Annotated in this window: 48 protein-coding genes and 1 pseudogene (1 of these 49 running past the window's edge); 20 read left to right on the top strand and 29 right to left on the bottom strand. The window is 36.6% G+C overall.

The window, feature by feature from the left end; all coding sequences use genetic code 11:
* The 3 genes from Q0039_RS06920 to Q0039_RS06910 all read right to left on the bottom strand — a co-directional run.
* Positions 1-776, bottom strand: partial view of an OmpA family protein gene (locus tag Q0039_RS06920; protein ID WP_297511073.1) — the 5' portion only. Its footprint begins 58 nt before the window's first position; 776 of the gene's 834 nt are visible here — the first part of the coding sequence; it begins with the start codon at positions 774-776; its stop codon lies beyond the left edge, outside the window.
* 76 nt (positions 777-852) lie between these two features.
* The gene (locus Q0039_RS06915; RefSeq protein WP_297511072.1) at positions 853-1,842 is read right to left on the bottom strand and encodes a glycosyltransferase family 2 protein; all 990 of its coding nucleotides are present in this window, start codon (positions 1,840-1,842) and stop codon (positions 853-855) included.
* 4 nt (positions 1,843-1,846) lie between these two features.
* The gene (locus Q0039_RS06910) at positions 1,847-2,296 is read right to left on the bottom strand and encodes a type I restriction enzyme HsdR N-terminal domain-containing protein (protein ID WP_297511070.1); all 450 of its coding nucleotides are present in this window, start codon (positions 2,294-2,296) and stop codon (positions 1,847-1,849) included.
* Positions 2,297-2,343: 47 nt separating this feature from the next.
* Here Q0039_RS06910 and holA point away from each other — a divergent pair, with 47 nt between their 5' ends.
* From holA to Q0039_RS06890, 4 genes are all read left to right on the top strand, one after another.
* Complete coding sequence (gene holA, locus Q0039_RS06905; RefSeq protein ID WP_297511068.1) at positions 2,344-3,348, top strand: DNA polymerase III subunit delta; 1,005 nt, start codon at positions 2,344-2,346, stop codon at positions 3,346-3,348.
* A gap of 47 nt (positions 3,349-3,395) precedes the next feature.
* A complete protein-coding gene (locus tag Q0039_RS06900; protein ID WP_297511066.1) occupies positions 3,396-3,572 on the top strand; it encodes a CAL67264 family membrane protein in 177 nt (58 codons plus the stop codon).
* 114 nt (positions 3,573-3,686) lie between these two features.
* The gene (gene ettA, locus Q0039_RS06895) at positions 3,687-5,381 is read left to right on the top strand and encodes an energy-dependent translational throttle protein EttA (protein WP_297511064.1); all 1,695 of its coding nucleotides are present in this window, start codon (positions 3,687-3,689) and stop codon (positions 5,379-5,381) included.
* Positions 5,382-5,437: 56 nt separating this feature from the next.
* Positions 5,438-7,615: an ATP-binding protein gene (locus tag Q0039_RS06890; RefSeq protein ID WP_297511062.1), complete on the top strand. Its 2,178-nt coding sequence runs from the start codon at positions 5,438-5,440 to the stop codon at positions 7,613-7,615.
* Between the two features lie 2 nt (positions 7,616-7,617).
* On the opposite strand, the gene Q0039_RS06885 is transcribed toward Q0039_RS06890, so the two are convergent.
* Positions 7,618-8,877 (bottom strand): DEAD/DEAH box helicase, encoded by a 1,260-nt coding sequence (locus tag Q0039_RS06885; RefSeq protein WP_297511060.1) that lies wholly within the window; start codon positions 8,875-8,877, stop codon positions 7,618-7,620.
* A gap of 50 nt (positions 8,878-8,927) precedes the next feature.
* Positions 8,928-9,965, bottom strand: coding sequence for a formimidoylglutamase (locus Q0039_RS06880; protein WP_297511058.1), 1,038 nt, complete (start codon positions 9,963-9,965; stop codon positions 8,928-8,930).
* 95 nt (positions 9,966-10,060) lie between these two features.
* On the opposite strand from Q0039_RS06880, the gene Q0039_RS06875 reads away from it, so the two are divergent.
* On the top strand, positions 10,061-10,942 hold the full coding sequence (locus Q0039_RS06875) for a hypothetical protein (RefSeq protein ID WP_297511056.1): 882 nt from the start codon (positions 10,061-10,063) through the stop codon (positions 10,940-10,942).
* Between the two features lie 48 nt (positions 10,943-10,990).
* On the opposite strand, the gene hutI is transcribed toward Q0039_RS06875, so the two are convergent.
* Positions 10,991-12,229 carry an imidazolonepropionase gene (hutI, locus tag Q0039_RS06870; protein ID WP_297511054.1) on the bottom strand — a complete coding sequence of 413 codons (1,239 nt, stop codon included), beginning with the start codon at positions 12,227-12,229 and terminating at the stop codon, positions 10,991-10,993.
* Between the two features lie 69 nt (positions 12,230-12,298).
* Here hutI and corA point away from each other — a divergent pair, with 69 nt between their 5' ends.
* Entirely contained in the window at positions 12,299-13,369 is a 1,071-nt protein-coding gene (gene corA / locus Q0039_RS06865) for a magnesium/cobalt transporter CorA (protein WP_297511052.1), read from the top strand.
* Positions 13,370-13,465: 96 nt separating this feature from the next.
* Entirely contained in the window at positions 13,466-13,633 is a 168-nt protein-coding gene (locus Q0039_RS06860; RefSeq protein ID WP_297511050.1) for a hypothetical protein, read from the top strand.
* 66 nt (positions 13,634-13,699) lie between these two features.
* Here the strand turns inward: Q0039_RS06860 and Q0039_RS06855 are convergent, their stop codons facing one another.
* Entirely contained in the window at positions 13,700-16,147 is a 2,448-nt protein-coding gene (locus Q0039_RS06855; protein ID WP_297511048.1) for an outer membrane beta-barrel family protein, read from the bottom strand.
* 79 nt (positions 16,148-16,226) lie between these two features.
* On the bottom strand, positions 16,227-16,568 hold the full coding sequence (arsC, locus tag Q0039_RS06850; RefSeq protein WP_297511046.1) for an arsenate reductase (glutaredoxin): 342 nt from the start codon (positions 16,566-16,568) through the stop codon (positions 16,227-16,229).
* A 52-nt stretch (positions 16,569-16,620) separates the two neighbouring features.
* Here arsC and Q0039_RS06845 point away from each other — a divergent pair, with 52 nt between their 5' ends.
* Both Q0039_RS06845 and Q0039_RS06840 read left to right on the top strand, forming a co-directional pair.
* Positions 16,621-17,562: a CPBP family intramembrane glutamic endopeptidase gene (locus Q0039_RS06845; protein ID WP_297511044.1), complete on the top strand. Its 942-nt coding sequence runs from the start codon at positions 16,621-16,623 to the stop codon at positions 17,560-17,562.
* Positions 17,563-17,569: 7 nt separating this feature from the next.
* Positions 17,570-18,619 carry an AMP-binding protein gene (locus tag Q0039_RS06840; RefSeq protein ID WP_297511042.1) on the top strand — a complete coding sequence of 350 codons (1,050 nt, stop codon included), beginning with the start codon at positions 17,570-17,572 and terminating at the stop codon, positions 18,617-18,619.
* A 28-nt stretch (positions 18,620-18,647) separates the two neighbouring features.
* Here the strand turns inward: Q0039_RS06840 and Q0039_RS06835 are convergent, their stop codons facing one another.
* The 3 genes from Q0039_RS06835 to Q0039_RS06825 all read right to left on the bottom strand — a co-directional run bounded on the left by Q0039_RS06835 (position 18,648) and on the right by Q0039_RS06825 (position 23,724).
* Positions 18,648-20,267, bottom strand: coding sequence for a M1 family metallopeptidase (locus Q0039_RS06835; RefSeq protein ID WP_297511040.1), 1,620 nt, complete (start codon positions 20,265-20,267; stop codon positions 18,648-18,650).
* A gap of 33 nt (positions 20,268-20,300) precedes the next feature.
* A complete protein-coding gene (locus Q0039_RS06830) occupies positions 20,301-21,965 on the bottom strand; it encodes an RluA family pseudouridine synthase (protein WP_297511038.1) in 1,665 nt (554 codons plus the stop codon).
* A gap of 130 nt (positions 21,966-22,095) precedes the next feature.
* The gene (locus tag Q0039_RS06825; protein WP_297511036.1) at positions 22,096-23,724 is read right to left on the bottom strand and encodes a carboxyl transferase domain-containing protein; all 1,629 of its coding nucleotides are present in this window, start codon (positions 23,722-23,724) and stop codon (positions 22,096-22,098) included.
* A 168-nt stretch (positions 23,725-23,892) separates the two neighbouring features.
* On the opposite strand from Q0039_RS06825, the gene Q0039_RS06820 reads away from it, so the two are divergent.
* From Q0039_RS06820 to Q0039_RS06810, 3 genes are all read left to right on the top strand, one after another.
* Positions 23,893-24,537 (top strand): DUF47 family protein, encoded by a 645-nt coding sequence (locus Q0039_RS06820; protein ID WP_297511034.1) that lies wholly within the window; start codon positions 23,893-23,895, stop codon positions 24,535-24,537.
* Positions 24,538-24,548: 11 nt separating this feature from the next.
* Positions 24,549-25,874: an inorganic phosphate transporter gene (locus Q0039_RS06815; RefSeq protein WP_297511032.1), complete on the top strand. Its 1,326-nt coding sequence runs from the start codon at positions 24,549-24,551 to the stop codon at positions 25,872-25,874.
* A 98-nt stretch (positions 25,875-25,972) separates the two neighbouring features.
* On the top strand, positions 25,973-27,202 hold the full coding sequence (locus Q0039_RS06810) for a porin (protein ID WP_297511031.1): 1,230 nt from the start codon (positions 25,973-25,975) through the stop codon (positions 27,200-27,202).
* Between the two features lie 48 nt (positions 27,203-27,250).
* Here Q0039_RS06810 and prfB read toward each other — a convergent pair.
* A protein-coding gene (gene prfB, locus Q0039_RS06805; protein ID WP_297511029.1) for a peptide chain release factor 2 occupies positions 27,251-28,349 on the bottom strand; the annotation gives its coding sequence in 2 pieces (ribosomal slippage) (positions 27,251-28,285 and positions 28,287-28,349; 1,098 coding nt in all).
* Positions 28,350-28,397: 48 nt separating this feature from the next.
* Here prfB and Q0039_RS06800 point away from each other — a divergent pair.
* Positions 28,398-29,423, top strand: a complete 1,026-nt coding sequence (locus Q0039_RS06800; RefSeq protein WP_297511027.1) for a GntG family PLP-dependent aldolase — start codon at positions 28,398-28,400, stop codon at positions 29,421-29,423.
* A 12-nt stretch (positions 29,424-29,435) separates the two neighbouring features.
* On the opposite strand, the gene Q0039_RS06795 is transcribed toward Q0039_RS06800, so the two are convergent.
* On the bottom strand, positions 29,436-29,759 hold the full coding sequence (locus Q0039_RS06795) for a YbaB/EbfC family nucleoid-associated protein (RefSeq protein WP_297511025.1): 324 nt from the start codon (positions 29,757-29,759) through the stop codon (positions 29,436-29,438).
* Positions 29,760-29,888: 129 nt separating this feature from the next.
* Between Q0039_RS06795 and Q0039_RS06790 the strand changes: the two genes are divergently transcribed.
* Both Q0039_RS06790 and Q0039_RS06785 read left to right on the top strand, forming a co-directional pair.
* On the top strand, positions 29,889-31,946 hold the full coding sequence (locus Q0039_RS06790) for a S9 family peptidase (RefSeq protein ID WP_297511023.1): 2,058 nt from the start codon (positions 29,889-29,891) through the stop codon (positions 31,944-31,946).
* Between the two features lie 82 nt (positions 31,947-32,028).
* On the top strand, positions 32,029-33,069 hold the full coding sequence (locus Q0039_RS06785; RefSeq protein ID WP_297511020.1) for a cysteine synthase family protein: 1,041 nt from the start codon (positions 32,029-32,031) through the stop codon (positions 33,067-33,069).
* Positions 33,070-33,099: 30 nt separating this feature from the next.
* Here the strand turns inward: Q0039_RS06785 and Q0039_RS06780 are convergent, their stop codons facing one another.
* The 4 genes from Q0039_RS06780 to Q0039_RS06765 are packed head-to-tail and all read right to left on the bottom strand — an operon-like array spanning position 33,100 to position 36,761.
* Positions 33,100-33,495, bottom strand: coding sequence for a DUF4258 domain-containing protein (locus Q0039_RS06780; RefSeq protein ID WP_297511018.1), 396 nt, complete (start codon positions 33,493-33,495; stop codon positions 33,100-33,102).
* A gap of 40 nt (positions 33,496-33,535) precedes the next feature.
* A complete protein-coding gene (locus Q0039_RS06775) occupies positions 33,536-34,729 on the bottom strand; it encodes an alanine dehydrogenase (RefSeq protein WP_297511016.1) in 1,194 nt (397 codons plus the stop codon).
* Positions 34,730-34,766: 37 nt separating this feature from the next.
* Positions 34,767-35,177: a tRNA (adenosine(37)-N6)-threonylcarbamoyltransferase complex ATPase subunit type 1 TsaE gene (tsaE, locus tag Q0039_RS06770; protein ID WP_297511015.1), complete on the bottom strand. Its 411-nt coding sequence runs from the start codon at positions 35,175-35,177 to the stop codon at positions 34,767-34,769.
* Between the two features lie 6 nt (positions 35,178-35,183).
* Complete coding sequence (locus Q0039_RS06765; protein ID WP_297511013.1) at positions 35,184-36,761, bottom strand: bifunctional response regulator/alkaline phosphatase family protein; 1,578 nt, start codon at positions 36,759-36,761, stop codon at positions 35,184-35,186.
* A 212-nt stretch (positions 36,762-36,973) separates the two neighbouring features.
* Between Q0039_RS06765 and Q0039_RS06760 the strand changes: the two genes are divergently transcribed.
* A complete protein-coding gene (locus tag Q0039_RS06760) occupies positions 36,974-37,987 on the top strand; it encodes a serine hydrolase (RefSeq protein WP_297511011.1) in 1,014 nt (337 codons plus the stop codon).
* An 11-nt stretch (positions 37,988-37,998) separates the two neighbouring features.
* A complete protein-coding gene (locus Q0039_RS06755; protein ID WP_297511009.1) occupies positions 37,999-40,008 on the top strand; it encodes a M13 family metallopeptidase in 2,010 nt (669 codons plus the stop codon).
* A 42-nt stretch (positions 40,009-40,050) separates the two neighbouring features.
* Here the strand turns inward: Q0039_RS06755 and Q0039_RS06750 are convergent, their stop codons facing one another.
* The 9 genes from Q0039_RS06750 to Q0039_RS06710 form a co-directional block, all read right to left on the bottom strand.
* On the bottom strand, positions 40,051-40,803 hold the full coding sequence (locus Q0039_RS06750) for an Asp/Glu racemase (protein ID WP_297511007.1): 753 nt from the start codon (positions 40,801-40,803) through the stop codon (positions 40,051-40,053).
* 74 nt (positions 40,804-40,877) lie between these two features.
* The gene (locus Q0039_RS06745; RefSeq protein WP_297511005.1) at positions 40,878-41,786 is read right to left on the bottom strand and encodes a fumarylacetoacetate hydrolase family protein; all 909 of its coding nucleotides are present in this window, start codon (positions 41,784-41,786) and stop codon (positions 40,878-40,880) included.
* A complete protein-coding gene (locus Q0039_RS06740) occupies positions 41,786-42,967 on the bottom strand; it encodes a retropepsin-like aspartic protease (RefSeq protein WP_297511003.1) in 1,182 nt (393 codons plus the stop codon). Before Q0039_RS06740 ends, Q0039_RS06745 begins: the two co-directional genes overlap by 1 nt.
* A gap of 14 nt (positions 42,968-42,981) precedes the next feature.
* Entirely contained in the window at positions 42,982-44,103 is a 1,122-nt protein-coding gene (locus Q0039_RS06735; RefSeq protein ID WP_297511001.1) for a cupin domain-containing protein, read from the bottom strand.
* Between the two features lie 45 nt (positions 44,104-44,148).
* The gene (locus Q0039_RS06730) at positions 44,149-45,123 is read right to left on the bottom strand and encodes a carbon-nitrogen hydrolase family protein (RefSeq protein ID WP_297510999.1); all 975 of its coding nucleotides are present in this window, start codon (positions 45,121-45,123) and stop codon (positions 44,149-44,151) included.
* Between the two features lie 45 nt (positions 45,124-45,168).
* Positions 45,169-45,588, bottom strand: coding sequence for an acyl-CoA thioesterase (locus Q0039_RS06725; protein ID WP_297510997.1), 420 nt, complete (start codon positions 45,586-45,588; stop codon positions 45,169-45,171).
* Between the two features lie 108 nt (positions 45,589-45,696).
* Positions 45,697-47,295, bottom strand: coding sequence for an AMP-binding protein (locus Q0039_RS06720; RefSeq protein WP_297510995.1), 1,599 nt, complete (start codon positions 47,293-47,295; stop codon positions 45,697-45,699).
* A 12-nt stretch (positions 47,296-47,307) separates the two neighbouring features.
* Positions 47,308-49,599, bottom strand: coding sequence for a bifunctional salicylyl-CoA 5-hydroxylase/oxidoreductase (locus Q0039_RS06715; protein ID WP_297510992.1), 2,292 nt, complete (start codon positions 49,597-49,599; stop codon positions 47,308-47,310).
* Between the two features lies 1 nt (position 49,600).
* Positions 49,601-50,212, bottom strand: a complete 612-nt coding sequence (locus tag Q0039_RS06710; RefSeq protein WP_297510989.1) for a flavin reductase family protein — start codon at positions 50,210-50,212, stop codon at positions 49,601-49,603.
* A 349-nt stretch (positions 50,213-50,561) separates the two neighbouring features.
* On the opposite strand from Q0039_RS06710, the gene acs reads away from it, so the two are divergent.
* Positions 50,562-52,472 (top strand): acetate--CoA ligase, encoded by a 1,911-nt coding sequence (acs, locus tag Q0039_RS06705; RefSeq protein ID WP_297510986.1) that lies wholly within the window; start codon positions 50,562-50,564, stop codon positions 52,470-52,472.
* Between the two features lie 121 nt (positions 52,473-52,593).
* Here acs and Q0039_RS06700 read toward each other — a convergent pair whose 3' ends face one another.
* The 3 genes from Q0039_RS06700 to Q0039_RS06690 all read right to left on the bottom strand — a co-directional run bounded on the left by Q0039_RS06700 (position 52,594) and on the right by Q0039_RS06690 (position 56,853).
* Positions 52,594-53,187 carry a 3'-5' exonuclease gene (locus Q0039_RS06700; RefSeq protein ID WP_297510983.1) on the bottom strand — a complete coding sequence of 198 codons (594 nt, stop codon included), beginning with the start codon at positions 53,185-53,187 and terminating at the stop codon, positions 52,594-52,596.
* Between the two features lies 1 nt (position 53,188).
* Complete coding sequence (locus Q0039_RS06695) at positions 53,189-55,102, bottom strand: DUF294 nucleotidyltransferase-like domain-containing protein (protein WP_297510980.1); 1,914 nt, start codon at positions 55,100-55,102, stop codon at positions 53,189-53,191.
* 209 nt (positions 55,103-55,311) lie between these two features.
* The gene (locus tag Q0039_RS06690) at positions 55,312-56,853 is read right to left on the bottom strand and encodes a DEAD/DEAH box helicase family protein (protein WP_297510978.1); all 1,542 of its coding nucleotides are present in this window, start codon (positions 56,851-56,853) and stop codon (positions 55,312-55,314) included.
* A gap of 149 nt (positions 56,854-57,002) precedes the next feature.
* Here Q0039_RS06690 and Q0039_RS06685 point away from each other — a divergent pair, with 149 nt between their 5' ends.
* Both Q0039_RS06685 and Q0039_RS06680 read left to right on the top strand, forming a co-directional pair.
* Positions 57,003-57,278, top strand: coding sequence for a DUF3817 domain-containing protein (locus tag Q0039_RS06685; protein ID WP_297510975.1), 276 nt, complete (start codon positions 57,003-57,005; stop codon positions 57,276-57,278).
* Between the two features lies 1 nt (position 57,279).
* Positions 57,280-57,671, top strand: a pseudogene (locus tag Q0039_RS06680) (mechanosensitive ion channel family protein); the annotation flags it as partial.

Genomic DNA, 57,671 nt, shown 5'->3' with positions numbered 1-57,671 from the left:
GGGAGAATCACTATCCGTGTACGACGGTTAGTAGCTCTATTTTCTGCCGTTTTGTTTTCTACCAACGGAATATATTCGCTACGACCAGCAGCAATTAGTTGTTTTGGGTTAACCCCCAATTCTTTAGTTAATACCCGTGTAATTGCAGTCGCACGTTTCACACTTAAGTCCCAATTATCCAATAAAATAGCATTTCCAGTAAAAGGAACATTATCGGTATGCCCTTCAACCATACATTCAAAATCGGGTTTGTCGTTTATTACTTTAGCTACCTTTTCTAAAACTACTTTTGCTTTATCCGTAACGACATAACTTCCGCTTTTGAATAACATTTTATCTGAAATATTAATAAAAACAACCCCTTTTTCAACATTGATATTGATATCTTGGTCGTCTAACCCAACATTTTTCTTAAGACTGCTTACCAATGCTAGAGTCATCGAATCTTTTTTTGTGATGGCGTCTTGAAGACGACTAATTTTAAGATCTTTTTCTTTTAAACTTTCCAATGATCGTTCTAAGTTTTCGGCTCCTTTTGTTGTTAAAACCGCGAGTTCTTTTGAATTATTGATTAAATCGGTATTTGATTTCTTTAAATAATCATTTTGTTGCGTAAGCGCCTCTTTTTCAGTTAAACACAAATTCAATTTTACGGTCGTTGAATTTAATAATTCTTGGCATTCTTTGTTTTTTTGTTCAAGTTCAGCAATTTTTTTCTTTGCTCCGCATGAAGCTAAGCCCAGGGCTACGAAGGAAATTAATAGTACTCTTTTCATGATTTTCACTAAATAATGCTACAAAAATACAATATGTTAAAATGTAAATACCTTTAAAAAGGTTAAGAATTGTTAATTAGTGCTTAAAATATATTTTTTTACGAACAAAATAGTTCCACACAATACTTTTTACTTGATAATAATCGTTTCGCTGTGCGGTATTTCGTTTACGAAGGGTAGGCCCTATTTGCGCATAAAACGAAAAGTGAGCCTTTAGAATGGCTAAGGTATGCTTGAAATCTCCCTTGACAAAAAAATGGATACCTGCTATTCCGTCAATACATAAGCGAATCAAAAGTAACGGAATTAATTGGTGCTTGGGTAAATTTTTTAATAACATGAAAAGCGAATTCCGAAAATTAAGGAATGTTTTTTGAGGAGTGCCCGTTTTAAGGGTTGCACCACCTACATGAAAAACCGTAGCATCGGGTAAATAATAGCAATCGTAATTTTTATTAAAAACCCGCCAGCACAGATCGATTTCTTCCTGATGTGCAAAAAAATCAGGATCGAGTCCCCCCACTTCCCAAAACACTTCCTTTCGAATAAAAAAACAAGCGCCAGTAGCCCAAAATATTTTTTCAGGCGTATTGTATTGTCCATAATCCCGCTCAAGCGTTTCAAATACGCGTCCACGGCAATACGGAAATCCGTACTGATCTATAAATCCACCGGCGGCTCCTGCATATTCAAAATAGGATTTGTTTTTGAAATCCATTAATTTGGGTTGAGCAATGGCTGTGTTAGGATGATTTTCAAAATGGGACATAAACGGTTGTAACCAATTTTCTGTAACCTCAATATCTGAATTAACCAATGCATAAATTGGCTCTTCAACCTGTTTTAAAGCTTCGTTATACCCTTTTGCAAATCCATAATTCCCTTTGTTTTGTATTAATTTTATTTGGGGATATTGCGTTTGAACAAAGACTATCGAATCATCGGTTGACGCATTATCGGCTAGATAAATTTGTGCTGCATCAGAATGGGCAACTATTGAGGGTAAAAATTGCTCCAACAACTTCTTTCCATTCCAATTGAGTATTACGACGGCAATTTTTTTCAAAGGTTTATAGCGTTTTTAGTTCGGGTAAATCGGTTAGAAATCGATAGGTTTTTTGATTAAAATCCATCTGACAAAAATAATGTTGCAATCCATTGGTAACCATTAAATAATCGGCCTTGAGTTCGAGATTGTAGCGTGCAATTTGATCAAAAACGGCTTGAGTGATTTTGACTTCAGGGGCTTTGCATTCTACTAAAAGTTTGATGCCACCGTCCCTTTGAAACACCACAATATCATAGCGTTTAGTTAATCCGTTTTGTTGAATTGCTTTTTCAATATTTAAAAATGATTTGGAGGCTTTTTTGGTTTCAGTCAAGAATTTAACCGTATGTTGTCGAACCCACTCTTCGGGAGTTAGGACCACAAATTTTTTCCGTATTTCATCGAAAATAGCCGTTTTATTTTCACTATTTTTGAAGCGGAAGGAAAACCGTGGAAAATTAAGTTCTTGCATGATGCAAAAATAGTTATTTTTTAACAGCTTCCAATTTGGAATACAATATGGATCAAGCAGTCAAAATCATCAACGATATCAAGTCGGGAATTATTCAACCCATTTATTTTTTAATGGGGGAGGAGACGTATTATATTGATATTATTACGGCATATATTGAAGAGAATTTGTTGTCTGATGATGAAAAAGGGTTTAACCAAATGGTCATTTATGGCCGCGACACTACTGTTGAAGAAGTGATTGCACATGCAAAGCGCTATCCGATGATGGCCGAACGGCAAGTTGTCATTGTTCGTGAAGCACAAGAATTGTCGCGCACTATTGATAAGTTGGAGACCTATGCAGATAATCCTCAAGCCTCTACGGTTTTGGTGTTGGCCTATAAATACAAAACCCTGGATAAGCGTAAAAAAGTAACCAAGTTGCTCGAAAAAAACGGATTAGTTTTTGAAAGTAAAAAACTCTATGAGAATCAGGTGGCAACATGGATTACCCGAGTTATTCAAGGAAAAGGATTGGCAATAGAACCTAAGGCTGCAGCCATTTTAGTCGAGTTTTTAGGCAACGATTTAAGTCGCATTAGTAATGAATTGGAGAAACTGAAAATTATTTTTCCGAAAGGACATACAGTTACCCCAAAAGATATTGAAGTCAATATTGGATTTAGTAAAGATTATAATAATTTCGAATTACGCGCGGCTATTGGCGAACGCAATCAGTTAAAGGCTTATCGAATTGCACATTATTTTACACAAAATCCGAAAGAAAACCCACTTGTAGTAACGACCTCGATGGTGTTTGCATTTTTCACCCAATTGTTGCAGTACCATGGTTTAAAGGACAAAAGCCAAGGGAATGTATCTAAAGTATTACGCGTAAGTCCTTTTTATGTGAAAGATTACGAATTGGCGGCACGTAATTTCCCTATGAAAAAAGTTGCGGCTGTAGTGGCCAAAATAAGGGATATAGATTCTAAAAGTAAAGGTGTTGGCGCAAGTAATTTGACACATGGTGATTTACTGAAAGAACTTTTGGTGACTATTTTTAATTGATTTTATCGATATTTGCATTCGAAATCAAACAACTCTAAACAATAGCAATGAATAAAAATACAGTATTGGCTTGGGCCACCACAATAATGATTGTAATGGGATTATTGTTAATTGGGTTGGGAGCCTTCCGCTACAACGAAGTTGCCGGTTGGGGATTTGCAGCTGTTGGTGTTGGTTTTTTAGCCAACGCCTGGGTGTTTAGCTCGCTTAAGGGAAGAGTGTAGTGTGCTTTTTTTTAAATTTTGAATTTTAAATTATAAATTTTAAGTTAGAGGGTATTCTTTTAACTATTCAGTTATATGTATTCCGTTTCTTATTAATATTAAATCATCAACCCTATGTCAGACGATAAGAAAGTCATCTTTTCGATGTCTCGTGTAAATAAAGTTTATTCGAGTACTAATAAACAAGTTTTAAAAGATATCTACCTAAGCTTTTTTTATGGAGCTAAAATTGGTATTCTTGGTCTTAACGGTTCGGGTAAGTCGACCTTATTGAAAATCATTGCTGGAGTTGAAAAAAATTACCAAGGAGATGTGGTTTTTGCACCAGGGTATACCGTAGGATATTTAGAGCAAGAGCCCCAATTGGATGAAACCAAAACGGTAATAGAAGTTGTTCGTGAAGGTGTTGCAGAAATTGTAGCGGTATTGGATGAATTCAATAAAATTAACGATATGTTTGGGTTGCCTGAAGTTTATGAGGATGCTGATAAAATGCAAAAACTCATGGACCGTCAAGCCGAATTACAAGACAAAATCGATGCAGTAGGGGCTTGGGAATTGGATACCAAACTAGAAATTGCGATGGATGCCCTGCGTACACCTGAGGCAGATACCCCAATTAGTGTTTTGTCTGGTGGAGAAAAACGTCGTGTAGCACTTTGCCGCTTGTTGTTGCAACAACCCGATGTTTTGTTATTGGATGAGCCCACCAACCACTTAGATGCCGAGTCGGTATTATGGTTGGAGCAACATTTACAAAACTATGCGGGCACCGTAATTGCGGTAACACACGACCGATATTTCTTAGATAACGTAGCGGGTTGGATTCTTGAATTAGATCGGGGCGAAGGTATTCCGTGGAAAGGGAATTATTCTTCTTGGTTGGACCAAAAAGGAAAACGATTAGATCAAGAGGAAAAAGTAGCATCGAAGCGTCGCAAAACACTCGAACGTGAGTTGGATTGGGTACGACAAGGTGCAAAAGGACGACAAACCAAACAGAAAGCACGTTTGCAGAACTACGATAAGTTATTGAATGAAGACCAAAAGGCTTTGGAAGAAAAATTGGAAATCTATATTCCCAATGGTCCGCGTTTGGGAACCAATGTAATCAATGCCAATCATGTGGCTAAAGCCTTTGGGGATAAAATATTGTATGAAGATTTGAATTTCACCCTACCTCAAGCAGGAATTGTGGGGATTATCGGTCCTAATGGTGCTGGGAAATCGACAATTTTCAAAATGATAATGAACGAGCAACTGCCCGATGGTGGCGAATTTTCGATTGGTGAAACCGTTAAAATTGCTTATGTTGATCAAACGCATTCCAATATCGATCCCAATAAATCGATTTGGGAAAACTTTTGTGACGGCCAAGAATTAATTATGATGGGCGGACGTCAAGTCAATTCAAGAGCTTATTTGTCGCGATTTAATTTTGGAGGTAGTGATCAAAATAAAAAAGTCAATACATTATCAGGAGGTGAACGTAACCGTTTGCATTTAGCAATGACCTTAAAAGAAGAGGGTAACGTTTTGTTGTTGGATGAGCCTACAAATGACTTGGATATCAATACACTACGCGCCTTAGAAGAAGGTTTGGAAAATTTTGCGGGTTGTGCAGTAATCATTTCCCACGACCGATGGTTTTTAGACCGTGTATGTACACATATATTAGCTTTTGAAGGCGATTCTCAGGTTTATTTCTTTGAAGGTGGTTTCTCAGAATACGAGGAAAACCGTAGAAAACGATTAGGTAACGAAATTACGCCTACCCGAATTAAATATAAAAAGTTAATTAGAAATTAAATACCTTTGAAGAGTCCTGATGTAAATTGGGACTCTTTTTTTAGTACTTATTTCTTTTGCGAACGTATTTTATTTTAGTCATTTATTTATTGCCTGTATTTACTCTGGCACAGTATTCTGTTCGGTCTATTGAGAAAACATTGGATCAAGCTGGAAAGGCATTTTATGATTTGAATGGAGAAAAATCGTTACGTCTTTCGCAAAAGGCATTAGACCAAGCTCACAAAATAAATAGCGATGTATTAATGGCAAAAGCCTATAATCTGATTGGGCTAAATTTAGAGGAGTTTTATAGTGCCGATAAGGGATTAAAGTATTACAAAAAAGCTTTGGTGTATGCCCAAAAAGGGCAAAATGATTCGGTATTGATTTGGGTTAATAATAATCTTGGTAATTATTATTCGTATCGTAAAAATGATTTTAATTCGAGTATAATTTACTACGAAGAAGGACTTCGATTTGCAGAAAAAATCAAAGACTCAATAGAGATAATGTATGCAAAATTGAGTATTTCTGGCGCTTTTTTTGAAGCGAAAAAATTCAAAGAAGGCTATGCGTATGTGCAATCCATTCAATCTTATATTACGCGTTCAAAAGATGTAGAAGCCGCGTTACATTTTCATTCGTTACTAGGAACATATTACGGCGCATTAGGTCAAAATGACCGAGCTGAAGCGCATTTAAAAAAAGCATTGCTTTTGGGGAAAAGTCAAAAAGGAAACTTGTTTGATGTTTATATCATTGATGTTTACAACGACTTATCGAATCATTATAAAAAAAATGGCGCTACCGAACAGGCATTATACTTCGAGAATCTTTATAAAAATTTAAAAGAAAAAATTTATAACGAAGAACGGCGTAAAAAAGTAAAATTAGCCAGTAGTCAAATCGAAATCGATGAATACCAGCGTCAAATTGATAAAATAGAAGGAGAAAAAAACCAACAAGATAAGTACCTCAAAGAGTCCAAATTGATCGTGCTTTTGTTTGTAATTATTCTTATTATACTATTATTGCTATTATTCTCGCTGTACCGAAATAATTTATTTCGAGAAAAAACCTATGCCGAATTACAAAAAGCCTATGCCGAATTGCAAATTGCTAAAGATCGTGCAGAAGAAGCTTCTCGACTAAAAAGCCAATTTGTATCAACCATCAGTCATGAATTGCGAACACCCTTATATGGCGTTGTTGGGATTGCGACAATTATTTTGGACGAACATAAAGAATTGGCGAATAGTCCCCATTTGAATTCATTGAAATTTTCAGCACGTTATTTACTCTCATTAGTGAACGATTTATTGCAAATCAATAAAATTGAAGAAAATAAAATTGCCCTTGAACGCATGATATTTAATGTATCGGATGAGCTCAATACTATTGCCGATTCGCTTGAATTTATTGCACTGAAAAACAATAACCAACTAGTTACGGTTATCGATCCGAATATTCCAGAGTTTTTAATTGGGGATAAATTGCGATTATCTCAAGTTTTTATGAATTTGGTTAGCAACGCCTTGAAGTTTACCAAAGATGGTGTTGTACATGTTGCTGCAACACTTGACCATGTCGAGGATACCCAACACTATATTCATTTTTCAGTATCCGATACCGGGGTAGGGATTGCTCCAGAGGACCAACAAAAAATATTTGAAAAGTTTGTTCAAATCGAACGTAAAGAAGGGGATTATCAAGGTACTGGATTGGGTTTGTCTATTGTTCAGCGGTTGGTTGAATTATTTGGAAGTTCGATAACATTAGAGAGTGAAGTAGGTAAGGGGACGACATTTTCGTTTACCATTTCTTTTGAGGCCGATGAAAGTCAAAAGAACGCAATTATTAATAATATAGAGGTTGATTTATCGACCAATCAAATGTATCGAATACTAGTAGTTGAAGACAACAAAATCAATCAAGTAGTAACCAAAAAAATCTTGGAAAGCAATCATTTTAAATGTACCGTTTTAGATAATGGTTATGCTGCAATTGATGCGCTTGAAAATGAGCATTACGATATTGTATTAATGGATATCAATATGCCCATTATCAACGGTTTTGAAACCACTAAACTCATTCGAAAAAAAGGAATACAAACTCCGGTAATTGCATTAACGGCTTTTGATAAACAAGAAATTACCGAACAAGCACTCGCTGTAGGGATTAATGATATTATAATTAAACCTTTCGAATCTACTAAGCTTTTTCAAGTTATCGGCAATTTAATTGAGCAATAAGCTTACTTTTTCTTCGATCGATTACCAAAAAAATGCTTTCCTCCATTTCCTTTTTTCTTGTTTCGAAAATCTTTTTTTTGGGGTACACCTTTTTCCGTAATTGGTAATGTATTTACTTTTGTTTCGTTCCAAACCCATTCATGGTTTTCAACAACTTTAATTTTTAAACGAATTAATTTTTCGATTGCCAGCCAGTAGGTCCATTCATCCTTGCCGCATAAAGAAATGGCCAATCCCTCATTGCCAGCACGTCCGGTTCGACCGATGCGGTGCACATAAGTATCGGGAATATTGGGAATGTCAAAATTGATCACAAAGGGTAAGCTTTCAATATCAATACCGCGTGCAGCGATATCGGTCGCGGCTAGTAACTGGATTTCTTTACTTTTAAAATGATCCAAAGCTCGTTGGCGGGCTCCTTGCGATTTATCACCATGTATGGCTTCAGCGGTAAAGTTTTGCTTTTTTAAAAATTTCACCACATTATCCGCACCGTGCTTAGTGCGCGTAAAAATTAAAATTTGTGCGCCCGAATATTCATTTAAAATCTGAAGTAATAATTTGCGTTTGTCTTCTTTTTCGACTTTGTAGACATACTGCTTTATTTTTTCGGCAGTTGAAGCTACGGGTGTTACGGTAACATATTTGGGTTGGGTTAAAAATGTTTCTGCCAATTCGCGAATTGGTAGAGGCATGGTTGCAGAAAAAAGTAACGTTTGACGGTTTGTGGGCGTAAGTTTGATGATTTTTTTTACATCGTTTATAAAGCCCATATCCAACATTAAATCGGCTTCATCTAATACCAAATGATGCAAATGATCCAGATTAACGTGTCCTTGTTTATGTAAATCCAACAAACGACCTGGCGTTGCAATGAGTACATCTACTCCGCGTTTGAGTTGGTCTACTTGTGGAACCTGACTAACACCTCCGTAAATAACCGTAGATACAATATTGGTATAGCGTCCATAGGTTTCAAAACTTTCTTGGATTTGAATCGCTAATTCACGCGTGGGTGTAATGACTAAGGCACGAATGTTTTTGCGTTTTTTTGCTGAACCTACAATAGGATGTATTTGATGAATAATTGGTATGGCAAAGGCTGCAGTCTTTCCGGTTCCTGTTTGCGCACATCCAACCAAATCAATCCCCTCTTTAATTATCGGGATCGCTTGTTGTTGTATAGGTGTTGGTACTTCATATCCTTCTTCAGCTAATGCTTGTTGAATATTTCGAAGTAATTGTAAGTCGTTAAATGTCATGTGAAAACTTCCCTCAATCTATTGAAAGGAAATGCAAAGATAATTGCTTTTTAATCCAAACCATTTTTTGCTTTAATAAAATCGGTCATCAAATACCCAATAAGTTTGCCAACCATGTGGTTGTTTGTTTCGGTATCTAGAGCAGGAGCACCTTCACAAATATGTAAATAACAAGCATTCTGATGTTTCCCGAAAAAATAAATAAATTGGCGGACTTCTTCAACGGAAAAGCCGCTTGGAGTCATAGCACTACTGGGTACTAGCGGAAGTGCATCTAGGTCAATTTCAATTCCGTAGGCATCAGATTTAATAAAATCATAGGCTATTTGCATTTCTAAACGAAATTCTTTTTCACCCCTCACTTTGATGGCATCATAGGTGTTGTATTGGATTTTTTCCTTGAGTGATTTAAGTTGGTCCAAGACATTTTTAGAGGTGTAACTTTCGTGTAAACCAAAAATAAAATATTTCTTAAGAAAGCCTTCTTCAAATGCATACGAAAACCCATTGCCGCTGTGCCGTCCCTCCATAATTCGAAAATCAGAATGGGCATCTAGGTTAATCGCATTAATTGGTTTTCCAAATGCCAAAGCGGATCCTTTGATATTTCCGTATGCATTATTGTGGCCACCGCCTATAATTATTGGTATTTTTCCGCATTGAACAACTGTAGTGATGATATGGGCAACTTCTCGATCGATTTTGGAAACAATCTCGCTGAATTTTTTTCGGTCGGGAGTACTATCAAAACACAAACCCTCGGCTTCTTGATTAAATGTAGTCGTATCCAACGTTCCCAATACTATGATTTGTGAACCTTTGCAAAACCGGTTATGCTGAATATTAGCAATACTTTTTATGGCGCTTTCCCAAGCAGTAGCTGCACCCGATCTACCATTATTAGCGCGCACTCCAATATCCTCTGGAATTCCGAGAAGAACAAATTGTGCTTTTGAATTTTTTAAAAATTGGGTAATATCTTCTCCTTCTGGAATGAGTTGCATTTTTTCGCCAAATTTTACCTCACCACTTCGGTGATTGGTGATTTTAGAAAGGTCCTTTTGCGTGAAGCGGAGTAGATGTTCCATAAAAAAAGTTAATACCCAAAAATAATATAATTCCCAAAACCATCGTTATAGAATTTATAATTATTAAATTTGTTGAAATACAAATCCTTTTTGTTATGGAAAATCAAAAGAACAATTCGTTAAAGGCAATTATTTTAGTACTTGTCTTGTTATTGCTTGGTAGTTTGTTTTATATTTTTAAACTTACCACTGCCGCTCAAAATCTTGAAACTAAAGTGGCTTCCGTTTCAACTGAAAAAGAAAACATTTTAAAGGAACTTCAGGAATTGAAGTCAACGTATGATACGGCTATTGCCGAAAACACCTCTTTATCCGATGAGTTAATCGCCGAACGTGAAAAAGTAATGAAATTGATGGTGCAAATTGAAAAAGCGAAAGGTGATGCAAGTGCGATTCGAAAATACAAAGAGCAATTGAAAGCTATGGAGGCTAAAATGAAATCATTAATGCTTGAAGTAGAAGTGCTTAAAGGTGAAAATAAAAAATTGAATAAAGACTTAGACAGTACCAATGTTGTCTTACAAGACTCAAAAAATTACAACCAAGTTTTGGTAGGTCAAAATGAGGAGTTGTCTAAAACTATTGAAAAAGCTTCTAAACTTTCAATACTTAATTTAAAAACGATTGCATTTAAGCAACGCAGTTCAGGTAAGCAGATTGAAACCGATAAGGCGAGCCGTGCTGATGTTTTAAAAATTAGCTTTACTATTGCTGAAAATGCTGTTGCAAAATCAGGTGACAAAACCTATTATGTTCAAGTTATTGATGCAAAAAACAATGTTCTAGGAGACAAAGAAACGCTTACTTTTGGCTCTCAATCTTTAACCTACAGCTTCCAAGCTAAAGTTAAATATGAGAATAAAACGGTAAATGTGTCACAAGATTTGCCAGGCAAAAAATTTGAAAAAGGATCGTATTACGTCAATATATTCGACAAAGGTGAATTGGTTTCAAAAACAAGTTTCACGCTTCGATAGTTGTTCTTTGATTTTACAGATAAAAGCTTGGTCATCACCAAGCTTTTTCTATTTTACAATCGTTCCATTTAGGAGTATTTTTTCAATTCGATTGGATCCAAAAGCATACGGAAGTTCATAAAAACTAGCAATTGGTTCGGTGATTAGAATATTGGCTTTTTTACCTCGGGTGATACTTCCATGCGTTGTTGCTATTCCCATAGCATAAGCGGCATTTAAAGTAGCTGCATTAATTGCTTCTTCTGGAGTCATTTTCATTTTAATACATGCAGTAGCTACCACAAAATTCATATTTCCAGATGGTGTCGTGCCGGGATTAAAATCAGATGCAATAGCTAGTGGAAGTCCGGCATCCAGTAACTGCCGTGCGGGTGTGTAGGGTATACTGATAAAAAAAGAACAGGAAGGTAAAGCAACTGGCATGGTAGCCGAATCTTTTAAAACCGCTATATCTTCTGCGGTCACAATTTCAAGGTGATCTACAGATAATGCATTAAGTTGAACTGCTGCTGCAATTCCATTTATTGCTGTAAATTGATTTACATGGATTTTGGGTTGTAGTCCGAAACCTTTACCTGCCTCCATTAAGCGAATGGTTTCCTCAACAGAAAAGTAACCACTTTCACAAAAAACATCGATAAAATCGGCTAGCTTTTCTGCAGCAATTTTGGGCAGCATTTCATTTATTATTATATTCAAATAACCGTTGTGGTCATTTTTGTAGGCAAGCGGAAATGCGTGAGCACCTAAAAAAGTGGCTTTAATTGTAATGGGATAATTGTTTCGCAAACGTTGAATTACGCGAAGCATTTTCAATTCGCCTTCTACGGTCAAGCCATATCCCGACTTTATTTCAACGGCTCCAGTACCTTGACGAATTATTTCTTCTAAACGCAATTTGGATTCTTCATACAATTGCTCTTCAGATGTTTCGTTTAAACGCTTGGCAGAGTTAAGGATGCCACCTCCACGATTTGCAATAGCCTCATAGGAAAGTCCGTTAATACGGTCCACAAATTCTTGCACTCTATTTCCAGCATATACTAAGTGCGTGTGGCTATCAATCCATGAAGGTAAAACCGTTCGATCTGTAGCGTCAATAGTTCGATCGGAATTTGTGATTGTGCATTGGTCCATCGTACCAAAATCAATGATAATTCCGTCTTCAATGAGTAGAAATGCATTGTTGATCGAGGGGAGTATGGCCATTTCTTCACCAGAAACTTTGAGGATGCCGGGTTCTCTCACTTGAAGGAGTTCCTTAATGTTGGTAATTAGTGTGCGCATCAGGGATATTTTTCGTAAAAATACAGTTTAATAGGAATAATTTCTAACTTTATTCCAAATTCAAATCCCGTGCGAAAGATAAAATATAAAAAAGGGCGAAAGGTACAGCCAACAAATATGGAGTATACCGGAAGTCATAAAAATACGATCACTGAAATCCAATTGTTTGTTTATGACAATAAAGACCTTACTGAATTTGAAAAATTTAAAGTTCAAGCTTTACAAAGTACTGTAGTGCTTGAGCGAATTAATTGGTTGAATGTTCATGGTTTAAATGATATTGCTGTCATACAAGAGATCGGCGACTTTTTAAAAGTTGACAATTTTATGATGGCCGATATTATGAATACGACCAAACGAACCAAATTGGAGGAATACCATGAAGTGTTGTTTTTTAGTATTAAATCACTCTTGCCAGTTGAACATTCTGACAACATTACCGTTGAGCAGATTAGCTTTTTATTAAAGAAAAATATCTTGGTTTCTTTTCAGGAGAAACGATCGGATTTCTTTTCCCATTTACGGGAACGCTTACGCACCCACTCAGGAATAGTGCGTGAAAAAGGTGCAGATTATTTGCTTTATTTGATGTTGGATGCGGTTATGGAAAACTTTTACATAACAATTGAAAATGAAGAAGATAAGGTTGAAAACTTAATTAATCAATCGAAGTTGGGTGGTACGCCTGAAATACTTGAGAAGATTGAAAAACACCGGGATAATTATAACTTTATAAAACGATCAATTATTCCATTACGGGATTCGTTATATGCGATAAAATCCATTAAAGATGACAATGTTTTTAATTCGATTGAGCCTCAAAATTACACCTTCTTTGAACGATTACATCAAAAGTCATTAGAGCTCTTGGAGCAGATTGATTATGATATGGCAACATTAGAAAGTGCCTCCAATTTTTATTTTGCTTCCCAAAGTCAGAAAATGAATCAAGTTATGAAAACGCTTACTGTGGTTTCTATCTTTTTTATGCCGCTAACCTTTATTGTGGGGATTTATGGAATGAACTTTGATAACATGCCTGAGTTGCATTGGCACTATGGATATTTTATCATATTGGGTGTGATGGCCCTGCTCTTGATGGGTATGATTTATTATTTTAAGAAAAAAAAGTGGTATTAGTGTTTATAACACAGTTAATAATTCTTTCAGAACTATTGGTCATATCAATTTATTGCTGTATTTTTGGACTGAATTCACAAATTATTCGCGAAAACAATGTTTGAATTTCAACAGTACCTAGGTTTTCTACTTTTCTTAACGATTTTCACAATCGGTTTTTGGTTGATGATTTTTCTGATACACTTTGCATTTTACTGGGTGTATGGAACAACTCGTGAGTTGTTGCAAGAACGAAAAGAGAAAAAAGCATTAGAGCAAGCGTAATAATCGCTGTTTTAATAGAAAAGTCCCGAATTCGGGACTTTTTTTTATGCAATACTGATTTGTAGTTTAGAAATCGCCACCTTCAGATTCTTCACCATTACGTTTAGATCGTTTTTCATCTTTATCGTTTTTCGATTTGTTGAATCGGTAGGTAAAGGATGCCGTTATTTGTCGAACCCTCCATTGCATAACAGCATATGAATCGACCGTTTCAGTATAGGTATACATTCTGCGTTTACGCGAATTAAAAACATCATTTACATTGAGAGCCAAGGTTCCTTTGTCTTTTAAAATATCTTTGCTGAAAGCTAGGTTCATTCCAAAAATTCCTAAAACTTTCCCTTGAGCTGTGGTTTGTTCGCCATTGTAATTGGCGTTTGTTTGCCAATCAATTTTGCCGGGTAAAGTGATTTTTGAGGTAATACGTGAAGACCAGGTATTGGTTGCTCGATCAAAGTTAATTACAAAGTCTTGCGCACCTAGCGTATACGAATACTGTCCTTTGGTTTGTTGGCGAAAGAAATTGAAGTTAGTGTTGATTTTCCACCATTTGTATGGTGTATAATTGAATGTAAATTCAAAACCACTACGAAATTCATCCGCAATATTTGTTGGAGTGGTAATAATAACAGGAACACCATCGACTACATCGCCATTTGGTTTTCGAATCATTTGTACCGTATTGGAAGTCTTGTTAAAATAAGCCGAAGTACTGAAGGTTAATTTGTCCCATTTTTTTAAATAACCGATATCAATTGCATCCGTCAACGAAGGATCTAAATCAGGATTCCCCTGAAAAATATTAATGTTACTAGAATAACTGGAAAAAGGATTAATTTCTCTTCCACGTGGTCTATTGATTCGTTTGCTATAGTTGATTGAAATCGAAGAATTTGAATTCATTTCATAGCCAATGGTAGCAGAAGGGAAGAAATTACCGTATTTTTTATTTTTAAAAATGTTTTGCGTGAATTGGTTGATTTCGATATCCGATGCTTCATAACGAAGACCCGCTAAAAACGAAAAATGATTTATTTTACTCCCCAATTGCAGGTACAACGCATTTACGTTTTCAATATAATCGATATTGTTTGTAAATGATGTATTTAAAATTCCGTTATTAAATACCGCATAGTCGCTATTCAAATCGGTGAAATTTCCTCGATATCCAGCTTCAAACTGACTTTCTTTTCCAAAGGGTAAAACATAGTCCGTCTGAAGGAGTAAACGATTTTGTCGCTGTATAATACTCGAGTTATCCAAACCATTGGTGTTGGTACTGTAGCGAAAATAGTCAATAGCTGCAAAGTTGTCATCATTGTTTTTGGAAACCGAAAAATCGGCCGTTAATTTGTGACCATCCCGTTTAAATTTTTTTACAAAATTTGAGTTGTATTCGATATTCTCGCTTTTTGAATCTTCATTATTATTTCGGTAATCAGCTCCCAGAAAATTTGAGGAATTGTCAAAATACGTAAAATCAACATCGTCAATATTTCTCCCTGTATTACGTCGGTAATTTATCGAATTGGTCCATGTAGTGCTTTTGTCTAAAAACCAATCAAAACCAAAATTCCCATTATACCCTTTGCTAAATCGGTCGGTTTCCCTAGCGTCAATAAGTTTATTTCCAGTAGCATTATACGTGTTATCTACATTGACCGTTCCAGGATTATTTCGATCGTTGTATCCTTGATTGGTAAACATATTAAACTGATTGGTTTTGTAGTTTAACGTACCCGTTAAGCCGTGATTATCGGGTGCGCCTGTTGTGGCAATAAGGGTACCATTAATGCCATTGGTTTTACCTTTTTTAAGAAGGATGTTCAAAATACCACCACCACCTTCGGCATCATACCGTGCAGAAGGGTTGGTAACTACTTCAACTTTATCGATGGCATCAGCGGGTATCATCCGAAGGGCATCATTAATGCTAATTGCATTTGTCGGACGACCGTCAATTAAAATTTTTACATTTTCATTTCCCCTCAAGCTAATTGTACCATCTGTATCAACAGCTACAGAAGGGATATTGTCTAAAACATCGCTCACCGTTCCACCTTTAACCATTAAATCTTGTCCGACGTTGTAGACTTTTTTGTCTAATTTAATCTCAACGGTTGTTTTTTCTGAGCGAATTACAACTTCTTTCAATTGAGTCGCTTCATCTTCTAAGCTAATTTCACCTAAATCGGTATTCGTTTTAATAACTTTAGAGGTAATGACAAGAGGTTTAAATGAAAGGAACTCTACATTAATAGTGTAGGTTCCCTCCGGGACGTCTATTGAAAAATTTCCTTTAGCATCAGTTAAACCCCCGTTAACCGTCTTATTCGATTCGTTGATGAAGCGAATTTCAGTATATTCTAAAGGTTGATTGTTGGATTTTGCAATTACCCTGCCTGTGACTTTTAAGCGATTTCCACCGTTGGTGCGTAGATTGGGGTTTTGTGTATAACCCGATAAACCTTTGAATAGTAAGGTAATCGCGAATACAATTTTTAAAATTTTCATGTATCAATTATGTCTTTCCTGTTGAATTGCAAAATTACGCTAAGGGTTAACGTAGTTTCATAAAGTTTTGTTAATAAAATTAAAGGATTTCTTGAATGCGTTCTAATGGTCGAGCGATTACGGCTTTATCATTGTTAATCACAATTGGTCGTTCGATAAGAATAGGGTAAAGTACCATTGCCTGAATAATTGCGTCGTCCGACATAATTTTGTTTTGAAACTGTTCGATCCAGATTTTCTCTTTGGTTCGAACTAAATCAATCGGTCGAATGGCTAATAAGTTCAACAACTTTTTAAGTTCGGCTTCGGTGAGCGGATGCTCCAAATACCGCACCACTGTATAGGGAACGTTCAACGTGTCGAAATGCATAACACAGGTTCTCGATTTTCCACAACGGGGATTGTGATAAATTGTAATCATGTTGTTTATTTATTGAGCGAAATTAAGTAAATTGCTTCAATAATTATAGGTTATGCAGCAACTCTTTGGTGTTACAAAATCCACCCGTTTTGGTTGGTATGTTTTAGGTTCATTTATTGTCATTTCAGCCTCATTTATTGGGCAAATTCCGTTTTCGTTGGCAGTTCTCGGTGCTGCATTACAACAAGACAAACCTTTTCCTAATTCGATGCAGGAAATGGTGGGACTGTTGGATTTGAATTGGTCTTTGTTTTTAATGTTGCTAACCTTTGTCTTTGCCTTTGTAGCCTTTTTGGGGGTTATCCGGTTTTTGCATAAACAAAAATTAATTGAAATTACCACAGCACGACTTCAATTTGATTGGAAACGCTTTTTTGTAGCCTTTGGAATATGGAGTATCGTCACCGTAAGTATTACTCTCATTTCATTTTATGATGCAGCTTCTACATTAACGTGGAATTTTCAACCCAGTCGATTTGCGGTATTGGTTTTAATCGCAATTGTTATGATTCCTATACAAACTTCTTTAGAAGAGTACTTGTTTCGTGGGTATTTAATGCAGGGGTTTGCTCAGTTGCATCCCCATCGATGGTTTCCTTTGTTTTGGACTTCTTTTTTGTTTGGAGTGCTTCATATTGCCAATCCAGAGGTGCAAGAAATGGGCTATATTGTGTTGTTATATTACATTGGAACCGGTTTGTTTTTGGGAATTATCACACTGATGGATAATGGAATGGAATTAGCGTTAGGATTTCATGCGGCGAATAACTTAATGACAGCATTGTTGGTTACAACCGATAGTTCGGCATTACAAACTTATGCGCTTTTTCGCGATACAGCTAAGCCATCATTGAGTATGGAGCTGTTTTTGCCGTTATTTATATTTTATCCTTTGTTGGTACTATTGTTTGCTAAAATTTACCGATGGTCCGATTGGAAATTACGTTTAACAGGGCCTATTTCAGTTCCAGATATTCCCCAAATTAAAAAATAACTTAACTATGAATCCAACTTACCAAAATGTTCACAATCAATTTAAATTGAATGGATTCCATCTGGATAAGGATGATCTTTGTCGGGTTGCGTACAGTTTTATTAAAGAAGGCGAAGAATTTGAAAAACCGGTAGGTGATTTTTTATTGGATTGGTTTGATGAGAAACCCTACATTGAAATGCAAACGTCAGGTTCGACTGGAGTTCCCAAACTAATTTCGGTAGCGAAACAAGCCATGGTTAATTCGGCATTGGCAACGGGTACTTTTTTTGATCTAAAGCCTGGTGATCGCGCATTACTTTGTCTTCCGGTACACTATGTTGCCGGTAAAATGATGTTGATTCGTTCTATCGTACTTGGTTTGGATTTAGATTATGTTGCCCCAACGTCACACCCGATGGATCAATTGGAGGAAACCTATGATTTTGTAGCGATGGTTCCTTTACAAGCCCAAAATTCGTTGCAAAAATTACCTTTGGTAAAAAAACTTATCATTGGTGGCGCACGTATCAATGCAACATTAGAACAGCAATTAATGCAATTGCCAATTGAGGCCTATGAAACCTATGGTATGACTGAAACGATTACCCATATAGCAGCCAAACGAATAGGCGCAAAAGAATTTACGGTTTTGCCTCATGTTACATTAACTTATGATGAACGTAATTGTTTGGTTATTCATGCTCCACATATTATCGCTGAAGAAACGGTTGTTACCAATGATATTGTTGAATTAATTAATGAAAATCAATTCCGATTCCTTGGCCGAATTGATAATGTCATTAATAGCGGTGGTGTAAAAATAATGCCCGAATTAGTAGAGCAAAAATTAGAAGGTAAAATTGCGCAACGCTTTTTTATTGCTTCAATGGAAGATGCTTCGCTTGGCGAAAAAGTAGTATTGGTTGTAGAAGGCGAAGAATATCCAATTGACAATCGAATTTTTGACCATTTAGATAAGTACGAACGTCCAAAATCGATCTACTTTGTTGCGCATTTTAAAGAAACTGCCAATGGTAAAATTATACGCAAAGCTACTGCTGATTTAATCCATTAATTCCTTCGTGTCGTATACAGTTGCTAACTTAAAAATAGGCAACAGTTATATAAAACCGACTTGAATCAACAATAGCCTCTTTTGCGTTTTCTGATGGAATAGCTGTTTTCGTCCACGAATTTTTGGGTACTATCGTTATTTTTTTTCCTTTTACATCTAGGATGACAGGCATTGTAAAATCCGATGTTTCACACTTCCATCGCACTTCCAATTGCTGCTCCGATACACGAATTTGTAGTTCGGGGATTTTGGTTTTCTGTAAATATTGCTCAAAAACACGGGTCCAATCAATGCCGGTTTGCTGATTAAAAAAATCCAAAACCGTTGCTGTATCAATAATCTTGTGTTTAAACGTATTGCAATAGTTTAAGAGTATTGCCCACCATTTGGAGTCATCATTTAATGCATGGCGCATTGTGTTTAAGAGTAATGCTCCTTTGGGGTACATATCACCCGAGCCTTCAGTATTTACGCCTTTTGGTCCAATAATTGGACGATCATTTAGGACATTTCCTTGCAAGCCCTTGCCATATTGCATTGCTTTTTCATAACCAAACTGACATTCAATAAAAACCAATTCGCTATACTGCGTAAATCCTTCATGAATCCACATATCGGCAATATCGCGTGAAGTGATGCTATTGCCAAACCATTCGTGGCCACTTTCGTGTATGGTAATAAAATCAAATAATAATCCTACTCCGGTTCCCGAAAGATCAGATCCTAAGTACCCTTTTAAAAACCGATTTCCATAGGCAATTGCACTTTGGTGCTCCATGCCTAAATATGGAGTTTCAACCAATTTATAACCATCTGCTTGGAAGGGGTAGGGTCCAAATTTATATTGGAAACAATTGAGCATGGGTTTTACTTCTTCAAAGTGTTTCACAGCACGCGACTGATTGTAATCCAATACATAATAGGTAAGATCCAAGTCACCTAGACGATCAATAATAGGGACATAATAACCAATATTTACTGTGATGTCATAATTATTAATCGGATTTACAACCTCCCAATCCCAGCGGGTATAGCCGTTGGATAGCGGAGTAGAGCCCATAAATTTTCCATTAGAAATATTCATTAATCCATTGGGTACAGCTACTCGAATCGTCGCTCCCGAATCGGGCTCATCACTTTGCCCGTCCTTAACAGGATACCATAAACTTGCACCAGTACCTTGCACGGCGACTGCAATCCATGGTCTGTTATTCTTGTCTTTTGTAAATACAAAACCACCATCCCAGGGCGCTCTTTTGGCAATTAGCGGGCTGCCTTGGTAATAAAACTTCAATTGATGTTTCGTTTTTGCGCCCAGTTTTTTTGGAAAATCAATAAAAACAGCATTAAATTCTCTACGATAGTTTAGTTTTTGGTGGTTCCATAAAATGGAATCAACCACCATATTGACAAATAAGTCCAATTGAATACGTTGGGTATTTTGCACGATTTCAAAAAGAATGGTATTGCTACCAATAATCTGTTTTTTATCAGGGTCAATCGAAATATCAAGCGCATAATGCTTCACATCAAAACAGGTTCGTTCTTTACTAAATCCGCCCATTAAGGAATCTTTGCGTGAAGGTTTATTTTGCGCCAATGTAGAAAAACAAAGCGCTATGAATGAAACCAAGAGAATTTTCTTCATGCTGTTGGAGTTGTTTTGTCAAACATACTAAAATTAGGCAAACGGTGCAGGTAAGTTTAGGGTAATTTCTTTTTTCTCATGCGGATGCCAAAAGGTGAGTGATTGTGCGTGCAAATAGAGTCGGTCAGATTGCGTACCGTATAAGTCATCACCAACAATGGGGCAATTTAGTCCTAAATGATGTGCTGCATGAACTCGAAGTTGATGAGTGCGACCGGTAATGGGCTTAAATTCAACTAAAGTTTGCCCTTTACGTTCGCTTATTTTTCTCCATTCTGTAACTGCTAGTTTTCCCAGATCAAAACAAACCTTTTGAAAGGGACGATTATCAATGTCTAGAACAAGAGGTAGATTAATTGTGCCTTGATTTTGGATAATGACACCCTCTAGTAGCGCTATGTATTTCTTTTGAATTTTTCTTTTAATAAATTGGTATTGCAGGATTTTATAGGTGTCTACATCTTTTGCGCACAGCAATATGCCTGAAGTTGCCATATCTAATCGATGCACAATTATTGGTCCGCTGATGTTGGGTCGCATTGATTTTATTCGCGTGTAGACCGAATCAGCAATTGCTTTCCCAGGAGTGGAAAGAAGATCGGTTGGTTTACTAACGGCTATAATCCAATGGTCTTCATACAGGATTTCCATTGGTTTATTGGCTCCTAAATTTATAAGAAACGGATTCTTTTCTAATGGTATTCCATCCAACATGTGTCTAAGAATAGGTTCGCACTTTCCGGTACATGCGGGGTAAAACTGACCGTGTTTTCGGACTTCTGACTTTGGCGATTGTCCCCACCAAAATTCAGCCATTGCCAATGGTTTTAATTTGTTTTGAAATGCATAATGGAGCAATTTTGGTGCTGCACATTCACCTGCACCTGCGGGAGGATTTCCATTAAAAATAGTTTGCAAACTTTTGGTTTCACCGTATTGATTTAAAAAGGCATATTCAGAAAACAATTGTTGTTGTAAGGCAGCGGAACGGTTGCGACGTTCGTCTTTTAATGCATTGATTTGCTGCTCAAATTGAGCTAGTTCTGTTGAAATCAAATCTATTTTTGTTTTCCAATCCAATTGCAATTGCCGTAGGCGTATGCTTTCGAGTTGACTTTCTTGAATCAACTTTAGGGTTTGCTCATCAGTTAAATTGGGATGGTTTTCTCTAAAAATGGATCGTACTTTTTTATTGTTTTTGATGGTTTGCTTGAAGGACTCAACCGCTTCTTGAGTTTCATGAATGGTTTTAGTTAACACTTCACGTAAGGTATTGTAATCAATAGATTTCTCGAGAATTTCTATTTTAGAATTGAGTTCGTTTAAAATAATTTCTTCGGATTTAAAAAATCCATTATCCTGCAGCATATCATAAACCGTAGGTACAAATTTTGGCCAGTGGTTTTGTTCGGCTAGTTTTCCTGAAAAAGCCCACAAAAAGCCTAATTCACCGACCTCATTTTGCACCACCAAAACGCCAAACATTTTTCCAATCACCATTCCTGACTGTTCTTTTTGCAGTCCAAAATTGTGTTCAAAATCCTTTTGAACTTTCAAATACTGTTGGAGCAAACGCGCTGCTTCAATACTTAACGCGTGAGGTTCGTAAAAAAAAGGAAACGTAAATTCTTTCGGAATTGGATATTCAGAAAAAGGAGCAGTGAATTTTTGAAATAAATCAGGTTTTATGTGCTTCAAAATAGAAAAAACTAGCGATTTGCAAACGAAATTTACAATTGATAATAAGAAAAACAGAACTAAAAAAGGGGAGGAGTTCAGTCTTATTTTAAATGGAATGTTCGCACAACCTTCTATTTTTATTTTAGAGTTAAACTTGAATCACCCCCAAATTGAATTTCTTTTCAATAGGAGCATGGTCAGACGCTTCAATTCCCATAGAAATCCAGGTTCGGGTGTCTAATGGATCAATAATGCCATCAGTCCATAAACGAGCTGCTGCATAATATGGTGAAACTTGGGCATCATATCGGGCTTTAATTTTATCAAACAATTCTTGTTCTTTTTGCGCATCAACAACCTCGCCTTTAGATTTTAGCGATGCCGCTTCGATTTGCATCAATACTTTAGCGGCTTGTGCGCCACCCATTACAGCCAATTCAGCGCTAGGCCAAGCAGCAATTAATCGCGGGTCATAGGCTTTTCCACACATGGCATAGTTGCCTGCACCGTAGGAATTTCCAACCACAATGGTAAACTTCGGAACTACCGAATTGGAAACCGCATTCACCATTTTTGCACCGTCTTTAATAATTCCTCCATGTTCACTTTTGGAACCTACCATAAATCCGGTAACGTCTTGAAGGAAAACCAAAGGAATTTTCTTTTGGTTACAATTGGCAATAAATCGGGTTGCTTTATCAGCACTATCCGAATAAATGACACCACCAAATTGCAACTCTCCTTTTTTAGTTTTAGAAACTGTACGTTGATTGGCTACAATTCCAACAGCCCATCCGTCTATACGCGCATAGCAAGTAATGATCGATTGGCCATATCCTGCTTTGTATTCATCCACTTTCGATTCATCAACCAAACGTTTAATGATCTCCATCATGTCGTATTGATCAGAACGCGATTTAGGCAATATACCGTAAATGTCATTCGGTTCTAATGCTGGTTTTTCCGATTTAATTCGGTTAAACCCCGCTTTTTCATAGTCTCCAATTTTGCCAACTACACTTCGAATGCGGTCTAATGCATCTTTATCGTCTTTGGCTTTATAGTCGGTCACTCCTGAGATTTCACAGTGGGTTGTTGCACCTCCTAAGGTTTCGTTGTCAATATTTTCACCAATAGCAGCTTTAACTAAATAACTTCCAGCTAAGAAAATACTTCCTGTTTTGTCGACAATAAGGGCTTCGTCACTCATGATGGGTAAATAAGCGCCACCCGCAACACAACTTCCCATAACGGCAGCAATTTGGGTAATTCCCATACTGCTCATGATTGCGTTATTGCGGAAAATACGTCCAAAATGTTCCTTGTCAGGGAAAATTTCATCCTGCATTGGTAAATATACCCCTGCAGAATCTACCAAATAAATTATAGGTAGTCGGTTTTCAATAGCGATTTCTTGTGCGCGCAAGTTTTTCTTGCCCGTAATTGGAAACCAAGCTCCTGCTTTTACAGTAGCATCATTGGCTACCACAATACATTGTTTTCCTGCTATATAACCGATTTTAACCACAACTCCACCTGAAGGACATCCGCCGTGTTCACTATACATTCCCTCACCGGCAAACGCACCGATTTCAATAGATGATGAAGATTGGTCCAACAAATAATCAATTCGTTCTCGAGCGGTCATTTTGCCTTCGGCATGCAATTTTTCAATACGTTTTTCGCCGCCACCAAGTTTAACTTTGGCAAATTTTTGCCTGAGATCTGCGAGTAAAAGTTTATTGTGGTCTTCGTTTTTATTGAAGTTTAAGTCCATAGGGTGTTCACTATTTTTTGAGTTGCTAAAGTACGAAAACGAATCCACAGGAACAAAATAAGCGTGAAGCACCATGTTAAATTAATGTAAAAAATAACCGGGATTTGTTTATTTATTAATGCTAAATTAATTTTTTAGGTTTATTTTTGCCATGTTAAAATAATTAAAATGACCTTAAATAGTTTATTTCAGTTTTTTGTTCCAAAGGATAAAAAATTCTTTCCGCTTTTTGAAAAAGCCTCTGAGTTGTTAACTATAATGGCAAATACGTTGCATGATGCAGTGAATGCACCAAAAAATGAACGAGAAGAGTTGTTTAAAAAAGTAGAAGAACTTGAAGCAATAATTGAAGATATCGCTCATAAAACCCATTTGGAGTTGAGTCGTAATTTTATCACCCCTTTTGATCGCGAAGATATCCATTCCTTGATCAAAGCCATTGATAACGTAGCTGATAACATGCACGGTGCAGCAAGTCGTATTCGATTGTATCAAGTCGATAAAATCACCAAGTCGATACGAAAATTAACCGAAATTAATTTAGAGGCCTGTCAATTGATTCAAGTTGGGATTCGAGAATTGAAAGATTTAAAGAATCCTAGTGCAATTAAAGAAACTTGTATAAAAATCAATAAATTGGAAAGTAAGGCTGATGCAGTTTTTGATCGTGCGGTAGCCGATATTTTTGAGAATGAAACCGATGCTAAAAATATCATCAAGTACAAAGAAGTTTTGTCTTCCTTAGAGATGGCATCAGATAAATGCAAGAGTGTTTCCAATGTGATGGAGCAAATTTCGGTGAAACATTCATAATCCGCGTTTCGATGGAATTTACACTTTTAATTCTTATAATTGTTTTAGCACTTGGTTTTGATTACATCAATGGTTTTCATGATGCAGCCAACTCTATTGCAACAATTGTGGCAACCAAAGTTTTGACTCCTTTTCAAGCGGTGCTTTGGGCTGCTTTTTTTAATTTTTTGGCTTATTGGGTTTTTGGATTTGGTGTTGCCGATACCGTTGCTAAAACAGCCAAAACAAGTAGTATCGATTTAACGGTAATTTTAGCCGGTATTATAGCAGCAATTATTTGGAATTTAATAACCTGGTGGAAGGGTATTCCTTCATCTTCCTCCCATACTTTAATTGGTGGTTTTGCCGGTGCGGCGATTGCTCATGGTTTTTCTGGAAAAGTTACCGATATCGAGCATATTGGTTGGGGGATTGTAACATGGTATAAAGCGCCTAAAGAAGGGGATTTATTGCCAAGTGGCGTTTTTGTGGTGATATCCTTCATTGTATTAGCTCCTTTAGTAGGAATGATTATTTCCTATTTTATTTCATTATGGATGATGTATTCTTCCAGAAAAGCAATTGGTCCTAAAGTTTTAACAGTAACTTTAATGGCATTGGTTTTTTGGTCCCTTAATTCTGTAATGAAAGGGTATGATAAAATTGAAAAACCTCGATTTGAAAGTCCGTTTTGGTCAGTGGTAACAGAGCCGCATAACATCAAATGGCTTTTAGTTGCGGTCATATTTTATAGTTTGGCTATTTTTAATTTACTCTTCAGTCGTTTTTCAGCCTCAAAATCGGAAGCAATTCTTAAACGAATGCAGTTATTGTCTTCGGCCTCATTTAGTTTAGGGCATGGAGGAAATGACTCACAAAAGGTAATGGGTATTATAGCTGCCGCGGTTGCCGTTTATTTGAATACGACCCACCAAGAGGTAATTGCTATGCCCGATTGGTTACAGGTCGTTTTACCCAATGAAGACAAAGGAATTAAGAGTCAGATGCCCGAATGGATCCCCTTAACCTGTTACACCGTAATTGCATTAGGAACGTTGAGTGGGGGTTGGAAAATTGTGAAAACTATGGGTTCCAAAATCACTAAAGTCAATGCATTTGAAGGCGTTGTTGCCGAATCTGCTGGAGCATTGACCTTATTCTCGACCGAACATTTTAAAATTCCCGTTTCTACGACGCACACTATTACAGGGTCGATTATTGGTGTCGGTGTGACTAAACGTATTTCTGCCGTTCGTTGGGGTGTTACAATCAACTTGCTTTGGGCTTGGATTCTTACGATACCCGTTTCTGCGTTAATGGCTGCAGCAATCTACGCGATTATCAATTTATTATTATAAATAAATTCTTTAGCCAACAGTATTTTTTGGTTATCATGTTAAATTGAGTTGCAGTTTAAGTTTATAAAATAAACTAGAATCCTTTTGTTTATAGTCTTATGAAAATTAAATTTTTGATTCTTGGATTCTTGTTGATTTTCAGTTTTTTATCACAAGCCCAAATTTCACTTGAAAAAAACAAAAACGATAATGATTTGCATTTATCGATGTTGCCGTACTATAATTTTGGCAAGGGATTAGGGTTAACAGCTCCCGATAGTTTATTTCAATTAAACATACGATTCCGAATACAAAACCGAGTTTCCTTTATTAAAAACGAGGATGAAACAGGGGGGAACGATTGGCAAATCCGACGGCTCCGCTTGCGTTTTGATGGTTTTGTAGGGAATCCCAAGTTTTTATATGTTATGCAATTATCTTTTGCTCCGGGTGATACGGGTCCGATTTCCGAGGGGGATAATTATAATATTATTCGCGATGCAGTAGTTATGTATCGACCCAATGCTCATTGGAATTATAGTTTTGGACAGACTAAATTACCCGGAAACCGACAACGTATAAATTCATCAGGTGCTTTACAGCTCACGGATCGTTCCATCAATAATGCTCGGTTTAATATTGATCGGGATTTTGGCTTTCAAATTCACAATATAAATGAATTTAAGGATCGTTTTTCGTACAATTTTAAAGCAGCTGTATCCACGGGAGAAGGAAGAAATACTACCAATGGTCACGATACGGGCTTAGCTTATACGGGAAAAGTAGAAGTGATGCCTTTTGGATCATTTATCAAAGACGGAACCAATTTTGAAGGTGATTTGTTTCGAGAAAAAAAGCCAAAACTATTATTGTCTGGAGCTTTTCAACAAAATAACCATGCGCAGCGTTCCCAAGGACAGCTAGGTGTAGATTTGTTTGAGCAACGTACTTTAAAATCTGTTTTAATAGACGGTATGTTAAAGTATAATGGATTTGCAGCAATGGCTAGCTATATGTCTAGAACCACTAATAAATCTGCAATAACTTACAATCCATTAGATTTAACACAATCGAATTATGTGTTTGTTGGAAATGGTTTTGACTATCAATTAAGTTATATTACACAATCCAATTATGAAATTATAGCACGTTATTCCCTTCAAAAAGTTGGAATGGATATTCATGATATTGTACCCAATACAAAAGAATACACAATTGGACTAACCAAATATATATGGGAACATGCCTTTAAACTCCAAACCGAATTTACTTATGATGTTTTGAATTACGCAAATGGCAATGAAAAAAACAATTGGTATTTTCGTTTTCAAATCGAAATGGGTATTTAGTAGATTGCGTCTAATTGCTTAAGCGACGCATTACAAACAGCTCTATAATTATTCCGATTCTTTTTGTCCCATCATCATTAGATACGCTTTAAGAAAAGAGTCGATTTCACCATTCATTACAGCATCTACATCACTCGTTTCATGTCCGGTACGAACATCTTTTACTAATTTATACGGATGCATCACGTAATTGCGAATTTGCGAGCCCCATTCAATTTTCATTTTTCCTGCTTCAATATCGGCACGTTGTTCCATTCGTTTTTTCAATTCAATTTCATACAATTGCGAACGAAGCATTTGCATCGCACGATTCCTATTGTCATGTTGTGAACGCGTCTCTGAGCACTGAATTTGAATTCCCGTGGGTTTATGCAATAACTGTACTTTGGTTTCTACTTTATTTACATTTTGACCGCCAGCACCACTGGAACGAGCTGTTGTGATTTCAATATCTGCGGGACTGATTTCAATATCAATGGTATCGTCAACTAAGGGATATACATAAACAGAAGCAAACGAAGTATGCCGTTTGGCGTTACTATCAAAGGGGGAAATACGCACCAATCGGTGAACACCATTTTCGCCTTTTAAGTAGCCAAATGCAAAATCACCTTCAAATTCGAGGGTTACCGTTTTTATACCGGCAACATCTCCTTCTTGAAAATTTAATTCTTTGATTTTGTAGCCCTGTTTTTCAGCCCACATCAAATACATACGCATTAATAACGATGCCCAGTCACAACTTTCTGTACCTCCAGCGCCAGCAGTTATTTGCAATACGGCACTCATGCTATCGCCTTCATCGGAAAGCATGTTGCGAAATTCTAGGTCTTCAATTTGTTGAAAAGCAAGTAAATAGGCCTCATCTAATTCTGCTTCAGATGCATCACCATCCCGAAAAAATTCATGGGTGATTTGCAATTCTTCTACAAGATTATTCGCTTTATTAAAATCATCAACCCATTTCTTTTTTGAACGAAGGTTTTTTACAATTACTTCGGCTTGTTTAGCATTATTCCAAAAGTCGGGCGCAAAAGTTTTTTCTTCTTCATTGGTGATTTCAATTAATTTGGCATCGATGTCAAAGATACCTCCTCAACGCACCCAGGCGTTCTACAATACCTTTGATTTGTTCGGTATTTGTCATAATTTAATGTAGTTTTGTATTTGCAAAAGTAAAGCTTCTATTACAGATATGGAAATTAATTTAATTAGCGATACGGTAACCAAACCCAGCAATGAAATGTTACAGTATATGTTTCGTGCCAAAGTAGGGGATGATGTTTACAAGCAAGATCCAACGGTAAATGAATTAGAAGAAGCTGTAGCTACATTATTTGGAATGGAAGCGGCTTTGTTTTTTCCGAGTGGGACAATGGCTAACCAAACCGCTATTAAATTGCATACCCAGCCCGGTGAACAAGTGATATGTGATAAATATGCACATATCTATCATTATGAAGGCGGAGGTGCTTCGTTTAATAGTGGTGTTTCGTGTTGTTTAGTCGATGGAGTTCGCGGGATGATAACCGCTGAACAAGTTCGATCATCTATAAACGATCCAGAGTTTTATCATGCACCTAAAACCGCATTGGTAAGTTTGGAAAACACCACCAACAAAGGAGGAGGAGCTTGTTATGAGCTACTTGAAATGAACCGTATTAAACAAGTATGTGAGGAACATCAATTAAAATATCATTTGGATGGCGCACGGCTGTGGAATGCTATGGTCGCAAAAAAGCAACATCCAAAACAATTCGGCGCATTGTTTGATACGATTTCGGTGTGTTTATCTAAAGGATTAGGTGCTCCTGTTGGTTCCTTATTATTAGGTTCCAAAGCAGATATGCATCGGGCGTTGCGTATTCGAAAAATACTTGGAGGCGGGATGCGTCAAGTCGGTTATCTCGCTGCCGCGGGGATGTATGCCCTTCAAAACAATATCTTGCGGTTAGAAGAGGATCATGCGCGCGCACTTGAGTTGGGAGCGCTATTGGCTTCCTTATCTTGGGTTGAAAAAGTCGAACCGATAGAAACCAATATCATTATTTTCACGGTACGAAAAACATTGGAAGAAAAATGGGTTATTGAAAAACTTAAACAAAAAAATATTCATATCAGTTCGATGGGACAAGGTAAACTCCGCATAGTTACCCATTTGGATTATAAGCAAGTTATGCACAGCTATGTGATGGAACAGCTGACAAAATTGGTATTCTAATTTTTTTTTGGCTTATTTAAAAAAGTCCATCCCAGGAATAGTAGGCATCCCTTCTTTTGCTAAAGCACTTAATTCTACTTCATTGATTGCAGTCGCCTTTGCTATTGCTTTATTTATGAGGGTAACTAACTCAATCTCGAGTTGATCTTTGTTGTTCAATAATTCATTATCGATTTGAATAGTTCGAATTAGCCGATTGGCCGTTATCGTTATTTCCAATAAGCCATCGGTGCTTTTTTCGTTGATAAGAACAGTATCAAGTCGTTTTTTGGTGGCTTCCATTTTTTCTTGAGTAGCTTTAATTTTACCCATCATTCCGGTAATATCTCCAAACATACTAGTTTATTAATCGTTCTTTACAAAAATAAAAAATATTGTGTTCAATCTTTAGTTGAAAAAAAAGGATGGTAGCAAGTCAATAGGGTAGTCACAGACTCTATCTTTGCATGGATTAAAAATTATTTTATGAATAAGCCGCAACCGCCAAAAGCAAAAAAAAATCCCCAAACTCTCGAAATACACAATCACGTTCGTATTGATGATTATTTTTGGTTGAATGATCGCGAAAATCCAGAAGTCATTGCTTATTTGAATGCTGAAAATGAGTATTATCAAGCGATGACCGCACCTACGAAAGTTTTGCAAGATGATTTGTATACCGAGATGAAAAGTCGCATAAAAGAAGACGATGCATCGGTACCCTATCTTTATAATGGTTATATATACAGTACTCGTTTTGAAAGTGGAAAAGATTACCCTATTTATACACGAAAAAAAGAATCTGTAGATGCAAAAGAAGAACTGCTTTTTGATTGTAATGTTTTAGCAGAAGGGCATAGCTATTTTCAGCTTTCGGGTATGAGTATAAGTGAAGATAATCAGTGGGTTTCATTTGGTATTGATTCGGTTTCACGCCGTCAATATACTATTCAAATTAAAAATTTAATTACCGGAGAAATTTTACCGTATAAAATCGAAAATACCACCGCGGGTGGCACATGGTCGTCGTGTGGAAAGTATTTGTTTTATTGTAGAAAAGACCCAAAAACGTTGCGCGCTGCTTCAATTTACCGCCATGAATTAGGCACTGATCCAAGTTCGGATATTAGGGTCTATTTTGAAGATGACGATACATTTGATGTGTCCTTATACAAATCCAAATCGCGTAAATACATTATAATTGCTTCAGAAAGCACCCTAACTTCAGAGTACCAATTGTTACCAGCAAATACTCCAACAGCCGCATTTTCGCTATTTCAAAAACGAACCCGCGGTTTGGAATACTCAGTATCGCATTATGGTTCTCATTTTTATATAGTCACTAATCTTGAGGGCGCTACTAATTTCAAATTGATGAAAACTCCAGAAACAAAAACTACCAAAGAAAATTGGGTCGATGTTTTACCGCACCGCGAAGAGGTGTTGTTGGAAGGTATTGATCTGTTTAGCGATTTTTTAGTTGTTTCTGAACGCTCGGAGGGTTTAAATAAGATTCGAATTATGCGGTGGGATGGCAGTCAAGATTATTATTTACCCTTTCAGTCTGAAACCTATACTGCGTATACAACAACCAATTTGGATTTTGATACGGAAATTTTACGGTATGCCTATCAATCATTGGCTACTCCAGCTTCTGTAATTGACTTTAATATGGTTACCCAAGAGCAAAAAGTTTTAAAAGAACAAGCGGTTTTAGGGGGTAAGTTTGATAAGTCAAATTATATAGAAGAACGGGTTTGGGCCACAGCGCGTGATGGAGTGAAAATTCCTATTTCGATGGTTTATCATAAAACAACTAAAAAAAATGGTACCCATCCGCTTTTGCAGTATGCTTATGGATCCTATGGAGTAACCATTGAGCCTTATTTTTCGTCGACTCGTTTGAGTTTGCTCGATCGAGGCTTTATTTATGCAATTGCACATATCCGTGGGGGTGAAGATCTTGGTCGCACATGGTATGAAAACGGTAAAATGTTGCACAAGATGAATACGTTTACGGATTTTATCGACTGTTCCCGATTTTTAATTGATGAAAAATATACTACTGCTGCACATTTATATGCCGAAGGTGGATCGGCTGGTGGATTACTAATGGGGGTAATTATTAATCACAATCCAGAATTGTATAAAGGAGTAATTGCTCAGGTTCCATTTGTCGATGTGGTCACAACGATGTTGGACGATACGATACCGTTAACTACTGGAGAATATGATGAATGGGGCAATCCAAATGAAAAAATATACTATGATTATATGTTATCCTATTCACCCTATGATAATGTTAAAGCACAAGAGTATCCGCATTTGTATATTTCAACGGGGCTCCATGATTCGCAAGTGCAGTATTGGGAACCGGCCAAATGGGTCGCCAAGTTACGGGAATTAAAAACTGACTCCAATTACCTGTTTCTTGATACCAATATGGATACCGGTCATGGTGGTGCATCGGGCCGTTTTGAGGCCTTAAAAGAGGTAGCAAAAGAGTTCGCTTTTTTGTTGGATTTGGAAAAAATTGAAAGCTAGTTTAAAATTATTTATTAAATTTGCAAGGTTTGTGGGGGTGTATACTTCAGATGATGGACCTTCAAATGCAAATTTATTTTTTATGAAAGAAGAAATAAAAGCCTATAATAATGTCCTTGAGTTGATTGGAAACACGCCGTTAGTTCGACTAAACCGAATTACCGAAGACTTTTTAGGTAACTTCTTCGCAAAAGTAGAAGCTTTTAACCCGGGTCACTCCACCAAAGATCGAATTGCCTTATATATTCTTGAAGAAGCCGAACGAAAAGGTATTTTAAAACCGGGAGATATCATCATTGAAACTACTTCTGGAAACACAGGTTTTAGTTTAGCAATGGTCAGTATCATCAAAGGATACGAATGCATTTTGGCGGTTAGTTCTAAATCTTCAAAAGATAAAATTGACATGTTGCGTTCCATGGGAGCTAAGGTTTATGTTTGCCCTGCACATGTAGCTGCCGATGATGATCGTTCCTATTATTCTGTAGCTAAGCGTTTACATGAAGAAACCAAAGGTTCGGTTTATATTAATCAATATTTTAATGATTTAAATATAGACGCGCACTATAAAAGTACCGGTCCTGAAATTTGGGAACAAACGGGGGGTAAGATTACCCATTTAATTGCTTGTAGTGGTACAGGAGGAACAATATCGGGGACTGCACGTTTTTTAAAAGAGAAAAATCCTGCAATACGAATCTTAGGTGTGGATGCATTTGGTTCTGTTTTGAAAAAATACCACGAGACAAAAGAATTTGATGCTTCTGAAATTTATCCCTATCGAATTGAAGGTTTGGGTAAAAATTTAATTCCTACCGCAACCGATTTTGATGTAATTGATAAATTTATCAAAGTAAGTGATGAAGATAGTGCCCATATGGCTCGAGAGATTGCAAAAACAGAAGGAATGTTCGTAGGTTATACTTCAGGTGCTGCAATTCAAGCAGTAAAACAATTTGCAGAAGAAGGAGAGTTTACGGCTGAAAGTAATGTGGTTGTTATTTTTCCCGATCACGGATCCCGTTATATGAGTAAAGTGTTTAGTGACGATTGGATGAATGAGCAAGGCTTTTTCGATAGTGTCAACAGTAAGGAAACACATAAAGTTGAATTCATAAAATAATAAGAAACGCCCTCATTTGAAGGCGTTTTTTTATGATCGATTTTTTTTAGATTTAATACGTATAATATCTTCCAGAACGGCTCGGGTTTCATAATTGATGATACGCAATTGAATTGTATCTTTTTTTGAGGTAAAGCCATCAATAACGTACAATTTTCCTCCTTGCATTTTGATATTGCTTTTGTCAAAGTCAACATCGCCATAGCGCAAGGTGTTTTTGATATCCAAACTATCAATCCAATCTTCTTCTAGTTTTCGTGAGGCTTCCAAGCTGTATTTAAGCGGCTTGGTACGGATGTTGTTAAGTACTCGTTCATTTGGAAAATAACTACAACGTGCTCCTTTTCCATTGAGAACAAATCCAACAAAAATAGCACCTAAAAGGACTCCGAAACTATAATAAGCAAGGCGTTGATAAAACTTCATAATTGATGATTAAAAAAAAGTATTGAAAAAGAGGTCGTATTTAAAAGACTATTAAATTTATATCGCTGTCGGGTAAATCATACCAATCACCTATGGATTTGTTGGTTAATATTCCATGGTAGAAATAAACTCCATTTTTTAAACCTTTACTAATGCGTAATGCATTTTCCATCCCACCATCATCGGCAACTTGCAAAAGATAAGGTAGAATAATATTACTTATTGAAAGCGAAGCCGTTTTTGAATACCGCGAAGGAATATTGGGGACGCAATAATGAATGACGTCATTTTTGATGAACGTTGGCTTTTCGTGGGTTGTAATTTCAGAAGTTTCAAAACATCCTCCAGTATCAATGCTCACATCTACAATGACTGCACCTTTTTTCATTAATTCAACCATAGGCTCTGTAACAACAACAGGACATCGGTCTTTACCACGCATAGCCCCAATAGCAACATCACAACGGCGTAACGCTTTTTGCAGCGCTTTAGGTTCGATAGTTGATGTAAAAACGCGCTGACTTAAATTGTTTTGCAAACGACGTAGTTTAGTAATTGAATTGTCAAACACTTTAACATTAGCACCCAAGCCAATAGCCGTTCGTGCGGCAAACTCACCTACAGTTCCTGCACCAATAATCACGACATCGGTAGGGGGTACGCCATTAATATTTCCAAATAACAATCCTTTTCCGAAAACATTGTTAATCATCAATTCTGCCGCGATTAATATTGATGCGGTACCTGCAATCTCACTTAATGATTTTACGGCAGGATAAGACCCGTCTTCATCTTTAATATATTCAAAAGCTAGTGCTGTAACCTTTTTCTTTGCTAATGCTTCAAAATATTCTTTCTTACGTGTTTTAATTTGGAGTGCAGAAAGAAGTATAGTACCGGGCTGAATCAATTCGATTTCTGCTAGGGTAGGTGGCTCTACTTTGAGTAACATTGGGCAGCCAAACACTTTTTTTGGATCATTGGTAATTTCGGCTCCAGCATCGAGATATTCATTGTCGGGATAACTCGAACTCAACCCAGCGCCAGCTTCAATTAGAACGCGATGACCATGAGCAGTTAATGAATTCACCGCATCAGGTGTTAAACAAATTCGTCGCTCTTGGTAGCTGGTTTCTTTTGGAATCCCAATGTATAATTCACTTTTATGTCGGGATATCTCAAGTTTTTCCTCTTGAGGAATCAATTGTTCTGGACTGAAAGGGGTTAAGGGCATACCGTTGTTATTTTCTCCTAAAAGTATAAAATTTCACTTAATGGTGCAATGTCAATTTCCTTTTTCCGTCGGGGAGTAGTTCCAAATTAATTGTTGTGTACAAATCAGGTAAGAGATTGGGTATCTTTTCGGCCCATTCAATAAAGCACCAATGTCCCGAATATAAATACTCGTCGATTCCCATATCTAATGCTTCGGATTCTGATTGTAAACGATAAACATCAAAATGATAAACGTTTTGATTTTCAGAAACTTTGTATTCGTTAACTAAAGAAAAGGTTGGACTGCTTATCGTGTCTTTTACGCCCAAAATAGCCGCCAATACTTTGATTAAAGTTGTTTTCCCGACGCCCATTTGTCCCTTGAAAATAATGACTTTATGTGGATTTTGAGCTACAACTTCATTTGCTATACGTTCGATTTCTTCGAGAGAAAAAATAACTTCCATATTCGATTATCTCGGATTTAACACAATAAACGGAACAATCATTTCTTCTAATGAAATTCCACCGTGTTGGTAGGAGTTGCGGTAGAAACTAACGTAATGATTATAATTGTTTACGTAGGCCAAAAATAAATCGTTTTTTGCAAAAATAAAGGAGCTACTCATGTTAATTGCGGGAAGTCCTATTTTTTTTGGATCTTTCACTGCATAAACATCACGGTCTTCATAGGTCAAACTTCGACCGGTTTTGTACCGCAAATTTAAACTCGTGTTTTTGTCTCCAATTACTTTACTTGGATTTTTAACGTTTATCGTGCCGTGATCTGTAGTTATTATAAGTTTGAACCCTAATTTTTGTGCTTGTTGAATAATTTCTAAAAGTGGGGAGTTTTTAAACCAACTCACGGTTAAGGAACGGTAGGCTTTATCATCGGCTGCTAGTTCTTTAACCACATCCATTTCGGTTTTGGCATGTGATAGCATATCTACAAAATTATATACAACCGTTACGAGTTGATTGTCTTTTAATCCGCGAAAGTTTTCAGCTAACTTTTTTCCTGATTGAAAGTTGGTAATTTTAAAATAATCCTGTTTTATATTCAGTCCTAAACGTTTTAAATGTGCTGTAAGAAATTCGGCTTCAAAATTATTTTTTCCACCTTCGTCTGTATCATTTTTCCAATATTGAGGAAATTGCTTTTCCATTTCTAGTGGTAATAACCCTGAAAAAATAGCATTACGAGCATATTGTGTAGCCGTTGGAAGTATTGCATAATAGGGCACTTCTTTTTCAACTTTATAATAACTATTTACTGATGCTTCTATTGCCTTCCATTGGTCATAGCGCAAATTATCAATTACGATAAAGAGTACCGGTTTTTCCTTTTTAACCAATTCGGGAACAACCAATTCTCGAAAAAGCGTGTGCGATAGTATTGGTTTTTCATTATCGGGGCTGCCTGAACCTTGGCGAACAGGGCTAGCAAACCAATCTTCATAATTTCGTTCAATGAATTTTCCGAATTGGGAGTTGGCTTCTTGTTTTTGAGATTCCAAAATACCCGTTAAGTTGGAATCTTCCGTGTTTTCAAGTTCAATTTCCCAGAACAACAATTTTTTATAAACCTCTATCCAATCTTCATGCGAATTGGCACTACCCATATCCATGGCGATTTTGCGAAATTCCTTTTGATAATCTAAGGTTGTTTTTTCTGAAACCAATCGGGAATGATCTAAATTCTTTTTTAAACTCAATAAAATTTGATTTGGATTGACGGGCTTGATTAAATAATCGGCAATTTTAGAGCCAATCGCTTCCTCCATAATGTATTCTTCCTCACTTTTGGTAATCATAATTACTGGAGTGGATTTTTTTTCTTTCATCTCGGATAGGACTTCCAAGCCCGATATTCCCGGCATATTTTCATCCAAAAACACAATATCAAAATTCTGATCGTTAAATATATCCAATGCATCACGACCGTTGTTACATGTTGTGACCTGGTAATTTTTTTTCTCAAGAAAAAGAATGTGGGGTTTTAGTAAATCGATTTCATCATCAACCCAAAGTATTTTTATGCTATTCATAGATGCAAATTTGCTGCAAGTTACTATTTGTTTAACGAATTTGTGAATCCTTTTAGTATTTCTTACAGTATTATTTTTTTCTATTTTCTTTATAAAAAAGTAAATAATCCTATTTTTTGTCAATTGATAAATTAACAAATTTAATTTCATTTTCGCTTTGTTTTTTCAATTTAATACCTATACATTTGGCGTTTTTATATAATTTCTCAAAAATGACCCGAATTTTAAATTATAAGCTGAAAGTTAAATATATACCTATTGTTGTATTTGTTTCTATCTTAGGGACTTATATTGTAGCTACATATTTTTTTGAACCTACTCAATCCAGTGAAAACAATGTAACAGCGCATAAGGAATTTCAAGTAAAACGGTTAAATGGATACAAATTTATTAAGCCACTTTTGTTGGTTGATTCAGAAAATGAAGCGTCTGAACTCTCCTCAATAAAACAATCCTTAGAGCAAGTTATTCAAGAATTTAAAAATAAAGGGGTACTAACTTCAGCTTCGGTTTACATTCGAGAATATGAAAATAACGGTTGGTGTGCGCTGAATCCAAACGAACAGTATAAGCCGGGTTCCTTATTAAAAATACCGGAATTAATCACCTTTTTAAAGATGAACGAATTGAATCCGGGCTTATTGGATAAAAAATATCTTTTTAACCAAAAATTAGAAACGGATAAAAAGCCAATTTATACTACAAAATCGATTCAATTAGGGCAGTCGTATTCGGTACGTGAGTTATTAAAATACATGATTGTTCATTCAGACAACAATGCCACGTATATTTTAAATTCGATCATTGATGTTGCGTTATTTAAAAAAGTGTTTACGGACTTAGGTTTAACTGCTCCCGATTGGAATGCATCAGATTATCCAGTAAATGTAAAAGACATCTCTATTTTTATGAGAGCGCTTTATAATGGTTCTTATCTAACAGCGGATGACTCTGAATATGCTACTTTTTTGTTAACGCAATCGGATTTTAAATTGGGAATTGCAGCAAGTTTGCCCAATTCAATTCAATTTTCACATAAATTTGGAGAAGCTGGAGATGCACTAGAAAAACAATTGCATGAAACCGCGCTTGTGTATCTAAATAACCGTACGTATTTGATTACAGTAATGACTAAAGGTACAAGTTTTAATTCGCTTCCAGAAGTGATAAAACAGATTTCAGCTATGGTTTATCGCGAAATGGCAGCCGATAGTCAAGTTTTATAAAAAACATTATTATGAAAAAATTATTTTTTGGACTTCTTTTCGTTTTCATTCATTTGGTGAGTTGTACACCTAAAGATATACTTGATCCAATAGTTTCCCATCGAGATACAACAATAGTTGCCGGTGATGATTTCTTTTCGTATGCAAATGGAGGTTGGATTAAATCCAATCCAATTCCAGCATCAGAAAAGAGTAATGGTATTTTTCAAATTATTCAAGATACAATCAACAACCAAATCAAGTCTATATGTGAAAAAGCTGCTGATGAAGAACATAAAGTAGGCTCGAACAAGCAAAAAATAGGCGATTTTTACAGATCTGGGATGGATAGTGTGGCCATTGATCAAGTGGGAATAAAAGCATTGCAACACGAATTGAATACAATTGATGCTATTCAAGATACGCAAGCGGTATACGAAAATATGGCCCGACTACATACCCTTGGTGCAGCTCCTGGATTTGCTTTTTATGTTGGACAAGATGATAAAATAAGTTCAAAAAATGCGTTATTTCTTCAGCAAGGAGGATTAGGATTACGGCAACAAGAGTATTATTTAAATTCAGATCCGGCCTCAATGAAAATTCGCTCAGCATACGTTGCACATCTATCTAAAATACTACAATTGAGCTCAATTTCAGGTTCAGCATCTGCACTAATGAAATTAGAAACGGCATTGGCCAAACATTCACGCAAACTAGAAGCGCTTCGTGATCCACAAAAAAATTATAATAAAATGTCTATCTCCCAATTGAATACGTTAACACCACATATCAATTGGAATTTGGTTTTTCCGAAATTAAAAATTCAAAAGGTGGATTCTGTTATTGTTGGGCAACCCGAGTTTTTTAGAGGGTTAGATCAAACGTTAACTACATTTTCAGTAGCTGATTGGAAATTGTATTTGAAATGGAGTTTAGTTAACACGTATGCTGAATTTTTAGGTTCTTCAATTGAAAAACAAAATTTTTCCTTTTATGGAACAGTAATGAATGGTGTGAAAGTTCAGAAGCCAAGATGGAAACGAGTGGTTCAACAAACCGATGAATCGCTGGGTGAATTAATCGGTCAAGTTTATGTAGCTGAATATTTGCCCAAAGGGACTAAAGAAAAATTACTTGAGATTGGTAATTCGATACGTGACGTCTATGCTGAACGTATAAAAAAATTGGATTGGATGAGTGCGGAAACTAAGGTTAAGGCGCTTAGTAAACTCCAAAAAATAGTGATGAAAGTGGGTTATCCTGATCAATGGAAAGATTTATCTTCAATTACAATTGTTCCTAATGCCTATTGTCAAAATACGATGGCAATTAAAGTTTGGGAATATGACTACATGGTTAAAAAGTATGGTAAACCGGTAGATCGCAAGGAGTGGGGAATGTATCCACAAACCTATAATGCCTATTATAATCCAAGTAATAATGAAATTTGTGTTCCGGCTTGTAATATAATTGTCCCTGGATTTGAGGGAAGAATGCCCGATGATGCCGTTTTATATGGAATCATTGGCGGTTCTACATTTGGTCATGAAATTACCCACGGATTTGATGATCAAGGGAGTCAGTATGATGAAAATGGTAATTTAAACAATTGGTGGACTCCGTCGGATTATGAAAAATTTACCCAAAAAACGAAAGCCATAGTGGCACTTTTTAATCGTTTTGAAGTTGTAAATGGAAAACATGTAAATGGCGAAGCCACACAAGGTGAAAATATTGCTGATTTGGGCGGTGTTGTTATGGGATTAGAAGCGTTTAAGAAAACAAAACAATACCAAAACAATGAAAAAATTAGTGGACTTAGTCCGATAAAACGCTATTTCTTATCCTATGCTTATGCATGGATGGTCAATGCCCGCAAAGAATATTTAATGCAACAAGTGATACAGGATGTACATTCACCTGCAAAATTCAGAATTAATGGACCATTAATGAACTGTACTGAATTTTATAAAGCATTTAATGTGCAACCTGGACAAAAAATGTACCTTCCTGAAAGTGAACGTATAACAATATGGTAACGGAAAAAGCCTGAAGTAATTCAGGCTTTTTTGTTTTTATTATTAGTACTTCCCGCTTAACAATTCACCACCAATTGAAGATCGCGCTTCGATTCCTAGTTTTTTCATCATTTCGTAAGTGGTACATACCGCTGCAGAAGTTACAGGAATTCCACACTCCGCTTGAATTAAATCAATAGCTTCTAGTGAAGGCATTTGAACACATGCCGAAACTACCAAAACATCCACATCGGTTAAATCCAATTGTTTGTAGATTTCGAGCAAATTCAAAGGATTTTGAGCAGCTACTTCTAAGTTGTCTGGAATTTCTAACGCAATACTTTGCTTAACTTTTATACCTTGATGCTCTATATAGTCGACTACTTTGTCGGTTAAAGGACGCATATAAGGTGTGATAATCGAGATTTGTTGTGCGCCCAATACACGTAAACCATTAATTAATGCACCTGCTGAAGTCACAATAGGTGTAGGGAAGCCATTTGCTATAGTTTCTTGGTGCAAGTTTACTTCAGATACACAATGATAACCACGCCCCATGCTCATAATGGCTACTAGACAAGCATAGCCCATTACATCCACATGAGCGTCTGACAATTCCGTAGCGCACTTCAAGCTCATCGCATCCATTGCGGCTAATTCTTCTTGAGTGACTTTTTTCATTCGCATTCGACTGCTATGAAATGAAAAACGTTCGGACAACAAGGATTCTCTTGCTCTAAAAATCGCAGGGATTTCGGTCTCCATCGTCACATTTGATGACGGAACAATCTGCCCAATTCTATATTTTCTACTCATAATTTTATTATATTACTGAAAACCATTCTTTAAAACCGTATATAGTCTACTAATCTCTGTGTACTATTCGCTTATTAAATTTCTTTTATTGTATTAATAATCGTTCCGATTCCTTCCACAGTAGCTTCAACCACATCACCATCATGTAACCACTCTTGCGGATTTCGACCTGCACCCACACCTGCGGGTGTACCAGTTGCTATGATATCTCCCGGTTCAAGTGTAAAAACAATACTTAAATCTTCTATCAAATCGTCGATTGTAAATAAGAGGTATTGGGTGTTTGAGTTTTGTTTTTCGACTCCATTTACTTTCAAACTCAAATTCAAGTTATGTGGATTTTCAATTTCGTCCTTAGTAACCAAATAAGGACCCATAGGTGCAAAGGTGTCTTGCCCTTTCGAAACAATCCATTGTCCTTCCCGTCGGCAATCACGCGCCGAAATATCGTTGATAACTGTATAGCCAAATACATAATCCATAGCTTCTGTTTTGGGGACATACTTTCCTTTTTTTCCAATTACCACAGCTAATTCAACTTCCCAATCCAATTGCGCAGTAAGTTTAGTGTTTTTAATCACAGCAGTATTGGTTGCGGTAACTGTGGTTGGTGGTTTAGAGAAAATAATTGGTTTTTGAGGAAGTTTACCTGTGGTATCCAATGTACGGGCACTCTCGGCTACATGCTCGGTATAATTGAGTCCAATGCCAATAATATTTTTTCGAGGTCTAGGAATGGGAGCCATAAGTGTCACACTTGCAAAGGGTACACCAATTTTGGCGATATATTCCTCAGGAGTTTCTGCAATTAAGTCGTTTATTTCAGCAATGACTTCTATGCCCATATCGATAAGATCCAACATATCATTCGGTAACGGAAAATTAACAATTGCTCCAAAATCTTCCATGTCGATAATGAATTCTTGCCATAAAAATCCCAAACGGGGTTCATGATTTTGTTCAATGTAGGTAACTAGTTTCATTATTTTTTCATTTTTATTAGGACCGTTTCTCCGGCATTATTTTTAATTTCTATTTCATAATGAGTTCTCATTTTGATTTGGTTTTTTATCGCTAAAATTTCACAAACCGATAGGTTTTCCATACGGTATTCATCGATTCTAGTGATTGGATTTCCAAATTGCAATTGGTTGTTATACTGGGTATCCCAAATAACTCCCACTACTAATTTATTATCAATAATGGTAGGTGTGATGGGTGGGAGACTTTGTGTAAAATTAATTTCAGTGGGGGCTTCATAATACCATTTCTTTTTATGAAAATCTAATGTGATTTTTCCATATTGAAAAAGTTCCAATCCAACTCTTGAATTGGCATCAGCAGTAGTTAGCACCTGAAGTCCTTTGAATTTCGTATTGTTTATTTGCATTTGATTGATAGCCACGTAACGGTAAGGTGTTGGCTCTGTCTTCGCGAAAAGGCCCAATTCAGTCACACCCTTCGATTCTGCTACCGTTTTAATAATAGCATCTTTTTGAAATTCAGTATAAATTCGATCCGATAAATCATATAAACCTTCCATTCCGGTATCTAAAAGTGCAAACTCACTTCCTTTGTCTCCTTTTTCATTTTCGTGTTTAACTTGGATAAATGGAGCCATTTGCTTCCCAATTAATTGCAACGAACCGCTTTTTGATATTGGAGAAAGCGATTTAATGGTATGCGCAATACGTATTTTTTTTGCTGGAAAATCAACTTGTAGCACTGCATCTTTAAAGAAATTACTTCCAATAAAACCATCCAATTTAAAACATTGTAAAATAGGGTGATTATCCAAATCAACGACAATAGCAACGCCATTTTCAAATCGCAACGAACCAAGATGAATACTGGGAATCGGTACGATATCCATTTTTTCATTTAAATTATTTACATCGACTACATCAAGTTCCTTTTTTTTCGAAGAATTAAAAACAGTTGCGAGTCGTTTTGAAATAATATTTGGAGCCCCCGTATCTAATAGAAAGCGATAGGATTGACCCTCAATGATTACGGGAATAATTATTTTTCCGTGAAGTAATTCAAAATCAATTACTTCTAAATATTCGCGTTGAACAATTTTTCCAGCGTCTAATTTGAAATCTTGTGCGAAAATTAGTTTAACACTTAAAAAAAGTAACGCAATCAGTACCCTTTTTTTCATTTTTGTATACTTCCTTAAATTGAGAAATTCAGAGGTTGGTTGCCGTTGTTTTCTGTATATATTCGGTCTTGATATAATCCTAGTCCCTCTATCACAGGTAAATCATTAAAATGAAATAAGCATGCATCCTCAGTGTCGGAAGCGTTGTGATGTTCGTGCCAAGCCCATGATGGGACGCAGAAGATATCCCGTTCTTTCCAGTCGTAACGTTTACCGTTAATTATTGAGTAGCCAGTTCCTTTGGCACATTGGTAAACAAAAGAACCAGTATGTTTATGAGCTTTTCCTTTATATCCTTTTGGCAACAATTGCATAGCGGCACTCATCGTTTGCATAACATGGCCACCCGTCAAGGGATTACTGTAACGCATATGAATGCCATCAAAGGGATCGATTGGATTCACGTCTAATGCCTCTAACAAAGCAGGATATACATTACTCCATGAGTATTTAAATAGGGGAGAATAGGGTTTGTCCCATTGTACATCAGCTGGAATGAGTCCGACACCACTATAGGTTTTCGGTGAATAATTTAACGGAACATCTACAGGTTGTTTCCCATCAAAAACCGCATAATCATTAGCTTCCAAAGCATTCACTAAAGGAATGTCTAAACCATCTTGCCAAATACATGTTTGGCCATCAGCTTCTACACCATGCTCATGCCAAGTTGAATTGGGAGTAATAACAAAATCATTTACCTCCAACATAATTTTATTACCATCAACTACGGTATATCCTTTACTGCCTTCCATAATAAAACGTAGAGCAGATGCACGATGGCGGTGCGCCGAAGTCGATTCTCCTGGGCGTGTTACTTGAATCCCTGTATAGAGCCAACCAACAGCTGCAGAAACGTCTTTGCGCTTTTCATTAACCAAATAAACTACACGTCGACCGGCTTGCTCTGGAGTAACCAATTCACTCGATTTGAGAACAAGCGCGCGTAAGTCTTCATATTTCCAAAGCATCGGAACCGAATTGGAACGCGGTTCCCAGGGTTCGATATCATTAGCAACGGTCCATAAGGCACCGGCACCTAAAGCTTCGAGATCTTTATAATAGGCTTCGAGTTCGGGGGTGTCACTAACGCGCGCCCGTCCGTATACATCATCTGAATAATTGGTATCTTCCATTTTATTAACTACTAATCTGTTAGTTATCTAATTAGTTGTACTCTTTTATGTTTCCTTTTCGTTATTTTCTACAAATGTAATTTTACGCGTTGGGGCAATATTTACCCGTAAATCAAAAATATCAAAACGGTTGTAATGCCCTAAAATATCGTGCATTTGTTTCGGTTGTATGCATTTAGATAAATCAATATCCGCATAGACAATACCTTCCTCATCGATTAATGGAGTACCGATTACTGCTCCATTTGGACCAATAAATCCGGAAAAAGCCGAGCTTTTACGATCCAATAGTGCATCTATATTGGGAACATCGCCCCGAAGGGCATCTTTGATTTCTTGCGATATGGTTGAACAAGAAACGATAGTGAAAAGTTTTCCTTCAAACGAATGTGCTGCAGCCCGAATTTTAATTGCCTCGGCCATATCATAATCGGGAGGAGCAACAGGAAGGGAAATGTAATTGGCAATATGGACTAATTCTCCTTGTGACAGTAACGTAAAACGGGCTAACGTATTGGTGTTTTCACCACAGGCCAAAGTGCCAAGTGGGCCTACAGCAGTGTCATAAACTTTTAAGGTTGAACCGTCACCAGAACTCCACGTTAATTTTTCTGCCCATGTTGGTACCAGCTTACGATGACGTCCAATAACTGTTCCTTGATTATCAATGATTAAATTGGTATTGTAAATTTCTCCATAACTCAATCCACGTTCATTAATACCAATAACAATATGCATATTAAACTCTCGGGCGGCTTGGTACAACGGTTGCATTTCGGGATCGTCAATGGCTACTGCATTACGGTATAATTTTTCATACCATGTGCTGCCTTGAACGGGTGTCATAATCCAGTTCCAATAGGGGTAACCGGCTATAAATACTTCAGGAAATGCAATAAGTGTTGCACCATTTTGATGTGCTTCTTTAATACAATTTACCGCTTTGTCGACTGTTGCCGAAACTTTGAGATATACAGGTGCCGTTTGAACTGTTGCGGCTTTAAACTTTTTAAATTCCATAATGCTAAATAATGCTACTGATTAAATTTGTAAAATCGGACGAATTTACAGTAAATAGAGTTCAATTTTTGACTTCATTGTTTCGTTAAAAGCTTCCGAACTAATACTATGGCGGTCTTCCGCGATTTTCACGTTAACTAGGGTAACTTCGCCTTCTAAGACCGTTTTTTGTTGCGCATTTTCAAATCGAAATCCACAAAGAATTGAAGAATTTCGGAGCTCTTTCACCCATAAATGCTTGATTAGCGTTTCACCTAATCGTGCTGGATTTTTAAATTGAATTTTTAAGTCAACCGTTGGAATACCATGCGTTTCGTGCATCTGTTGGAACGGACGTTCAAGCGCTTCTTCAAACCAATCTTCGACCAAGGCATTGAGCATTTCGAGAAACCGAGGATAGAATACAATTCCTGCATAGTCGATATGTTGAAAACGAATTTTCTCTTCTTTTGTAAAATAATTCATACTTGTTTTATTTAAAAACTAACCTGCTTTGTATTGCATGAAAGTGAAAGGGTACGATTGGTTTAAATTTAATATTGTCTATGAAAAAATAAACCATTCAAATATACATTATTCGCTGCTTTTAAGTTTGAATCGTTGAATTTTTCCGGTTTCAGTTTTAGGTAAGGAGGCTACAAAATGAATGACTCTAGGGTACTTGTATGGTGCAGCTACTTCTTTGAACCACTGTTGGATAGTTAGTTTTAACGCATCAGAAGCTTTAAATGATTCTTTTACTACAATATAGGCACAAACCAACATCCCGCGTTCTTCATCAGGAAGTCCAACTACCGCACATTCGGCTATCGCTTCATTGGTGAGCAATACACTTTCTACTTCAATTGCTGCAATATTGTATCCGGATGAAATAATCATATCATCTCCGCGTGCAACAAACCAATAATACCCTTCTTCATCCTTTCTGAAAAGATCACCGGTAATATTCCAGCCGTATTGAACATATTCTAACTGTTTTTCGGGACGATTCAAGTATTTGCAACCGGTTATTCCACGAACCGCTAATCGACCCGAAGATCCATCCGTAATTTCATTTCCTTCTTCATCGATAATTTTAGCTTCGTATCCTGTAATTGGTAATCCCGTAGCTCCGGGTTTCATATTAGATTCGTTTGAAGAAATAAAAATATGCAGCATTTCTGTTGCACCGATTCCGTCAATAATTTTTAGTCCGGTAGCCTCATACCAATCTTGCCATACATTTAAAGGGAGTGTTTCTCCAGCCGATACACATTTGCGAAGGCTTGAAATGTCGTAGGCTTTTACTTTTCCTGTAATTACCCGCCAAGCCGTTGGTGCAGTAAAACAGATTGTGATTTTAAAATCTTGTATCGCTTGTAAAAGCAAATCAGGACTAGGTTTTTCAATAAGAAAAGTTGATGCACCGTAATATAAAGGAAATAAAACTAACCCTCCCAAACCAAAGGTAAAACCAATGGGCGGACTGCCAACAAATAGATCTTCCGGTGTTGGTTGAAGCGAGTAGGAGGGAAATGCTTCACAAATAGTGAGGATATCTTTATGAAAGTGTGCCGTCATTTTAGGTAAACCTGTCGTGCCCGAAGTAAATCCTATCAAAGCAACACTTTCAGCATGTGCGTGGTAATTTTCAAAAACGGGTTGGTATTGAGCCATTAACGTTTCCAATTGTCCATTTCCAAAATAACATACCGATTGAAGATGATCAGACGTAACTAAATGCATATCGTCTTCTAAATCAGCTGCGCACAAGGCATGCGTAATTTCGGCACATGAAACTAGGGTAGTGAGTTCCTTGGAGCGCAAGAGTGGCATAGTAGCCACAACAATTCCACCGGCTTTTAAGATGGCAAACCAACAAGCAACCATCATGGGGTTGTTGGCTGATCGAATTAACACGCGATTGCCTGATTGGAGTCCAAAGTCGTTAACCAAAACTTGCGCAATTTGATTGCTTTTTTCATATAGGTCTTGGTATGTCCAACGCGATTCAAAAGTTTGTAGACACAAGTTTTGGCCGCGTCCTTCGCGAATATGGTGGTCCAATAAACGATCCACACAATTGCATATTTCAGGTTGTTGAAATTGGGGTAAATCTAAAAATGAATACCCCGGCTGAGCCTCAATTTTGGGCAAATAATCATGAGCAAACGAATCAATGTACTGTTTCATGATAGTAGTATATTATTTTTTATTACTCTTTGGTTTCAAAGCGCGTTTCATGTTTTCTAACTGTTTTCGCTCAGTTGTTTGAAAGGGATACAAATGTGAGGTGCCTGCAAAATAGGTCTCTGGAATATCTGCTGGTCGGTAATTTTCATAAGCTTGCGCATTGCGAACAAAATACGGATCCAATAAAAGGGGACGTCCTAAGGCTACTAAATCAGCACGCCCATTCAACAAAATTGTATTGATTTGATCAATATTTTGAATAGAACCGGCGGTGATTGTTGGAATATGAACGGTGTTGCGAATAACATCTGAAAAAGGAGTTTGCCACATTCGACCCACTACAGGTTTCTGATAAGCAACGGTATTACCTGTCGAAACATTGATGACATCAACTCCAGCTAATTTAAAGGCATTGGCAATAAAAACAACATCGGCTTCTGAAATTCCGCCTTCAGCCCAATCGCATGCTGAAATACGAACTGACATGGGTTTATCCTTTGGGAATTCGGCGCGCATGGCTTTAAAAACTTGTAAAGGAAACTTTAAACGATTTTCAATACTTCCACCAAATTCGTCTGTACGGGTATTGGTTAAAGGCGATAGAAATGAAGCCAGTAAAAATCCGTGATGCGCTTGAAGTTCAATTAAATCAAATCCAGCTAAAGTTGCATTTTTGGTCGCTTGAATAAATTGATGGGTTATGGTCGCCATATCAGTCACAGAAAGTGCTCTTGGGGTCGGCATTTTTTCAGAAAATGCAATCGCAGAAGCCGCAACCAATTCCCATGGGTTTTCTATAGGTTCGTTGGAACCCAGGCTTGGTCGTTTTGTGGCTCCTTTTGGTCCCGAATGGCCCAGTTGAATTCCTATTTTTGTAGCGGTATTTTGATGAATAAAATCGGTAATTCGCTTCCAATTTGTGATTTGATTTTCGGTGTAAATCCCAGCACAATCTGGAGTAATACGACCCGTATCAGAAATGGCGGTCATTTCAGTAAGAATTAACCCCACACCTCCAATGGCACGCGAAGTATAATGTTGAAAATGCCAATCGTTAACTTCCCCTTGATTAGCTCGGTATTGTCCCATGGGAGCCATCACAATTCGATTAATCAATTCAAGATCATGTAATTTGAATGGACTAAAAGCAGCCGGAATTGCTCCTGTAGTTGAATTGTGATTGTATTCTGCTAATACTTTATGGGTAAACGATTGATCACGAATGAACAGGTTTTCAAACGTTACTTTTTTAGAACGCGTCATACACCCGAAGGCAAATTGATAAAAAGGGTGTTGCATATGACGGTCCATTTGTTCAAACCAATCCAATGAAACCGTTGCGGCATATTGAATCATTTCTACCGTATTTCGACGCGTTTGTTCATATTGCTTAAAAGCGGCTTGAATATTGGTGGGGTTGGCTATTACAGCATCTGAGAGGGCAATAGCACAATCCATGGCCAGTTTTGTTCCAGATCCAATAGAGTAGTGGGCTGTCGCTTTGGCATCTCCAAGCAACACGATGTTTTTGTGATACCAATTTTCATTGGTTACATGGGGAAATTGCCGCCAATGCGACTTATTTGAAATTAATTTGTGACCTTCTAATTCTTCTTTGAAAAGCGATTCAATTTTTGCAATTGTATCGGCCTCATTGGTGATTTCAAATCCTATTTTTTCCCATGTCGAATGGGTGCATTCAAATATCCAAGTACTCATTCCAGGTTCATATTGGTAGGAATGTGCCACTATAGTTCCATAGGGCGTAGAGCGGAAAAAATACGTGAAAGCATCGAGTGGTTTGGTCGAACCTAACCACACAAAACGATTGCTTTTTAGTTCGACTTTTGTCCCAAAAACTTCATTAAATTGGGTTCGAATAGCACTGCCAATTCCATCAGAAGCCACTAGTATATCTGAATCGGAAAATTGACTTAAATCGTCTACATTTTGTTCAAAATGCAACCGAATTCCTTCCTCTTGGCAACGTTGGTGTAGAAGTTTTAAAAGTGTTTTTCGCGAACACCCACAAAAACCATTTCCTGCGATACGCACTTCTTGGCCGTCGCGCGCGATGATGATATCATCCCAATATGCAAAGTTTGTTCGTATTAGCTCATACGACTCCATATCGCGTTTCAAAAACTCACCCAACGTTTCATCAGAGAAAACAACGCCAAAACCGAAACTATCATCGGGTCGGTTCCGTTCATAGATATCGATTTCACAGTTGGGCATTGCTTTTTTTGTAAGTATCGAAAAATAGAGTCCGCCCGGACCACCACCAATTACAGTAATTTTCATCTTAAGTATTGCGTTTAATAGTAAATAATTCGCCCAATTTAGAGTAATTAGCACCACCTAAACGTGCTACCGGTTTATAGGTTTCCAAATTGATTTTATAATTATCGAGAAGTACTTCATCTGCATAATGCATCATCACAATCCGTCCAATGATTACGCAAGCTCCTCCCTGTTGATGTCCTTCTAAAAAATAATGGTGAGCAAGTTCGCATTCCAAATGAATTGGACTTTCTTGAACTCGCATTGGTTTTACTTTAACCGAGGAAATGGGTGTAACGCCTGCATGCAAAAACTCATCAATTTCGGGTGGTAATTTATCCGATGTAGCATTCATTTGTTCGACTACCGATTCGGTTACCATATTCACCACGAATTGTTGTGTTGTCAATACATTGTTTAAAGTGTCTTTATTGGTATGGTTATCACGTCGTGTTGAAAATACCACATGCGGAGGGTCATCCCCCAACAAGTTAAAATACGAAAAAGGAGCTAGATTATTAACTCCGTTGGTATCAATTGTTGATATCCATCCAATAGGGCGGGGGATAATAGTGCCGGTTAACAACTTGTAAATTGCGGATTGTTCCAGGGTTTCAGGATCAAATTGCATCATAAAAAATTTCATACAAGATAATAAAATCGACCGAAAAAAAAGCATTTTAATTGATCCGTTTGATTTTGACGTAAGTTATTTATAATCAGTATTTTTTACAACATCTTTACCTAAATACCCGCTTTTTCTTCGGGATGTAATTAAAATAATTGTGATGATAAATAGTGAACAAATGAGAAAACGGATCGAAAATAGAGTGTATAAATTGGGCATTGGGGTTCAAAAGCAAGTGGGTAAAGATTTTATTCGATTAAAGACCATTTTATATTGTGAACATTTTGAAATCAAAAAAATAAATATAAAAATACAAGATTGGCTATATTTACCTATTCAAATAAAATGACACATCATGGGAGATTATCGCATAAAAAATCTGGAACATTATTTCAAAATGTATAAGAAATCCATTCGGAATCCCCGAAAGTTTTGGAGTAAAATTGCCGATAAAAATTTTTTGTGGGATCAGAAATGGGATAAAGTTCTTGAATTTGATATGCTAGAAGCCGATTTCAAATGGTTTGTCAATGCAAAAGTTAACATAACCACTAATTGCATCGATCGCCATTTAGCTGAACGCGGAGAAAAGCCAGCAATACTCTTTGAACCCAACGACCCTAATGAGCCATCAGAAACAATTTCATATACTGATTTGTATCATCGTGTAGCGCGTTTGGCCAATGTGCTTCGTGATCAAGGAATTCAAAAAGGTGACCGGGTTTGTATTTATCTTCCTATGATTCCCGAATTGGCTGTAGCGGTTTTAGCTTGTGCACGCATCGGTGCTATTCATTCGGTCGTTTTTGCTGGATTTTCAGCGGCTGCTGTAGCTGTACGAATACAAGATTGCGAAGCGAAAATGGTGCTCACTTCAGATGGGGGCTATCGCGGTGATAAAATCATCAACCTTAAATCCATTATCGATGAAGCCCTCGAAAAATGTCCTACGGTTGAAACTGTTTTAGTGGTACGTCGAACCAATCAGACTGTAGTTATGAAACGAGGTCGCGACTTATGGTTGCAGCCGTTAGTCGATAAAGCTAGCCCCACCAATGTTGCCGAAATTATGGATGCCGAAGACCCTTTGTTTATTCTATATACTTCGGGATCAACAGGAAAACCCAAAGGAATGTTGCATACTACAGCTGGGTATATGGTTTATACGGCCTACACGTTTAAAAATGTGTTTAATTATGAAGCGGATGACGTTTTTTGGTGTACTGCTGATATCGGCTGGATTACAGGACATTCCTACAGTGTATACGGACCTCTGTTAAATGGCGCAACGACGGTACTTTTTGAAGGAATTCCTTCATATCCAAATTTTAGTCGTTTCTGGGAAGTGATTGAAAAACATAACGTTAATCAATTTTATACGGCTCCAACTGCAATTCGCGCTTTGGCCAAAGAAAGTTTAGATTTTGTACAAAAGTTTTCGTTAGCCTCGTTAAAAGTAATTGGGTCGGTAGGAGAACCCATAAATGAAGAAGCGTGGCATTGGTATAATGATCATGTCGGTGGAAAACGGTGTCCTTTGGTTGATACATGGTGGCAAACTGAGACAGGAGGGATCATGATCGCGCCGATTCCATTTGTAACTCCTACAAAGCCGACGTATGCATCATTACCGCTACCCGGAATTCAGCCAGCATTAATTGATGAATCTCGAAACGAAATTGAAGGTAATCAAGTGTCAGGAAGTTTATGTATTACATTTCCTTGGCCAAGTATTGCGCGAACAATATGGGGTGATCACCAACGGTATAAGGATACTTATTTTACGATGTTCCTAGGTAAATATTTTACAGGTGATGGCGCTTTACGCGATGAAGTGGGTTACTATCGTATTACGGGACGTATCGATGATATTATTATTGTTTCGGGACATAATTTGGGAACTGCCCCAATAGAGGATGCAATTAACGAACACCCCGCTATTGCTGAAAGTGCAATTGTTGGATTCCCACACGATATTAAAGGAAATGCCTTGTATGGATTTGTTATTTTAAAAGAAACCGGGGTTAGCCGAAATCATGATGACTTAGCAAAAGAGATTAATCAGTTAATTTCGGATCAAATCGGTCCGATTGCTAAATTGGATACGATTCAGTTTGTGAGTGGACTACCAAAAACTCGATCAGGTAAAATTATGCGGCGAATTCTCCGGAAGATTGCTGAAGGTGATTATACTAATTTTGGTGATATTTCTACCTTATTGAATCCAGAAATTGTAGAAGAAATCAAAAACAACCGTTTGGTATAGTTTTATGATTTTAATATATTGAAAAACAATTAATTAATATTGTTTACCTCTACTTATAATCTATATTGATTAAAGGGCTGTTTTTTTGAATGATTCGTAGCTTAGCCAATGAAATAGCGGGTTAAAACCCTAACTTAGATTTGAGTTTTAAAAAGAGTAGTGCGATGGTATAGGTATCATCAATTGCTGAAACTAACTCGGTCTTTTGTAGCTTATATTGTGTTGCCATGTCATCTAATGCTAAAGATTTGTCTGAAATATCATGTAATTTTTTATACATGATTTCGATATCCAGCGCTTCATTTCGAAGACGTCCACAGCCTAATTTTTCCAAAGCTACATTTAAAAGTTCTACGTCGAAATAGGTGCGATGTCCCACTAAAACCGCATTGTCTATAAATTGAATAAATTTTTCTATCGCAGCAGGTTCAGCCAACTTTGGCAGCAAACTTTCCGTTATTAAGTCAGGTTGTATTCCGTTATCGTGCAAATGTTTGTATTGAGGAATAGCAATTTCAAAGGCATCACCGATAATGATTTGATTATTAGCAATTGCAATGGCTCCAATGGATAGAATTACATCTTTATTTGGGTTTAACCCCGTCGTTTCTAGTGAAAAAGCAACATAACGGTTCGATTTCTTTTCAAATTTCGAACTGTATTCTTTCCAGAAAACAGGGTAATCGCTATTGATTTTTTTAAGCCAATCCAGCATATTAGGAAAATTGTGTAAGTTGGAATGTGTCTTTAATAAGTTCTTCTAATTCGCGCATCGGACCCAATGCGTTTTTTAATTTCTCGCGATCGATTTTATTTATTTCATTGAGATCCAAATACTGTCCGTCGGTGTCATTTTTCAAACCTTCAATAGTTCTGAAACGAATAAGCTCTATATATGCATTAGCACAATTGAGATAAATTTCAGCATGTTTTGGATCAACAATGGCCAAGTGTTTAAACCGTTGGTACGTTCCATTGATGCCTTTAACCGTATTACTCATAGCAAATAACCGTGCACCATCAACTAAAGGCATAATCCCTCGGTTTTTGATATCAAACTTTCCTTTTTGTTCCCCGTCTTCTTCGGTATTCAGTTTTTTAAAGAAATTTAATGCTTGGGGTTTGTGCAAAGCGTCGTTGCCTAAATAATCAAAGAAAAGAACGTTGTTTTTAGTGTTTTTAAAAAGGGTTTCCGTTATACTATCTTCTATTTTTTGCTCTCCAATGGCCAACTCATAATCAAAAAATATACTGCTAATTTCATTTGATTTTTCACCTGGAGTATTCATCCAATTATTGTATTGTTTTACCCAATCTGTCAATGACTTACACCAAAGAATATTACTAGCCATATGTTGATTAGGACAGGATTTAAAACCAACGTTTTCTAAAGTAAGGGTAACCTTTTTGGCTAAACGAATAAAGTAATCTTTGGTTTCACGATATTTATCAGCAGGTACGTCTTCAAAAATCAGAATACTATCCTGATCGGAAGCGAGCAATTGTTCTTTTCTACCTTGACTTCCAATACATAACCAAGCATAACGGGCTGGGGGGGAACCCAATTCTAAAATAGCCAATTCGATAGCGCGTTTAACGATTGCTAACGTAATTTCGCCCGCAATACTGCTAATATGGGTAAGGGGAATAGTTCGATTTAGTGACGATTGAATAATTTCAGTAAGTTTATTCCGAACTATTTTTAATTCTTTTGCTGTAGTAGCTTTTTTGATTTCTTTCACTAAAACACCAGGGTTATTGGCTTGTGCAACAACCAAATCGTGTTCAGAAATAACCCCTTTAACTTCAGATTTATCGGTGCCATCCAAAGTAACACAAAGGTGCGTAACTCCCTGTTTGAGCATCACTAATTGTGCTTCGGCAACAGAAATGTTTTCATTTACCGTTGGTACCGGTGCATTCATTAACGTTGCAATAGCTGCAGATGCCGGTATTCGACCAGTCGCTATTTTAGCGCGAAAATCGGAATCGGTTACAATGCCAATAGGGTAACTTTGGTCGGTAACAATGGCGTTGTCAAATAAATTGTCGGTCATTAATTGTGCAACATCGCGAATACTAGTAGAACTGCCAACACGCAACGGATTACGATTATAGGACAATGCTTGAAAATAAAGCAAATCCGACTGATTTTCATTAAAAGCCACCGTATCAGAAATAAGGCCTTTGGCCTGTTTATCCGCTTGATTTTTGGAATTGGTAGCGAAACTTTCTAATAAAAAATTTAAAACCTCCTGATTTTTTGATACATACGGTTTAAAAGTAGCAATTGGAACCGCATAAACAATACAATCTTCTTTTGCCTTAGCGGTCATTTGATAATTGTTTTTAGCGAAAAAAGGACGTAATCCAAATATATCTCCGGCGAAGCATTTATTCAACAACAGATCATCGGCATCAGAAACTACCATTAAATGAATACTTCCTGAAGCAACAACATAGAAAGAATCATGTAATGCATCATTGATTTGAAAAAGCGATTTGTTTTTTTCAAGCGTTAAGACACGAACTGTTGCAGCAATTTTTACCAAATCTTCATAAGGCAAAAAATTAAACGGTTCATATGCATTTAAAAAATCTGCTATACGTTGCGCGAATACCGTACTCATAAAATTCATTCATCAATCAAAATACAAATTTAGAAAACAAAACGGGAGAAAGAAGTTATATTAAAGACATTAAACAACAACTTATAAACAAGTTTATTCTAACATTTTCTATTTTACATAATATAAATTATGGTTTATTAATTTTAACGTAAAACCTAATCAATATTTGTTTCATTTTGCTAAAATACAGTTATTTATAAGTTTTAATGTTAATCTTCGGCTATTAATTTTTCACGCATCTTTTTACTTGTAGCTACCATAAGTTTTTCCTTATAATCTTCTATTAACCATAATCGGTAATTTTTGGTTGTATTACCTAATAAGACACAATATTGACGAACACGGTATTCAATATCATCGGCTAATTCTTTGGTTAAAAATTTTGCTTCAATTTGGGTCTCCGTATTTTCTACACAAATACGCGCGTGTTGTTCAATGGATTTCTCGATTACGGTTTTGGCTTTAAGATTATTTTTAACGGTAAATTTAAATTCTTCATGAACATCAAATTCAAAGTCAGTTGCTTTGGTTTTAGCGAATTTCAAACGTAATTCGGGAGGCATTTCGTATTTGAAGTTACTTTCAATTTCTGCATCATCACGTAGACTTGCCAAATAAAATTCAGGTGCTTTAAAAATATGTTGCCAATCGACTGGGCTATCCCACAAGCCAAACCGAAGGGCATTATTTCCCAAATCGATAATGGTAAATTCTTCTTTATCGGGCATTCGTCGTGAACCACGACCAATCATTTGAAAATATAACGTAATTGATTTTGTTGCTCGGTTTAAGATGATGCTTTCTACTGTAGGCTCGTCAAACCCCGTTGTTAAAATACTCACCGATGTGAGGATTGCATCGGGTGTCTTTTTAAACCACTTTAAAATTTGCTTCCGCTCATCGTTGGGTGTTGTATTATCTAAATGACGGATATTAAGATTCGCTTTTTTAAAGGTTTCATATACGTATAAAGAAGTATTAATCCCATTATTAAAAATCAACGTTTTCTTTCCCATTGATTTTTCCATATACGCATACAATAATTTTTCTTGCATCATCAAATTGGAATATAATTCATCCGATGATTTCACGGTATAATCACCGTTAATCCCAACTTTTAATGAGGTAAGTCCTACATTATAGCTGTAGGTTGTGGCTTTGGCTAAGTATTTTTTTTCGATTAGATTTTTTATCGTATCTCCTACAATGAGTTCGTTGTAATTTTGATACATTGGCAATTTTACATTTGAACTTAATGGTGTTGCTGTAACCCCAAGAATAAAGGAATCTTTGAATGAACTAAAAAGTTTTCGGAACGAATTAAAATGGGCTTCATCAACAATTACTAATCCAACATCGTGTATAGCTAATTTTTTATCGTTGAGTCGGTTTTTTAGCGTTTCAACCATTGCCACAAAACATGAATATTCTTCCTGGTCGGGTAATTCTTTTATGTCGCTATTAATAATTTTGTTTTTAACGCTAAATGCCGAAAGCATTTTAGAAGTTTGTTTACACAACTCAATACGGTGTGTAAGTACCACTACTTTTTTCTTGTGTTTTTCTAGGTAACGTCTAGTTATTTCAGAAAATATTACGGTTTTACCTCCACCTGTTGGTAATTGATACAGCAAATGGTAATTGGAGGGTGCATGATCTAATCGTTCGAAAATCGAATCAATATCCCGAATTTGGTAATCGTAGAGTTCCTTCCGATCTGTTAACGCATCAAAAAGCCTTAATTTTGCCATTCAAAAATGAAATTTTGCAAAAATAACTCCAAAAAAGAAAGAGAACCTAATTTTTAACACAAAACTATTTTGAACTTGTGAACAATTTTAATTTAATTTCAAGAAAAGTTTCCAATTGGATTTCTAATTTTGCATAAAACCAATCAATTATGACTAAACTTTTTCGTTACGTTGCCTTTCTGGAAGGTCTTTCCTATTTGGCTTTGTTTGCCAACATGTTTATTGTTAAAAATTATGATATTGAATTGTATAAAAGTATATTAAAACCTTTGGGAATGACTCATGGACTATTGTTTATAGCTTATGTGTATTTAGCCTTCATGATTCGTGAAAAACAAGCGTGGAGTTGGTTTGATTTACTTCTAGTTCAATTGGCTTCCCTCCTACCATTTGGCACTTTTATGATGGAAAAGAAGTATTTTTAAGATGCATCAAAAACTGGAACAACTATTCGGCTGGCTCTATCCATTTTTGAAAAAAATCGGACTAGGCGATACTCTTGCATCCTACTTCAGTTTGCTTTTCAATATGGCTGAAATGATTTTTATAGCCTATGTTATATACATCATATTCCGTCTGTTTTTGGTCACATTTATGGCGTTGATCGCCAAAAAAACAAAAACCAATTTTGATGATTTATTGATTAGCAATAAAACTGCAAAATACATTTCCTATTTAATTCCTTTTCTATTCATCTACAAATCTGTTCCAATAATTTTAAATCAGTATGTGTATTGGGAAGCTTTTTTTGGAAAAATCGTTGGAATTTATATCGTGGTTTTGACCTTATGGATTATACGAAGTGTACTCAAATCGAT

Source organism: Flavobacterium sp. (genome assembly GCF_027484945.1).
GTDB lineage: Bacteria > Bacteroidota > Bacteroidia > Flavobacteriales > Flavobacteriaceae > Flavobacterium.
This window is presented reverse-complemented; position numbering and strand designations above follow the sequence as displayed.

What these genes read in the sequence shown, in the direction of transcription:
- Q0039_RS06875 (WP_297511056.1), top strand. Translation starts at nt 10,061, where the DNA reads ATGGAAAATCAAAAGAACAATTCGTTAAAGGCAATTATTTTAGTACTT.
- Q0039_RS06755 (WP_297511009.1), top strand. Translation starts at nt 37,999, where the DNA reads ATGAAAAAATTATTTTTTGGACTTCTTTTCGTTTTCATTCATTTGGTG.
- Q0039_RS06730 (WP_297510999.1), bottom strand. Translation starts at nt 45,123, where the DNA reads ATGGAATTTAAAAAGTTTAAAGCCGCAACAGTTCAAACGGCACCTGTA.
- Q0039_RS06885 (WP_297511060.1), bottom strand. Translation starts at nt 8,877, where the DNA reads ATGACATTTAACGACTTACAATTACTTCGAAATATTCAACAAGCATTA.
- Q0039_RS06695 (WP_297510980.1), bottom strand. Translation starts at nt 55,102, where the DNA reads ATGAGTACGGTATTCGCGCAACGTATAGCAGATTTTTTAAATGCATAT.
- holA (WP_297511068.1), top strand. Translation starts at nt 2,344, where the DNA reads ATGGATCAAGCAGTCAAAATCATCAACGATATCAAGTCGGGAATTATT.
- Q0039_RS06690 (WP_297510978.1), bottom strand. Translation starts at nt 56,853, where the DNA reads ATGGCAAAATTAAGGCTTTTTGATGCGTTAACAGATCGGAAGGAACTC.
- Q0039_RS06860 (WP_297511050.1), top strand. Translation starts at nt 13,466, where the DNA reads ATGTTTGAATTTCAACAGTACCTAGGTTTTCTACTTTTCTTAACGATT.
- Q0039_RS06740 (WP_297511003.1), bottom strand. Translation starts at nt 42,967, where the DNA reads ATGAAAAAAAGGGTACTGATTGCGTTACTTTTTTTAAGTGTTAAACTA.
- Q0039_RS06700 (WP_297510983.1), bottom strand. Translation starts at nt 53,187, where the DNA reads ATGCTGGATTGGCTTAAAAAAATCAATAGCGATTACCCTGTTTTCTGG.
- Q0039_RS06845 (WP_297511044.1), top strand. Translation starts at nt 16,621, where the DNA reads ATGCAGCAACTCTTTGGTGTTACAAAATCCACCCGTTTTGGTTGGTAT.
- Q0039_RS06780 (WP_297511018.1), bottom strand. Translation starts at nt 33,495, where the DNA reads ATGAAGTTTTATCAACGCCTTGCTTATTATAGTTTCGGAGTCCTTTTA.
- Q0039_RS06775 (WP_297511016.1), bottom strand. Translation starts at nt 34,729, where the DNA reads ATGCCCTTAACCCCTTTCAGTCCAGAACAATTGATTCCTCAAGAGGAA.
- Q0039_RS06710 (WP_297510989.1), bottom strand. Translation starts at nt 50,212, where the DNA reads ATGATGCAATTTGATCCTGAAACCCTGGAACAATCCGCAATTTACAAG.
- Q0039_RS06855 (WP_297511048.1), bottom strand. Translation starts at nt 16,147, where the DNA reads ATGAAAATTTTAAAAATTGTATTCGCGATTACCTTACTATTCAAAGGT.
- Q0039_RS06765 (WP_297511013.1), bottom strand. Translation starts at nt 36,761, where the DNA reads ATGAATAGCATAAAAATACTTTGGGTTGATGATGAAATCGATTTACTA.
- Q0039_RS06815 (WP_297511032.1), top strand. Translation starts at nt 24,549, where the DNA reads ATGGAATTTACACTTTTAATTCTTATAATTGTTTTAGCACTTGGTTTT.
- Q0039_RS06820 (WP_297511034.1), top strand. Translation starts at nt 23,893, where the DNA reads ATGACCTTAAATAGTTTATTTCAGTTTTTTGTTCCAAAGGATAAAAAA.
- Q0039_RS06720 (WP_297510995.1), bottom strand. Translation starts at nt 47,295, where the DNA reads ATGAAACAGTACATTGATTCGTTTGCTCATGATTATTTGCCCAAAATT.
- Q0039_RS06790 (WP_297511023.1), top strand. Translation starts at nt 29,889, where the DNA reads ATGAATAAGCCGCAACCGCCAAAAGCAAAAAAAAATCCCCAAACTCTC.
- Q0039_RS06735 (WP_297511001.1), bottom strand. Translation starts at nt 44,103, where the DNA reads ATGGAAGATACCAATTATTCAGATGATGTATACGGACGGGCGCGCGTT.
- acs (WP_297510986.1), top strand. Translation starts at nt 50,562, where the DNA reads ATGGGAGATTATCGCATAAAAAATCTGGAACATTATTTCAAAATGTAT.
- Q0039_RS06795 (WP_297511025.1), bottom strand. Translation starts at nt 29,759, where the DNA reads ATGTTTGGAGATATTACCGGAATGATGGGTAAAATTAAAGCTACTCAA.
- Q0039_RS06760 (WP_297511011.1), top strand. Translation starts at nt 36,974, where the DNA reads ATGACCCGAATTTTAAATTATAAGCTGAAAGTTAAATATATACCTATT.
- Q0039_RS06910 (WP_297511070.1), bottom strand. Translation starts at nt 2,296, where the DNA reads ATGCAAGAACTTAATTTTCCACGGTTTTCCTTCCGCTTCAAAAATAGT.
- tsaE (WP_297511015.1), bottom strand. Translation starts at nt 35,177, where the DNA reads ATGGAAGTTATTTTTTCTCTCGAAGAAATCGAACGTATAGCAAATGAA.
- Q0039_RS06785 (WP_297511020.1), top strand. Translation starts at nt 32,029, where the DNA reads ATGAAAGAAGAAATAAAAGCCTATAATAATGTCCTTGAGTTGATTGGA.
- Q0039_RS06715 (WP_297510992.1), bottom strand. Translation starts at nt 49,599, where the DNA reads ATGAAAATTACTGTAATTGGTGGTGGTCCGGGCGGACTCTATTTTTCG.
- Q0039_RS06685 (WP_297510975.1), top strand. Translation starts at nt 57,003, where the DNA reads ATGACTAAACTTTTTCGTTACGTTGCCTTTCTGGAAGGTCTTTCCTAT.
- Q0039_RS06825 (WP_297511036.1), bottom strand. Translation starts at nt 23,724, where the DNA reads ATGGACTTAAACTTCAATAAAAACGAAGACCACAATAAACTTTTACTC.
- hutI (WP_297511054.1), bottom strand. Translation starts at nt 12,229, where the DNA reads ATGCGCACACTAATTACCAACATTAAGGAACTCCTTCAAGTGAGAGAA.
- Q0039_RS06880 (WP_297511058.1), bottom strand. Translation starts at nt 9,965, where the DNA reads ATGGAACATCTACTCCGCTTCACGCAAAAGGACCTTTCTAAAATCACC.
- Q0039_RS06900 (WP_297511066.1), top strand. Translation starts at nt 3,396, where the DNA reads ATGAATAAAAATACAGTATTGGCTTGGGCCACCACAATAATGATTGTA.
- Q0039_RS06840 (WP_297511042.1), top strand. Translation starts at nt 17,570, where the DNA reads ATGAATCCAACTTACCAAAATGTTCACAATCAATTTAAATTGAATGGA.
- arsC (WP_297511046.1), bottom strand. Translation starts at nt 16,568, where the DNA reads ATGATTACAATTTATCACAATCCCCGTTGTGGAAAATCGAGAACCTGT.
- Q0039_RS06835 (WP_297511040.1), bottom strand. Translation starts at nt 20,267, where the DNA reads ATGAAGAAAATTCTCTTGGTTTCATTCATAGCGCTTTGTTTTTCTACA.
- ettA (WP_297511064.1), top strand. Translation starts at nt 3,687, where the DNA reads ATGTCAGACGATAAGAAAGTCATCTTTTCGATGTCTCGTGTAAATAAA.
- Q0039_RS06800 (WP_297511027.1), top strand. Translation starts at nt 28,398, where the DNA reads ATGGAAATTAATTTAATTAGCGATACGGTAACCAAACCCAGCAATGAA.
- Q0039_RS06750 (WP_297511007.1), bottom strand. Translation starts at nt 40,803, where the DNA reads ATGAGTAGAAAATATAGAATTGGGCAGATTGTTCCGTCATCAAATGTG.
- Q0039_RS06725 (WP_297510997.1), bottom strand. Translation starts at nt 45,588, where the DNA reads ATGAATTATTTTACAAAAGAAGAGAAAATTCGTTTTCAACATATCGAC.
- Q0039_RS06810 (WP_297511031.1), top strand. Translation starts at nt 25,973, where the DNA reads ATGAAAATTAAATTTTTGATTCTTGGATTCTTGTTGATTTTCAGTTTT.
- Q0039_RS06745 (WP_297511005.1), bottom strand. Translation starts at nt 41,786, where the DNA reads ATGAAACTAGTTACCTACATTGAACAAAATCATGAACCCCGTTTGGGA.